Genomic DNA, 57055 nt, shown 5'->3' on the forward strand with positions numbered 1-57055 from the left:
GTCCCACCTGACCCCATGCCGAACTCAGAAGTGAAACGCCGTAGCGCCGATGGTAGTGTGGGGCCTCCCCATGCGAGAGTAGGGAACTGCCAGGCATCAATTAAGACTCTTAACGAGTCATGACGTTACCCCTGACAAGGTAACGGCGAGTTACCTGAARTCAGACGTTTTCTGATATCAGTACAGAATCGGTGGAGCGGTAGTTCAGTTGGTTAGAATACCTGCCTGTCACGCAGGGGGTCGCGGGTTCGAGCCCCGTCCGTTCCGCCACTGATATCAGTACAGAATCGGTGGAGCGGTAGTTCAGTTGGTTAGAATACCTGCCTGTCACGCAGGGGGTCGCGGGTTCGAGCCCCGTCCGTTCCGCCACCCTTTTAGGGGCGTAGTTCAATTGGTAGAGCACCGGTCTCCAAAACCGGGTGTTGGGAGTTCGAGTCTCTCCGCCCCTGCCAGAATAAGAAAAAACCTTTGCTTCGGCGAAGGTTTTTTTTTGCCTGAAATCCGTAGAGTTGATGTCTTTTCAACCTGATCCAGCCTCTGGAAGGGCAAAAAGAGCCCTCCATTGCGCCCTTTTTGCCCATAAATCAAACAACTTATCTGTTCATCGTTACCGGAAATTTCAACAGTTGGCGGATAGTTGCCTCCTGATCGCTGTTCTGCAGCCATACGGCATACAGCGGCCTGACCACAGCTGGCGTATCCGGAACTGACAGCAGATCGCTGTAATCTGCGGCCCAGAATTCAGGCAAAAATGAGCAGGCTCCCGTGGTCGCAAGCAGCTGCCGGGTCAACTGTGCGGATGTGGTGGTCAGGATCGGCACATCATCGGCACCGGCCAGATAGTGCTCGTGCTGATGAAAATCGGCCCCCCATTCCAGCTTAATGTAGTCATATTTCTCCTTCTCCCCGCCGTGGCGTGAGCGGAACAGCGCGAGAGAGATATGGCCGATCTGCTGGCTGGACAGCTCTTCCATTTTAGGCGCTTCGGTGGTGATCAGCAGGTCCAGCTGCCGCTCATGCAGCTGTTTGACCAACAGATGACGCTGAGCAATACGCGCCTCAAGGTGCAGGCTTTGACGGTGCTCGTAAAGCGTTTGCATCCACGGGGTCAGATAAGCCTCCCACAGCGAGGCGCTGGCGCCTATCGACAGCTCATGGTGCTGCTGCGTATGCGACACCTCCTTCTTTGCCAGCAGCCAGGTGGTCATCAGCGTTTCTGCATAGGGGAGCAGCCGCTCGCCGGCGGAGGTCAGCCGGATATTGTTGCGGTGTCGGGTGAACAGGTTCACGCCAAGCTGATTTTCCAATTGCCGAATGCGAAAACTAACGGCCGACTGTGTGAGGTAGAGTGCTTCCGCAGCGCGTCCAAAGTGGCGAGTTCGGCTCACTTCCAGAAAGGTTTTCAGTAATTCCGTATCCACAGTCATCTCCTAAAAAACATTTGTCGTTATGATTTAAATGTTTTGTTTTACACTCTGTCAAGCCTATCTAATACTCCGCGCCATAAATAGCACGACCATATAAGAGTCAGGAGCGTGTAAAATGGCGGAAAGCTTCGCAACTACGAATCGTTTTTTTGATAACAAGCATTACCCACGCGGTTTCTCACGCCACGGTGATTTCACCATCAAAGAAGCTCAACTTCTTGAGCGTTATGGTTACGCTTTCAACGAGCTGGATCTGGCCAAGCGCGAGCCGGTAACGGAAGAAGAGCGTCAGTTTATTGAGGTGTGCCGGGGCGTACGCGAGCCGCAAAGTGAGCCCGAAAGAGTCTGGTCGAAGTATATGACCCGCATCAAGCGTCCTAAGCGCTTCCACACCCTGTCCGGCGGGAAACCGCAGATGGAAGGTGTCGAGGACTACACGGACAGCGACGATTAAGAACAAGGGGCTCAGGCCCCTTTTTCATTTTCAGCTCACGCTGTTTTGCAAATACTGCAACAGTCTGTCAATGCCGCGATAGCCCACTGCTTCCGTCAGATGCGGACGCTGGATTGCCGGTTCACCCGCCAGATCGGCGATGGTTCGTGCCACCTTCAATACCCGCTGCCATGCCCGTATCGACAGCCCCAGCTGATTCATCACCTGCTCCAGCCACTGCGCATCCTCTGACCGTAACTGACAGCTGTGACGAAAGTCATCATGGCCAAGCGCACTGTTTATTTTGCCGCAGCGTGCCAGCTGGCGTTGCCGGGCGGCGAGCACTCTCTCCGCGACCTGCTGGCTGGATTCTCCCCGCTGCGGCTCAGCGCTGAGCGTGCCTGGCGGTAACAGCGGGACTTCCAGCGAGAGATCGAAGCGGTCAAGAAAGGGGCCAGACAGCCGACTGAGATAGCGTAAAACCTGCTGCGGGGTAGAGCGGTTATGCGGTCCCTGATAGTGCCCGCCGGGGCTGGGGTTCATCGCGGCAACCAGTTGAAAGCGCGCCGGATAGGTCACTTTTGCCCGCGCACGGGAGAGACTGATCTCACCGGCTTCCAGCGGTTCGCGCAGCGCATCCAGCGCCTTACGTTCAAACTCCGGCAGCTCATCGAGAAACAGCACGCCGTTGTGCGCCAGCGAGATCTCGCCAGGTTTGGGGATCGCCCCACCCCCGACCAGCGCGTAGAGTGAGGTACTGTGGTGAGGCGAACGGAACGGGCGTTGACGCCAGCGTTGAGTGAGGCTATCGCTGCGGGTCAGGCTGGTGATGCTGGCGCTCTCCAGCGCCTCCACGTCGCTTAACGGCGGCATCAGGCCGTTCAGGCGGGTAGCCAGCATGGTCTTGCCGGTGCCGGGGGGGCCGATCAGCAACAGGTTATGCCCACCGGCCGCAGTAATCTCCAGCGCGCGTTTGGCCTGGTACTGGCCGATAATGTCATTCAGGTCTGCCGACGTATCAGGAGGTGGCAGCGGTGGCGGTTGGGCTGACGGCAGCGTGGCCTTGCCCTGCAGAAAGGCACAGACGTCCAGCAGATGCGGGCTGACCAGGCTGCTCCCGTGTTGGATCAGCCCAACGTCATACTGATTCTCCGCCGAGAGGATCAGCTGTCGCTGTGACTGGAGCGCCGCCATCGCTGCGGGAATGGCCGCCTGTACGCCACGCAGAGCGCCTGTCAGGGCTAATTCACCCAGGAATTCAAACTGTGCCAGTTTCTCCGCAGGAATTTGTTCAGAGGCGGCGAGAATGGCGATGGCGATAGGCAGATCGTATCGGCCGCCCTCTTTGGGCAGGTCGGCCGGGGCCAGATTGACGGTAATGCGCTGCGCCGGAAAGATAAAACCGCTGTTGACGATCGCGCTGCGCACCCGATCGCGCGCCTCTTTAACCGTCGTTTCCGGCAGGCCAACCAGGGACAGTGCGGGAAGTCCATTGCTGATATGAACCTCGACGCTGACCAGGGGAGCCTGAATACCGATCGCGGCGCGGGTGTAAGCCAGAGAGAGTGACATAGGTGCTCCTTGTTCTGCGCACTGTGCGCAAAAACTGACCGCCTGGCGAGGGGGGAAAACGCGATACGCGTAACGCGTCTGATTTTTCAGCTGCAAAACGGAAGGCGTTACCCGGAGCCGTGAGGCATCATCAGATTTTGCCGGCATGCAAAAAAGCCATCACCCTTGGTGAGTAATGAAAAAAATTCAGTTTTTCGTTATTTGCTGAATAACAAACCTTTTTCCTAAAACTGCAGGCAGGTTCATTAAATTAAAAATCGAAAAAAGTTGAATTTCTCACGCTAACTGTGATAACTCTGTAGGCATTACTTCGAACAAGCGAACGAAACGAATTCCAATGAAAGCCCTTCTACGAGTCATTAGCCTAGTCGTCATTAACGTCGTCGTGATTATTATCACGCCGTGCGGGGCTACGCTCGGAGGAAGAAAGGCTTAAATATCAAGCCTGATTTCGAAAGAACCCCCGCACCGAAAGGTCCGGGGGTTTTTTTTTGGCAAGGCAATAATGTGAGAGGAACAGAAGATGTACAGTAGAATAAAATGCTGTTGTTCCCATAAACGGACGGGGAAATAACTATGAATGGTGCTCAGTGGGTGGTTCAAACGTTGCGTGCTCAGGGAGTTGAAACGGTATTCGGCTACCCGGGTGGGGCCATCATGCCGGTCTATGACGCGCTCTATGACGGTGGTGTCGAACACCTGCTGTGCCGCCATGAGCAGGGTGCTGCGATGGCCGCGATCGGCTATGCCCGCGCCACCGGCAAAGTCGGGGTCTGCATCGCGACCTCAGGCCCGGGTGCCACCAACCTGATCACCGGCCTTGCCGATGCAATGATGGACTCTGTACCGATCGTCGCCATCACCGGCCAGGTTTCTTCCGCCGTAATGGGCACCGATGCCTTCCAGGAGATTGACGTACTGGGTCTCTCGCTGGCCTGCACCAAGCACAGTTTTCTCGTGGAATCCCTTGATGAGCTGCCGGTGGTGCTGGCGGAGGCGTTTGCCATCGCTAAATCCGGCCGCCCCGGCCCGGTGCTGGTTGATATCCCGAAAGACATCCAGCTGGCCAGCGGTGAACTGACCGCTCACCTGATCCCCGTTGAGCAGGAACTTGCGCACCCGCACGCAGAGCTGCAGCAGGCCCGCCAGCTGCTGGCACAGTCGCAGAAACCGATTCTGTATGTCGGCGGCGGCGTCGGCATGGCCGATGCGGTTCACGCCCTGCGCGATTTTGCCAGAGAGACCGGTATCCCCACCGTCGCTACGCTGAAGGGCCTCGGTACGCCGGATGCCGACGATGCCTGTTATCTCGGCATGCTGGGCATGCACGGCACCAAAGCCGCTAACCTGGCGGTGCAGCAGTGCGACCTGCTGATCGCGGTCGGCGCGCGTTTTGATGACCGCGTGACCGGCAAGCTGGACACCTTCGCGCCGCACGCCAGCGTGATCCATCTGGATATCGACCCGGCGGAACTGCACAAGCTGCGCCGTGCACACGTTGGCCTGCAGGGCGATCTGAACAAATTGCTGCCGGACCTTTACCAGCCGGTGGAGATCGCTGCCTGGCGGGAAGAAGTCCAGGCGCTGAAGGCCGATCACGGCTGGCGTTACGATCATCCGGGTGATGCGATCTTTGCGCCGCTGTTCCTCAGGCAGCTGTCTGACCGTAAATCGCCGAGCGCGGTGGTCACCACCGACGTCGGCCAGCATCAGATGTGGGCGGCGCAGCATATGAGCTTCACCCGCCCGGAAAACTTTATTACCTCCAGCGGCCTCGGCACCATGGGCTTTGGCCTGCCGGCGGCGGTAGGGGCGCAGGTCGCCCGCCCGGATGACACGGTAATCTGCGTCTCCGGCGACGGTTCTTTCATGATGAACGTGCAGGAGCTGGGTACCATCAAACGTAAGCAGCTGCCGGTGAAAATCGTGCTGCTGGATAACCAGCGTTTAGGCATGGTACGCCAGTGGCAGCAGCTGTTCTTTGAAGAACGTTATAGTGAAACCAATCTCTCAGATAACCCGGACTTTCTCATCCTGGCCAGCGCTTTTGACATTCCAGGCCAGCGCATTACCCGTAAAGATCAGGTCGACGCCGCATTAGACGCTTTGCTGCACAGTGAAGGGCCGTACATGCTCCACGTCGCGATTGACGAGCATGAGAACGTCTGGCCTCTGGTACCACCGGGTGCCAGCAACGAAAATATGATGGAGAAAACCTCATGATGCAGCATCAATTGTCTATCGAAGCACGCTTTCGCCCGGAAATACTGGAGCGCATTTTACGTGTTGTCCGCCATCGTGGTTTCCAGGTGTGCACCATGAATATGGTGCCGTCCGCCAACGCTGAGAATATTAATATTGAGATGACCGTTGCCAGCCCACGCTCCGTCGATTTACTGTCAACCCAGTTGAGCAAACTGATGGACGTGGCCTGCGTGCAGACCCAGCAACAGATAACACAACAAATCCGCGCATAAGCGCGCAAGGAAACAAGAATGACGAAGAAAGCTGACTTTATCTGGTTCAACGGCGAGATGGTTAAGTGGGAAGAGGCAAAGGTTAGCGTCATGTCTCACGCCCTGCACTACGGCACCTCGGTATTTGAAGGCGTCCGTTGCTATGACTCGCACAAAGGACCGGTGGTCTTCCGCCATCGTGAACACATGCAGCGTCTGCGCGATTCTGCAAAAATCTACCGTTTCCCGGTCAGCCAGAGCGTTGACGAGCTGATGGAAGCGTGCCGTGCGACGCTGCGCAAGAACAACCTGAAGAGTGCCTATATTCGTCCGCTGGTGTTTGTCGGCGACGTGGGTCTGGGCGTCAATCCGCCAGATGGCTACAGCACGGATGTGATCATCGCCGCGTTCCCGTGGGGTGCTTACCTGGGTGCTGAAGCGCTGGAGCAGGGCATTGATGCCATGGTCTCCTCATGGAACCGCGTTGCACCGAACACCCTGCCCACCGCGGCCAAAGCCGGCGGTAACTACCTCTCCTCACTGCTGGTCGGTAGCGAAGCGCGCCGCCACGGTTATCAGGAAGGTATCGCACTGGATACCCAGGGCTACATCTCCGAAGGGGCCGGTGAAAACCTGTTTGAGGTAAAAGACGGTATTCTGTTTACCCCGCCGTTTACCTCCTCGGCGTTGCCGGGTATCACCCGTGATGCGATCATCAAGCTGGCCCAGGACCTGGGTATTGAAGTGCGTGAGCAGGTGCTGTCGCGTGAATCCCTCTACCTGGCCGATGAAGTGTTTATGTCCGGTACCGCCGCAGAGATCACCCCGGTGCGCAGTGTAGACGGCATTCAGGTTGGTGAAGGCAAGCGTGGCCCGGTGACGCAACGTATTCAGAGTGCCTTCTTCGGCCTGTTTACCGGCGAAACGGAAGACAAATGGGGCTGGCTGGATCCGGTTAACCCATAAAAATTATTTTTCTCACGGGCGTCAGTTGACGCCCGTGCACGTTCGATTTCTGGAGTAAAGAGCATGCCTAAGTACCGTTCAGCTACCACCACTCACGGCCGCAACATGGCGGGTGCCCGAGCCCTGTGGCGCGCCACAGGAATGACCGATGACGATTTCGGTAAACCGATTATTGCGGTGGTGAACTCCTTCACGCAGTTCGTACCGGGCCACGTACACTTGCGCGACCTGGGTAAGCTGGTGGCCGAGCAGATCGAAGCCTCCGGCGGCGTGGCGAAAGAGTTCAACACCATCGCCGTGGACGATGGCATCGCGATGGGTCACGGCGGGATGCTCTACTCCCTGCCGTCCCGCGAGCTGATCGCCGACTCCGTTGAATACATGGTTAATGCCCACTGCGCCGATGCGATGGTCTGTATTTCCAACTGCGACAAAATCACCCCCGGAATGCTGATGGCGTCACTGCGCCTGAATATTCCGGTGATCTTCGTCTCCGGTGGCCCGATGGAAGCCGGCAAAACCAAGCTGTCGGATAAAATCATCAAGCTCGACCTGGTCGATGCGATGATCCAGGGTGCCAACCCGAACGTCAGCGATGCGGAAAGCGATCAGATTGAACGCTCTGCCTGCCCGACCTGCGGCTCTTGCTCAGGGATGTTTACCGCCAACTCCATGAACTGCCTGACCGAAGCGCTGGGCCTGTCGCAGCCGGGTAACGGTTCGTTACTGGCGACCCATGCGGACCGTAAAGAGCTTTTCCTTAACGCCGGCAAGCGCATCGTCGCCCTGACCAAGCGTTACTACGAGCAGGATGATGAAAGCGCACTGCCGCGCAACATCGCCAGCAGGGCCGCGTTTGAAAACGCCATTACGCTGGATATCGCGATGGGCGGTTCCACCAACACCGTTCTGCACCTGCTGGCCGCCGCGCAGGAAGGCGAAATCGACTTCGATATCTCCGATATCGACCGCCTGTCGCGCCTGGTGCCGCACCTGTGCAAAGTGGCACCCAGCACGCAGAAATACCATATGGAAGACGTGCACCGTGCCGGTGGCGTACTCGGCATCCTCGGCGAACTGGATCGTGCCGGACTGCTGGATAACAGCGTGCGCAACATCCTCGGCCTGAGCCTGCGCGAGACGCTGGACCAGTACGACATCATGCTGACCAAAGATGAAGCGGTGAAAAAGATGTTCCGCGCCGGCCCGGCAGGTATTCGTACCACCCAGGCCTTCTCGCAGGACTGCCGCTGGGACACGCTGGACGACGATCGTCAGGAAGGCTGTATTCGTTCACGCGAATTTGCCTTCAGCCAGGACGGTGGTCTGGCGGTGCTGTACGGCAACCTCGCTGAAAACGGCTGTATCGTTAAAACCGCCGGCGTCGATGAAGGCAGCCTGGTGTTTAGCGGCCCGGCCAAAGTCTATGAAAGCCAGGACGATGCGGTTGCGGCGATCCTCGGCGGTAAAGTGGTAGCCGGTGACGTAGTCGTGATCCGTTACGAAGGACCGAAAGGCGGCCCGGGCATGCAGGAGATGCTGTATCCGACCACCTACCTGAAGTCGATGGGCCTGGGTAAAGCCTGTGCACTGATCACCGACGGCCGTTTCTCCGGTGGTACCTCCGGCCTGTCGATCGGTCATGCGTCTCCGGAAGCGGCCAGCGGCGGCACCATTGCGCTGGTGAAAGATGGTGACAGGATCAACATCGATATTCCTAACCGCGGTATCCATCTGGATATCTCTGATGAAGAGCAGGCCGCGCGTCGCCGTGAAGAAGATGCCCGTGGCGATCAGGCTTATACGCCTCACGGCCGTGAGCGTCAGGTCTCCTTCGCGCTGCGTGCCTACGCGACGCTGGCAACCAGCGCCGACAAAGGCGCGGTCCGTGACAAGAGCAAGCTGGGAGGCTAACCACGATGGCCGAGTCTCAACCGTTATCCGACTGTCCGACCGGCGCAGAGTATCTGCGTGCGGTGCTGCGTGCACCGGTGTATGAAGCCGCGCAGGTCACGCCGCTGCAGAAGATGGAGAAGATCTCTGCACGCCTCGGCAACACCGTTCTGGTGAAGCGTGAAGATCGCCAGCCGGTGCACAGCTTTAAGCTGCGCGGCGCGTACGCGATGATTGCCGGGCTGAACGAAGAGCAGAAAGCGCGTGGCGTAGTGACCGCCTCGGCGGGTAACCACGCGCAGGGCGTGGCGCTGTCCGCGACGAAGCTCGGCATTAAATCGCTGATCGTGATGCCGCTGGCCACCGCCGATATCAAGGTTGATGCGGTACGGGCGTTTGGCGGTGAGGCTTATCTGTTTGGCGCCAACTTTGACGAGGCGAAAGCTAAGGCCATCGAGCTGGCGGAACAGCAGGGTTACACCTTTGTGCCGCCGTTCGATCACCCGATGGTGATCGCCGGTCAGGGCACGCTGGCGATGGAGCTGCTGCAGCAGGATGCGCATCTCGATCGCGTGTTCGTGCCGGTCGGTGGCGGCGGGCTGGCGGCGGGCGTGGCGGTGCTGATCAAGCAGCTGATGCCGCAGATCAAGGTGATTGCGGTGGAAGCTGTGGATTCAGCCTGCCTGAAAGCGGCGCTGGACGCCGGCCATCCGGTCGACCTGCAGCGCGTCGGCGGGTTTGCCGAAGGCGTGGCGGTCAGGCGCATCGGCAGTGAAACCTTCCGTCTGTGCCAGGAGTATCTCGACGACATCGTCACCGTCGACAGCGACGCGATCTGCGCGGCGATGAAGGATCTGTTTGACGATGTGCGTGCGGTGGCGGAGCCTTCGGGCGCGCTGGCGCTGGCCGGGATGAAGAAGTATATCCAGCAGCACCAGATCCAGGGCGAGCGCCTGGCGCACGTGCTGTCGGGTGCCAACGTCAACTTCCACGGCCTGCGCTATGTTTCTGAACGCTGCGAGCTGGGCGAACAGCGCGAAGCGCTGCTGGCGGTGACCATCCCGGAACAGCAGGGCAGCTTCCTGCGTTTCTGTCAGCTGCTGGGTGGCCGCTCGGTCACCGAGTTCAACTACCGTTATGCCGATGAAAAAGACGCCTGTATTTTTGTCGGCGTGCGGCTGACGCGCGGGCTGGAAGAGCGCCGGGAGATCCTCGAACTGCTGAGCGACGGCGGCTATCAGGTGGTCGACCTCTCAGATGATGAGATGGCCAAGCTGCACGTACGCTATATGGTCGGCGGGCGGCCGTCGAAGCCGCTGCGCGAGCGGTTGTTCAGCTTCGAATTCCCGGAGGCGCCCGGCGCGCTGCTGCGTTTCCTGCAGACGCTCGGCACCCACTGGAATATCTCGCTGTTCCACTACCGCAGCCACGGCACCGACTATGGTCGCGTGCTGGCCGCCTTTGAACTGAGCGACAGCGAACCGCAGTTTGAAGAGCACCTGACGGCGCTGGGCTATGATTTCCACGACGAGAGCAATAACCCGGCGTTCCGCTTCTTCCTCAAGGGTTAAAGCAGCTTCCAGAAGGCATCAATAAGCGGCTCGCTGAGCCGCTTTTTTTGTACGCAAACGCCCAGTTCAAACGGCGCCACCATCTCCACATCCTCCAGTTCAAGAATACGGTTACGGATCGGCTCCGGACTGTTCTCCAGCACCACGTCCGGCAGCAGCGCAATGCCACAGCCCAGCGCGACCATCGAGACGATTGCCTCATGGCCGGATACCGTGGCGTAGATCTGCGGATTGGCAATGCGGCGATGGCGGAACCACAAATCGATGCGCCGGCGCGCCGGCCCCTGGTCGGGCAGAATAAACGGGATCTGCGCCCAGTCGGGCTTCGGCTGTGTCGCCAGGCTGCGCACCGCGCAGGGCAGCGCAGGGGCAATCAGCACCAGCGGGATCAGCCCCAGAGGCATAAAGCCGACGCTGGCGGGCAGGGATTCCGGCCGGCCGGCGATGGCGATATCCGCTTCACCAGACTGGACCTTCTCCATCGCATCGGCGGCATCGCCGGTGGTCAGTTTAATCTCCACCAGCGGATGCTCGGCGCGAAAGCGGTCGAGGATCGGCGGCAGGTGGCTGTAGGCCGCGGTCACCGAACAGAACAGCTTCAGCTCACCGCTCAGCGAGGTGCCGTTCTGCCCCAGAGCGTGACGCATCTGCTCATACTGCAACAGCGTTTGCTGAGCGAACAGGCGCAGCCGCTCGCCGGCGTCGGTGAGGGTCACGGTACGGTTGTCACGTAAAAACAGCGTCTGGCCGAGGTCCTCCTCCAGCCGCTGGATCTGCCTTGAGAGCGTTGACGGACTGACGTGCATCGCCCGCGCGCTGCGGCCAAAATGGCGGCTATCCGCCAGATGCAGAAAGAGTTTCAGATCGCGTAAGTCCATCTGTTTCAGGCCTCTGTTTCACGTTGCAGATTATGCAATATCATCTTGTTAATATATCAATTTCAGCAATGCATTTCCTGTCATATGATGGGGGCATAGTAAGGGCTGGCAATGAACGGCCCTGATACCAAACATCACGCACCACAACCTGATACGGAGTTTCCCATGGCTAACTATTTCAACACTTTGAACCTGCGCAACCAGTTAGCGCAATTAGGTAAATGCCGCTTTATGGCGCGCGAAGAGTTCGCGGATGAAGCCAGCTACCTGAAAGGCAAAAAAGTCGTCATCGTTGGCTGTGGTGCTCAGGGCCTGAACCAGGGCCTGAACATGCGCGATTCCGGCCTGGACATCGCCTACGCCCTGCGTGCTGAAGCCATTGCAGAAAAACGTGCTTCATGGCGTAAAGCGACCGAAAACGGCTTCACCGTTGGCACCTACGAAGATCTGATCCCACAGGCGGATCTGGTGGTTAACCTGACGCCGGACAAGCAGCACTCTGACGTTGTTCAGGCGGTACAGCCGCTGATGAAGCAGGGCGCAGCGCTGGGTTACTCGCACGGTTTTAACATCGTTGAAGTTGGCGAGCAGGTCCGTAAAGATATCACCGTAGTGATGGTTGCGCCTAAGTGCCCGGGTACCGAAGTGCGTGAAGAGTACAAGCGTGGTTTCGGCGTGCCAACGCTGCTGGCCGTTCACCCGGAAAACGATCCGAAAGGCGAAGGCATGGCGATTGCTAAAGCCTGGGCTGCGGCAACCGGCGGTCACCGTGCGGGCGTGCTGGAATCTTCCTTCGTTGCCGAAGTGAAATCTGACCTGATGGGTGAGCAGACCATCCTGTGCGGTATGCTGCAGGCCGGTTCACTGCTGTGCTTCGACAAGCTGGTGGCGGAAGGTACTGACCCGGCTTACGCTGAAAAACTGCTGCAGTTCGGCTGGGAAACCATCACCGAATCACTGAAGTTTGGCGGTATCACCCTGATGATGGATCGCCTGTCTAACCCGGCGAAACTGCGCGCTTATGAGCTGTCTGAGCAGCTGAAAACCATCATGGCACCGCTGTTCCAGAAGCACATGGACGACATCATCTCCGGTGAGTTCTCTTCCGGCATGATGGCTGACTGGGCTAACGACGACAAAAACCTGCTGACCTGGCGCGAAGAGACCGGCGCAACGGCATTCGAAAACGCACCACAGTTCGAAGGCAAGATCCCTGAGCAGGATTACTACGACAAAGGCGTAGTGATGGTTGCGATGGTGAAAGCGGGCGTTGAGCTGGCGTTCGAAACCATGGTTGACGCAGGCATCATCGAAGAGTCAGCTTACTACGAGTCGCTGCACGAGCTGCCGCTGATTGCCAACACCATCGCGCGTAAGCGTCTGTATGAAATGAACGTGGTGATCTCTGATACCGCCGAGTACGGTAACTACCTGTTCTCCTTCGCTGCGGTTCCGCTGCTGAAAGAGTTCATGACCACCCTGCAGCCAGGCGACCTGGGCCAGGGCACCGAAGGCAACGCGGTGGATAACGCACAGCTGCGTGACGTGAACGAAGCGGTTCGTAACCACCCAATCGAAGCCGTGGGCAGCAAGCTGCGTGGCTACATGACCGATATGAAACGTATCGCGGTTGCGGGCTAATCAGCCAGACGCGGGGCGGCTGATGTGCCGCCCACAAAAAAAGACGCCCCTGCGGGCGTCTTTTTTTTTAGTTGCGGTAAATCACTTTGATGATGTGGTAACCGAACTGGGTGTGCAGCGGGCCCTGGGGTTCGATCAGCGGGCAGGAGAACACCACTTTATCGAACGCCGGCACCATCGCACCCTGTTTGAATTCGCCAAGGTGGCCGCCTTTCTTGCCTGACGGGCAGGTAGAGTGCTTCTTCGCCAGCTTCTCAAAGTCAGCACCCTGCTGCAGCTGGGCTAACAGCTCCTGTGCCAGCTTCTCTTCTTTTACCAGAATATGCAGTGCTGCTGCGGTCTTCGCCATGTTGTTCTCCGAATCATTCAGTCAGTTCAGGCCGGTGGCCAGGATGGCGCTACTATACCTGTTCAGCGTACGGCACGCGACAGGAGGCATTAAATGCCTTTCTGCCGCGCGGACTAAATAATGAACACGCGATCGCCTGCCCGGCAATCGCCGTGAACAGACACGGAAAGCATCATGGCCGAAACAGGAGAACAGGGATGACGGCGTCCGTATTCAGCGCGGTCAGGCAGAAAATGATGAGGGGATGTATCAGCAGGTGACGCAAGCCCGTCTCGCCGGGAACGCATACCATTGTTTTACTGAGCAGTATATTATTTCTGGACGGATTGATGTGAGATGGAGTACCAGGGGAATAATAAGTTTTATCTTAATTATCGGGTATGTGATTTTTAAGGTAAAAAAGGTTTTTCACCTGAAGTTGATAGTGATTATTTTTTAATATCTAAAAAAAAGGTAAGTAACAAGTAAATAATGAGTTACGCGCTATAACTTCCCCCGTGTTAACGTTCTCCTCGTCAGGTAATGCATCATTGTGGGTGGTTGATTTCCTGGCAGGAAGATCATTTTGTGGAGGAATAAGCGTGATAATGGATGTGGTCACCCTCTCTCGGGTACAGTTCGCGTTAACCGCGATGTTCCACTTTTTGTTTGTTCCCCTGACGCTGGGGCTCTCTTTTTTACTGGCAATTATGGAAAGCCTGTACGTCATTACGGGAAAAGTTCTGTATAAGGAGATGACGAAGTTCTGGGGGAAGTTGTTTGGTATAAACTTTGCGATGGGCGTGACCACTGGATTAATATTCGAATTTCAGTTTGGCACTAACTGGTCATATTATTCCCATTATGTCGGCGATGTGTTTGGCGCACCGCTGGCGCTGGAAGGGCTGATGGCCTTTTTTCTGGAATCAACCTTTGTCGGCATGTTCTTCTTTGGCTGGGATCGTCTGAGCCGGGTACAGCATCTGATGACCACCTGGCTGGTGGCATTCGGCTCCAGCATGTCTGCACTCTGGATCCTGTTGGCCAACGGCTGGATGCAAAATCCGGTGGGTGCGACCTTCAACCCGGATACTATGCGTATGGAGATGAACAGCTTCGCTGACGTGATTTTTAATCCGGTAGCGCAGGTCAAGTTTGTTCATACTGCCGCCGCAGGGTATACCACCGGTGCGATGTTTGTGCTGGCCATCAGCGGCTGGTATTTACTGAAGCGGCGTAATCTGCAGTTTGCCAAAATGTCCTGTGTGGTGGCGGCGGGATTTGGTATGGCGGCGGTGCTGGCTACCGTTCTGCTTGGAGATGAATCCGGCTATGAGATGGGCGACGTGCAAAAAACCAAGCTGGCCGCCATTGAAGCCGAGTGGCAGACGCAGCCCGCCCCGGCCAGCATTACATTGTTTGGCATTCCCGACCAGGCGCAGCAGACCAACCATTATGCCATTGAAATCCCCTGGCTGATGGGCCTGATGGTGACCCGCTCATTCGACACGCCGGTTGCGGGAATCAACCAGTTAATGGACGAACATGAGGTGCGGATCCGCAACGGCATTAAGGCATGGGCGCTGCTGAAAAAGCTGCAACGGGATCCCGCATCACCCGCGCCGGAAGTCCGCAAAGAGTTTGATGCGGTTAAAAAGGATCTGGGTTACGGCCTGCTGCTCAAACGCTATATGAGTGATATCACCCGGGCCTCCGATGCTGATATCCGGCAGGCAGTGAAAGACTCTATTCCGCAGGTGGCACCGCTCTTTTTTGCATTCCGCATTATGGTGGTTTGTGGATGTGGCCTGGTACTGATTATTTTCCTCTCCTTCTGGAGCGTTCTTCGCCGTCGGGTCGGTGAGAAGCGCTGGCTGCTGCGTGCGACACTGTACGGGTTACCGTTGCCGTGGCTGGCAATGGAGAGCGGCTGGTTTGTTTCTGAGTACGGCCGCCAGCCGTGGGCGATTGGTGAAGTGTTACCCACCTTCGCCGCCAGTTCTGAACTCAGCCGGGGCGATGTCTTATTCTCAATGATTCTGGTGTGTTCGCTCTATACGCTGTTCTTTATTGCCGAAATATTCCTGATGTTAAGGTTCGCCCGTAAAGGTCCGGATGGCTTAAAGGCGGAAAACAATCAATCCCTGAAGCATCATTCGCCGTAACTGAAATGGGGGGGGTAATCGCTGTCTCTGTTATTCAGAAATATTTTTGGAAAGCAGGATGTCTATTTGCTGCGCCGTAAAATAAGGAGGGAGTATGTGGTATTTTTGTTGGTTTTTGGGGGTGCTGCTGGCGTGTTCCTGCGGAATTATTGCCGGGCTAAGTTACTCATCTGAGATCGAGTCATAACCTTACTCGTTCTTAATCGATGCTTTTCACTATTGACCGGCTATTCGCTGACTGCGAAGGTTATATAGCTCCGCCATCAATAATGTTATTTCTGATTCAACCTGGTTTTTTGATTCATAAGGAGTAGGAATTGAAAATGAAATTAATCAAACTCACTCTGCTTTCCGCCGCGCTGGTTTTTACCGGCAGCACGCTGGCGGCAGAATTACAGTGCCAAAGTAAAGATTACACGCTGCAGCTGTTAGGCTCAGGCGGGCCGATAAGTGATGATAAGCGCGCCTCTTCCGGCGAAGTCATCTGGTACAAAGGTAAATCACGTATTCTGATTGACGCTGGCGGCGGCACCTTCTTACGCTTTGGTCAGTCCGGCGCCCGGCTGGAAGAGTTGAAACTGATCGGGATTTCGCATCTGCATACCGATCACGTTGCTGACCTCGCTGCCATCCTGAAAGGTGGATTTTTCCTGCGTAATAAAGAGCAAGTGCTGCTGTCCGGGCCGGAGGGCGGCGCAGGTTTCCCAAAAATGACCGACTACTTTGCCGATCAGTTCTCGAAAGATAAGGGCGCTTACGCCTATCTTTCCGGTTTGTACAACGCCACTGACGGCATCAATCTGAAAGTTAACCTGGAAGATATTGATAACAAATCTACCACCCCTCAGCCGGTGTATGACGCGGATGGGTTGAAGGTTACGGCGTTAGGTATTCCTCATGGCGATGTACCTACCCTGGCGTACCGCATTGAAAGTCCGGAAGGCGTCATTGTGGTATCTGCCGATCAGAATGGCTCCAACAAGGCGTTTATCGATTTTGCTAAAGGTGCCGACATTCTGGTTATGCCTGCGGCGATCGATGAAAACGCCGATGCAGAATCGAAGTTCATGCATGCGCCACCATCGGTAGTGGGAAAAATTGCCGCACAAGTCCAGCCCAAAATCCTGGTTCTGAACCATTTCATGGGCAAGAGCCTGGTTCTGAAAAAAGACACGCTTGATATCGTTAAAAAATACTATCACGGCAAGGTTTACGCCAGCCGCGATCTGTCCTGCTTCCCGATTAGCTTAGCGCGTTAAGGAGATAGTGATGAAAAATAAACTGATGCTTTCCATCGCCTTGAGTTCATTTGTTGGTCTGACCGGGGCGGCTGCCCATGCCCAGACTGAAACAGCTGCCACGGAAACGTCGGTAGCAAAAGCCCCGACCTCGGGGGGAAAATGTGCCAGCGGTAAATGCGGTACCGAGAAGATCTACGGCAAGGCGGAAATTAAGCATAACCCGCAGGATCTGATGGTCAGAACCCGTGACGGTAAATGCGGCACCCATGCGCGTGGATTAAGAGCGGATGGGGTGGAAAAAGCCTGTGGCACGAATCTGGTCAGCGGCGTATGTGGTCAATAGCGCCTGACAGCAAGGGAATTGGACTCAGGAGCGATCACCTTGCCGATCTGTGCGGGCAGCCGCGGCACCCGCACATCGATTTCCTGGAGCTGGCGCCGGATAACTGGATGGATATCGGCGGCGCACGGCGCACCATGCTGAATGATATCGCCGGCCGTTATCCGCTGGTTGCTCACGGCCTGAACCTGTCGATTGGCGATCTCTCTCCGCTTAATCTTGATTATCTGGCCAATATCCGGCGCTTTCTGGATGAGTACCAGATTGCCATTTACAGCGATCACCTTAGCTTCTGCCGCGATGAACAAGGGTATCTCTATGACCTGCTGCCGGTACCCCGCTTCGCGGAGAATATCGATTATCTGGCGGGACGCATTCGTCAGGTGGTGGATATCCTCGATCGCCCGCTGGTGCTGGAAAATATCTCCTGGTATCACGGTTATGCCGGCGAAATGCCGGAGATCGAGTTCTGGCTGGCGTTACTGGAAAAAAGCCCCTGCGAAATGTTGTTGGATATCAACAACGTCTGGGTCAATGCACAGAATCATGGTTATGACGCGCTGAGCTATATACGTGCGCTACCCGGTGAGAAAATTCGTTATTACCACATTGCCGGACACCTGCACACCCCCAGCGGCCTGCTGGATACCCACGGCATGCCGGTAGATGACGATGTGTTGCGGCTGGCGCGGGAGACATTTCGTTTTCACGGCACCCGGCCGCTGCTGCTGGAGCGTGATAACCATGTCCCCCCCCTGAACACGCTGTGCGAGGAACTGGTCACGGTTACTGAGTTTATTCATCAGGCAAGGAGCGAACATGAGCCAGCCACCCAGACGCATCGCGCAGCTTATTCGTAATTTCTCCGCACAGTTACGGGAGAAAGAGGGCGAGGTTTTTCCCACTGCCGTACGCAACTACCGCGCGTTTTTACGCGGCAGTGTGAGTGAAGTGATCGGCAGTTCGTTCCCGCAGTTCAGTCAGCAGGCGGGTCCGCAACGCATTAAGCAGCTCGCCGCACGTTTTCTGGAGGAGCATGGCGCAGAGGAGGCTGAATTCCACCACATTGCGACAGAATTTGTCCATTTTATCCACCGTACTCACGCCGTCAGTCGTGCTGAATGTCAGCTGATTGAATACGAGTGGGTGCTGCTGGCGGTGGAAATTGATCCGGCGGAAATACCGTTGCAAAGCGCGGATCACCATGACCCGGCTACGCCTCTGGCGGTCACGATCAATCCAACGCTGAACTGCATTCAGTTCTCCGGCGTTTTTTCTGATGAAGGCGGTTATCAGATTAATGAGGGGCAACTCCCCTGCGGAATTTTCAGAAACCGCCATCACAAGGTGGTGAAAAAACGGCTGACCGCCTTTGATGGCCAGATGCTGCATTTGATTGTTGATCAACAGCTCTGTCTTGTTGCCAGTCTGGAACAGGCGCTAAACGCAAGCGATGCCCGCTATCTGGGGGAATGGCTTAACCGTAACCAGGAAATTGACTTTATTTCGCTGCAAACACGATAAGGACCTTCTATGAAAAACAAACTTCTTTCACTGTACGATCAGGTGGTGGCAAAGTGCCGGAAGGCAGACTTTATCGCCCTGCTGGCCATTCGCCTGTATCTGCTGCCGGTGATTTACGAAGGGGCACACTCAAAAGTGGTGGGTTTCAGCGGTACGGTGGCCTGGTTTTCCACGCCGGCCTCCCAGGGTGGGCTGGATCTGCCGTTTCCCTGGCTGATGGCGCTACTGGCCACCGGGACAGAGGTCATTGGGCTGGTCTGTATTGCGCTGGGTCTGTTTACGCGGATTATCTCTATCCCGATGATCGTGCTGATGAGCGTGGCCAGTTCTATGGTGCACTGGTCGCACGGGTGGCTGGCCATTGCCAGTAATACGATGGAGTCCAGCCAGCGCCTGGCGATTTTCCTGCAGTGGCTGCAGGCGAACTTCCCCGGCCGTTACAACTATATTACCGAACTCGGTGACCCGGTGATCCTCAACAACGGGATGGAGTTTTCGACCACCTATTTTGTGATGCTGCTGGTGCTGTTGTTCTGGGGCGGTGGGCGTTACGTCAGCGTCGACTACTGGCTGCGCAAGAAGCTGGGCTAAGCCTGTCATGCATTCAGGCAGAGCGCGTCCGGCTGCCTCTGCCTGTTTTTTTTGGCCCCTTTACGGGGCCTCGATCCTATCCCTTCTCCACAGTCCGGGCATCTTTGGGTATACTGCCCGCCTGTTTATACCTGTGGAATTTTCAAGCTATGCGTCTTAATCCTGGTCAGCAACATGCCGTCGAATTTGTCACCGGGCCCTGCCTGGTGCTGGCCGGAGCCGGTTCGGGCAAGACGCGAGTGATTACCAATAAAATTGCCCACCTGATCCGCGAATGCGGTTATCAGGCGCGACATATCGCCGCGGTGACCTTCACCAATAAGGCCTCGCGCGAAATGAAAGAGCGCGTGGCGCAGACGCTGGGGCGTAAAGAGGCGCGCGGGCTGATGATTTCGACCTTCCATACCCTCGGGCTGGAGATTATTAAACGCGAGTACGCCGCGCTGGGGATGAAATCCAACTTTTCACTGTTTGACGATCAGGATCAGCTGGCGCTGCTGAAAGATCTCACCGAAGAGTGGCTGGAGAACGACAAAAACCTGCTGCAGCAGCTGATCTCGACGATCTCCAACTGGAAGAACGATCTGCTGGATCCGTCGCGGGCAGCGGCAGGCGCACAGTCGGAGCGCGACAAGCTGTTCGCCCACTGTTATGCACTGTATGACAGGCATCTGAAGTCCTGCAACGTACTGGACTTCGATGATCTGATCCTGCTGCCGACGCTGCTGTTCCAGCGCAACCTGGAGGTGCGTGAACGCTGGCAGCAGCGCATTCGCTATCTGCTGGTTGACGAATACCAGGATACCAACACCAGCCAGTACGAGCTGGTGAAGCTGCTGGTGGGTGCACGGGCGCGTTTTACCGTGGTGGGTGACGACGACCAGTCAATCTACTCCTGGCGCGGGGCACGGCCGCAGAACCTGGTGCTGTTGAAAGAGGACTTCCCGGCGCTGCAGGTGATCAAGCTGGAGCAGAACTACCGTTCGTCCGAACGTATTCTCAAGGCAGCCAATATCCTGATCGCCAACAACCCGCACGTGTTTGAAAAGCGACTGTTCTCCGAGCTGGGCTACGGGGTTGAGCTGAAGGTGGTGACCGCCAACCATGAGGATCATGAGGCGGAGCGGGTGATCGGCGAGCTGATCGCCCACCACTTTATTAATAAAACACAGTACAAGGATTATGCCATCCTCTACCGCGGAAACCATCAGTCGCGCGTGTTTGAAAAGATGCTGATGCAGAACCGTATCCCTTACCGCATCTCCGGCGGCACCTCGTTCTTCTCGCGCCCGGAAATCAAAGATCTGCTGGCCTACCTGCGGGTACTGACCAACGCTGACGATGACAGCGCCTTTATGCGCATCGTTAACACGCCACGCCGTGAGATCGGCGCCGCCACGCTGCAAAAGCTCGGCGAGTGGGCAATGCAGCGTAATAAAAGCCTGTTTACCGCCAGCTTCGATATGGGTCTCAGCCAGACGCTGACCGGACGCGGGCTGGAATCCCTGCAGCGCTTTACCAGCTGGCTGCAGGAGGTGGCACGGCTGGCGGAACGCGAGCCGGTCGCCGCAGTGCGCGATCTGATCCGTGGTATTGACTATGAGAGCTGGCTGTTTGAAACCTCGGCCAGCCCGAAAGCCGCCGAAATGCGCATGAAAAACGTCAACACGCTGTTCCAGTGGATGACCGAAATGCTGGAAGGCAGCGACATTGATGAACCGATGACGCTGACCCAGGTGGTGACGCGCTTTACCCTGCGCGACATGATGGAGCGCGGTGAAAGTGACGAGGAGCTTGATCAGGTGCAGCTGATGACCCTGCACGCCTCCAAAGGGCTGGAGTTTCCCTATGTCTATATGGTCGGCATGGAAGAGGGGCTGTTACCGCACCAGAGCAGCATTGATGAGAACAATATCGAGGAGGAGCGGCGTCTGGCCTACGTGGGGATTACCCGCGCACAGAAAGAGCTGACCTTCACCCTGTGCCGCGAGCGCCGCCAGTACGGTGAGCTGGTGCGCCCGGAGCCAAGCCGTTTTCTGCTTGAGCTGCCGCAGGACGATGTGAACTGGGAAAGTGAGCGTAAAGTGGTCAGCGCCGAAGAGCGGATGCAGACCGGGCAGAGCCGGGTGGCGGGATTAAGAGCAATGCTGGATAAAGCAAGAAAATAAGGGGTTTTTTCAGTTACCTGGCTGCCCTGTATTAATAAAGTAAATGGGTTTTAAGTTTTCAAAAGTCATAATTTTTTTCGATAGTGATTATCCTTTGACGTTCAATTTATTTCGACGTCTAAAGGGATCTTTATGAAAAAAAATATTCTGTTTTCTATTTCATTGGTGCTATTAGGTGGTGCGTTATCATCCGTCGCACTCGCGAGTGAGGATGATGAGAAAAGTGTATTCCCGGTGGTAGAGCTGGATAATTATCTGGGCGAAACGCCATTGATAAAAACTGATTTTGATAATAATGATCGTCCTTCGCAAAGGGTTTTTTTAGGGCAAAAGTCAACCTATACCTACATGCGATGCATTACTCGTCTGGACAATAATCAGGCTCACCCCGGAAGCACCTGGTACTGGGCAAAAAATGAGTCTGGCAGCGGATACTATAAACTCAATGGCCACTGGTGGTCGAATTTTATAATGCAGTGGAAGAATATGTTCTACACTGACACGCCATATAAAAAGCTGGAAGAAATTTGCAGGAAAACGCTGGCCAGTGAGGGGGTAAATGTCAGACAGTTGGAAATATATGCTGCGGATAATAGTCAGTCTTTTGACCACACGATCTGGTCAATGAATTATGATGCTAAAGGATTGAGGAAAAATGGCGCATTCGAACGTATCATAACCTTTGGTGACAGCCTGACTGACAACAGCAACGTATTCAATGCCTCAATGTGGAAAGCCCCGAATTCAAAGACCTGGTATCGTGGACATTTCAGTAATGGCTATGTCTGGCACGAGTATCTGGCTGGAAATCTGGGGATTCATTCCTACAACTGGGCGGTGGGAGGGGCTGAAACAAAAGATACCTCTGTACTGGGGCTGATTAAGATCCCTGGAATTGACAAGCAGATCGACTCTTTCGTTTCCTATATGAATGAAGACAAAAACTACAATGCAGGGAAATCGCTCTTTTCAATCATGGCCGGTGGTAATGATCTGATGAATGGTGATATTGAACCTGAAGAGATGATATCTAATATCGATAAGGGGATTTCCCGGCTGACGAGCCTGGGAGCGAAGAGCATCATCGTAATGACGGCACCTGATGTTTCTCTGGTGCCGGGGATGCAGGATAAGTCTGATAGCGAAAGGCTCAGGTTAAAGGATTACGTACGCGTCCTTAACAACGGAATAAAAGAGAGCGTAAAACGCCATGAATACCGTAACCGAGGTAACGTTGATATTTATCTTATTGATGTTGAGAAAATCTTCAATGACCTGGTGAAAAACCCGGGGGAGCATGGCATTGATGATGTAAAACATGCCTGCCTGGACATCAACAACATTTTACCCTTGCCGGATTATATTTTTAATTTCAAACCTTCGCCATCATGTCGACATGATAAGGTTCACCTGTTCTGGGATAACGTGCATCCAACAACCTATGTCCATGAACTGATTTCAACGAAGATAATGGCAGCCATTATTCAGCATTACAATTTGACTATCGAAGAGTAATAAAGATACTGGAAGGTGACATACATCGCCTTCCGGTTTAATGTTCAGACAATCGTCAGCGACCAGTGCACATAGCTTTGCCAGTGCACTTCCTGCTCAAGCAGCTCGGCGCGCAGCGGATGGGCTTCCAGCCAGCCGGCTGGCAGGGTCAGCGTAAGGGTGTCTTCCTCCGCCAGCAGGCGCACCGCAGGCAGCGTATTATCGCGGCGGCGGCTGGCAAAAATGATCGCCAACCGCAGCAGGCGCGAAAGACGTTCCGCCACCCGCGGCGGCACGGCATTTTGCTGGCTCAGTAACGCCAGATCGATGCCGTTTCGCTGATTCTGCAGCAGGGTTGCCAGCAGTTTTTTCTGGGCCGGAGTAAAGCCGGGCAGATCGAGATTGCGCACCAGATAGGCCGCATGCTGTGGCGCCTGACGGAAATCGACGCTCAACCCAATTTCATGGATCAGACAGGCGCTGTCCAGCAGCTCCCGGCTGATGTCATCCAGCTTCCAGTTCTGGCTAATCTGGCGGGCGAAACTCTCGGCCAGCTGGCGGACGCGCTCGGCCTGTTCTGCATCGATCGTAAAACGGCGTTGAACGTTGTGCAGCGTCCTGCTGCGAATATCGCGATCCACCGGCAGGTGCAGCATGCCGTAGACCAGGCCTTCGCGCAGCGCGCCACCGGCCAGCGTCATACTCTCGATATTCAGCTCGATAAAGATGGCGATCAGGATCGACAGGCCGCTGGGGAACACCAGCGCCCGCTCCAGCGTCAGGCCTTCGATCTCCAGCTCTTCCAGCTTGCCGCACTGAATGGCGCGCTGCTTCAACTGCTGCAGCTTGCCGAGCGTAATCCGCTCGTCCATGCCCTGCGCCATCATGATTTCCTGCAGCGCCTGCACGGTGCCGGACGCGCCGACACAGATCTGCCAGCTCTGCTCGCGCAACACCGCGGCCACCGGACGGATCATCTCACGGGCGGCGGCCTCTGCCTGAGCGAAGTTCTCACGGCCAAGGTGGCGATCGGCGAAATAGCGTTCCAGCCAGGTGACGCAGCCCATCGACAGGCTGAACAGCGCGGTCGTTTGCGCGCCCTTGCCGGTAACCAGCTCGGTGCTGCCGCCGCCGATATCCACCACCAGACGTTTATCCGCACCACCGGTGGTGTGGGCCACCCCCTGGTAGATCAGGCGCGCCTCCTCTTCACCGCTGATCACGTTGATCGGGCAACCGAGGATCTGTTGAGCAGCGATCAGGAACTCGCCGGCGTTAGCGGCGATACGCAAGGTGGCGGTCGCCACCACGCGGATCTGTTCCGACGGGATATCCTGCAGCTGTTCGGAAAACAGCCGCAGGCACTGCCAGCCGCGCTCCATGGCTTCACCAGAGAGCTGGCTTTGGCTGTCCAGCCCGGCCGCCAGGCGCACCTTGCGTTTGATGCGGGCAATGGTCTGGATACTGCCAGCCACTTCGCGCACCACCAGCATATGAAAACTGTTCGATCCGAGATCGATGGCAGCATAAAGTGATGACGCGCTCAGCATGGTGGCTTAACCCGGGCGTTTGCGGTTGGGGCTGCGCGGCGCGCTGCCACGGCGATTGTTGTTGCCGCCACGACGCAGGTTGTTACCGGTGCGGTTGCGGGTTAAACGCTTCGGCGGCGGCAGTTCGCTCATCAGCGCATCGCTGTTATAGCGGCTGACCGGAATGCTGTGACCGATATACTCTTCAATCGCCGGCAGGTTCAGCGCGTACTCTTCACAGGCGAGGCTGATTGAGTGACCGTTGGCACCGGCACGGCCGGTACGGCCAATACGGTGCACGTAGTCTTCACGATCGTCAGGCAGATCGTAGTTGAAGACATGCGTCACGGCCGGGATATGCAGACCACGCGCGGCCACGTCGGTCGCCACCAGGATATCGACATCACCCTTAGTGAAATCTTCCAGGATACGCAGGCGCTTTTTCTGCGCCACGTCGCCTGTCAGCAGACCCACGCGGTGACCATCGGCGGCCAGGTGGCCCCAGATATCTTCACAGCGGTGCTTGGTGTTGGCAAAAATGATGGCGCGATCCGGCCACTCTTCTTCCAGCAGCGTTTGCAGCAAACGCATTTTTTCTTCGTTGGAAGGGTAGAACAGCTCTTCTTTAATACGGTGTCCGGTTTTTTGCTCTGGCTCGACTTCTACGTATTCCGCGTTGTTCATGTTCTCAAAAGCCAGTTCACGCACGCGGAATGACAGCGTGGCGGAGAACAACATATTCAGGCGCTGGTTGGCGGCAGGCATGCGGCGGAACAGCCAGCGGATGTCTTTAATAAAGCCGAGATCGAACATGCGATCGGCTTCGTCAAGTACCACCACCTGGATCGCGCCCAGATTAACGTGGTTCTGTTTGACGTAATCGATTAAACGGCCGGTGGTGCCAATCAGGATATCAACACCGCTTTCCAGCACTTTCAGTTGCTTATCGTAGCCATCGCCACCGTAAGCCAGACCGAGTTTCAGTCCGGTTACCTGCGCCAGCGGCTCTGCATCCGCATGGATCTGAACCGCCAGTTCGCGGGTCGGAGCCAGAATCAGCGCGCGCGGTTGATTAACCTGGCGACCTTCCGGAGCGGGGTGAGAGAGAAGATGATGAAACGTTGACGTCAGAAACGCCATCGTTTTGCCGGTACCGGTTTGCGCCTGACCTGCTACATCACGCCCGGAGAGCGTAAACGGTAATGCCAGCGCCTGAATAGGCGTGCAATTTTGAAAGCCTTTAGTTTCAAGGGCTTCAATCACCTGAGCGTGCAGGGCGAAGTCGGAAAACTTCTTTTCGGTTAAGTGTGTTTTGCTCATAGTGTGGTAGAATATCAGCTTAGTATTGCTTTACGAAAGCATATCCGTTGAAATAAAAGCGAGTGAAATAACGCTAACCTGATGCTGCTTCCTGCTACATCATTTAGGTAAAGATAATCTCCTGGAGTAAACATGAGCGATAAAATTATTCACCTGACAGATGACAGCTTCGTAACGCAAGTTCTGCAAGCTGAAGGCGTGACCCTGGTCGACTTCTGGGCCGAGTGGTGTGGCCCGTGCAAAATGATCGCGCCAATTCTTGATGAAGTGGCAGAAGAGTACGAAGGTAAACTGACCGTTACCAAGCTGAACATCGATGAGAACCCGGCCACTGCCCCTAAATACGGCATCCGCGGTATCCCAACCCTGCTGCTGTTCAAGAACGGCGAAGTGGCAGCCACCAAGGTGGGCGCACTGTCTAAAGGTCAGCTGAAAGAGTTCCTGAACGCGAACCTGGGCTAATCACACGATACCGGCGTCCTGCGCTGCGGATTTTTTTTCTGACCGCTGGACGCCCGGCTTTAGGCGTGCTAAGTTAAATTCACTGCACGACGAACTTACCTTGCTAGTTTGCATCTTTAGATTTTTTCCTTGTTGAACGCTGTATTCATCACAGTTTTACAGACATTCAGCAATCTGACGGTTAGTATCAACTGAATTCCGGCACTTTCCTTACCGTCTCCTCGTCTCAGATCTGCGTTATCCTGCATGCGATCATCGAGTGGACCCGGGAACAGACCGCCATTAAACAGGCATGGATCTCTAGCCATACCATTGACGACAAACAGTTCAAGTTTTACCCCGAGTTTAAGAACCCACCATTATGAATCTTACCGAATTAAAAAATACGCCGGTTTCTGACCTGATCACTCTCGGCGAAAATATGGGGCTGGAAAACCTGGCGCGCTTGCGCAAACAGGACATTATCTTCGCCATCCTCAAGCAACACGCGAAAAGTGGCGAAGACATCTTCGGCGACGGCGTACTCGAGATATTGCAGGATGGATTTGGTTTCCTCCGTTCTGGAGACAGCTCCTACCTCGCCGGTCCCGATGATATCTACGTTTCCCCTAGCCAAATCCGCCGCTTTAACCTCCGCACTGGTGACTCCATCTCTGGCAAGATTCGACCGCCAAAAGAGGGTGAGCGTTACTTTGCGCTGTTGAAAGTTAACGAAGTTAACTACGACAAGCCTGAAAATGCCCGTAACAAGATCCTGTTTGAGAACTTAACGCCGCTGCACGCTAACTCGCGTCTGCGTATGGAGCGCGGTAACGGTTCAACGGAAGATCTGACAGCTCGCGTGCTCGACCTGGCATCGCCAATTGGTCGCGGTCAGCGTGGTCTGATCGTGGCACCGCCTAAAGCCGGTAAAACCATGCTGCTGCAGAACATCGCGCAGAGCATTGCTTATAACCATCCTGACTGCGTGCTGATGGTGCTGCTGATTGACGAGCGTCCGGAAGAAGTGACCGAGATGCAGCGTCTGGTTAAAGGCGAAGTCATTGCTTCTACCTTTGATGAGCCAGCATCGCGCCACGTTCAGGTTGCTGAGATGGTGATCGAAAAGGCCAAGCGCCTGGTCGAGCACAAAAAAGACGTGATCATCCTGCTGGACTCCATCACCCGCCTGGCGCGTGCCTACAACACCGTGGTACCGGCCTCTGGCAAGGTACTTACCGGTGGTGTGGATGCCAACGCCCTGCACCGTCCGAAGCGTTTCTTCGGTGCGGCACGTAACGTGGAAGAGGGCGGTAGCCTGACCATTATCGCCACCGCGCTGGTTGATACCGGTTCGAAGATGGACGAAGTGATCTACGAAGAGTTCAAAGGTACCGGCAACATGGAACTGCACCTGGCGCGTAAAATCGCTGAGAAGCGTGTGTTCCCGGCTATCGACTACAACCGTTCTGGTACACGTAAAGAAGAGCTGCTTACCACCTCGGAAGAGCTGCAGAAGATGTGGATCCTGCGTAAAATCATCCACCCGATGGGTGAGATTGACGCAATGGAATTCCTCATCAACAAGCTGGCGATGACCAAAACCAACGATGACTTCTTCGACATGATGAAGCGTTCGTAACGGTCAACCGTCACAGCTGTGTTCTAAACTCGGGAAACGCCACGCATAGTCGTGGCGTTTTTCGTTTCTGCTCTATACGCTGTTTTACACGCGGGAGTGCACCTGCAAGTTCGTGCAAATTAACGTGTCTGATACGTTGCTTGTGCGGGGCCTGACCAATAAAATCTGAATTACACTAATGATTATGGCACCAAAATTGCTTATAACATTGCGCTAATTCTTAGCTGAGAGCTGGTTAATGTGAATTTACTCAATATGAGTACAGAACTTGCCCTGATTTTTTTATTTTCACTGGCGTTCCTGTTTTTTGCCCGCAAGGTGGCTATAAAAATCGGCCTGGTGGACAAGCCTAACTACCGCAAACGCCACCAGGGAACCATCCCGCTGGTCGGGGGTATTTCGGTATTTGCCGGCAGCTGTTTTGCCTGGCTGATGACCGACTTTTATGTCCCCCATTTTCTGCTGTATCTGGGCTGCGCCGCCGCGCTGGTGCTGGTCGGGGCGCTGGATGACCGCTTCGATATCAGCGTAAAAATTCGCGCGGTGGTTCAGGCCGGCGTGGCGGTGGTGATGATGGTCAAGGCGAAGCTGTATCTGCTCAGCCTTGGCTATATTTTCGGCCCCTGGGAGCTGATCGTCGGCCCGTTTGGCTACGTGCTGACCCTGTTTGCCGTCTGGGCGGCGATCAACGCGTTCAATATGGTCGATGGCATCGATGGACTGCTGGGCGGGTTGTCCTGCGTCACCTTCTTCGCGATGGGCATGATCCTGTTGTCCGACGGTCAGCTGAGCCTGGCAATGTGGTGCTTCACTATGATTGCGGCGATTTTGCCCTATATTTTACTGAACCTCGGCGTGTTCGGCCGCCACAACAAAGTGTTTATGGGCGATGCCGGCAGCACGCTGATTGGTTTCACCATTATCTGGATCCTGCTGGAGACCACCCAGGGAGAGAGCCACCCGATTACGCCGGTGACGGCGCTGTGGCTGATTGCCATTCCGCTGATGGACATGGTGGCGATCATGTACCGGCGTCTGAGTAAGGGTATGAGCCCGTTTTCTGCGGATCGCCAGCATATTCACCACCTGATTATGCGTGCCGGGTTCACCTCGCGTCAGGCTTTTGTGCTGATCACCCTCGCGGCCGCCGTGCTGGCGCTGGTGGGCGTGCTGGGTGAGTACCTGAGCTTCACTCCTGAATGGGTAATGCTGGTTCTGTTTTTACTGGCCTTTATGTTGTACGGCTACTGTATTAAACGTGCGTGGCGCGTGGCGCGGATGATTAAACGCCTGAAGCGTCGCCTGCGTAATAACGAGAACGACCGCTGACTTTTTGAACGATAATGTTCGACAACAAGGAAATGATGCATGACTTATCCTGACGCTGCAGATAACGAACTGGATATTCGGGGCCTGTGCTGCACGCTGTGGCGCGGTAAAGGGTGGATCGTCGGTGGTGGTGCGCTGTTCGCCCTGCTGGCGCTGGTCTGGTCGCTGCTGGTAACGCCACAGTGGAGCACGACGGCGATTACCGACCGCCCAACGGTCAATACCCTCGCCGGCTACTACTCACAGCAGCAGTTCCTTAATAATCTGGACCTGCGTAACGGTAATCCTAACGCCACGCTGCCGAACGTGATGGACGAAGCCTACCAGGAGTTTGTCATGCAGCTCTCCGCATGGGATACCCGGCGTGACTTCTGGCTGCAGTCTGCTTACTACAAACAGCGGCAGGTCGGCAAAGTGGCGGATGACGCGGTACTGCTGGATAAGCTGATTGCCAGTATTCAGTATCAGCCGGCGGACAGCCTCAAAAAAACCAATGACACCGTGAAACTGGTGGCAGAGACTTCGGCGGAAGCCAACACGCTGCTGCGTCAGTACGTGGCCTTTGCCAACGCCCGGGCTACCGCGCATCTGAATGATGCATTATCCGGGGCCTGGGCCGCACGCACCATCCAGCTAAAAGCGCAGATTAAGCGTCAGGAAGCGGTGGCGAAGGCGATTTACGATCGCCAGCTCAACAGCGTCCAGCAGGCGCTGAAAATCGCCCAGACCCAGGGGCTGGAGCAGGCCCATACCGCTACGCCGTCTGAGCAGCTGCCGGACTCTGAGCTCTACCTGCTGGGGCGGCCTATGCTGCAGGCGCGGCTGGAAAACCTGCGCGCCAGTGGCCCGGACTACGACCTCGAATACGATCAAAACCGTGCCATGCTGGCGACGCTGAACGTTGGGCCGACGCTGGTCTCCTCCTTTAAGGCCTGGCGCTACCTGCGCACGCCGGAAGAGCCGGTGACGCGTGACAGCCCGCGCCGTCTGCTGCTGATGATCATGTGGGGATCGGTAGGGGTGTTGATCGGTGCAGGTACGGCGCTGGTCAGACGGCGCCGTGGCTAAGGATGCCCGGCGAATGCAGTTCAACAATGGAACGACAGAGAGAGCAACGGTGAAAGTATTAACAGTTTTCGGCACACGCCCTGAAGCCATCAAGATGGCACCTCTGGTCCACGCGCTGGCTCAGGACGCTTCGATCGAATCACGCCTGTGCGTGACCGCCCAGCATCGTGAAATGCTCGATCAGGTGCTGCATCTGTTCTCTCTGGTACCGGATTACGACCTGAACATCATGCGGCCGGGCCAGGAACTGACTGAAATCACCAGCCGCATTCTTGAGGGGCTGAAAACGGTGTTTGCCGACTTTACTCCCGACGTGGTGCTGGTGCACGGCGATACCACCACCACGCTGGCCGCGAGCCTGGCGGCGTTTTATCACCGCATTCCGGTCGGTCACGTTGAAGCGGGACTGCGTACCGGCGACCTGTGGTCGCCGTGGCCGGAAGAGGCCAACCGCACGCTGACCGGGCACCTCGCCAGCTATCACTTTGCACCGACGCAGCGCTCACAACAGAACCTGCAGCGGGAGAACGTGCCGGCTTCGCGTATTTTCGTCACCGGCAACACGGTGATTGACGCGCTGTTCTGGGTGCGTGACCGGGTTCTGAGTGACGCCGCGCTGCACAACAGCATGGCGGCACGCTATCCGTTCCTTGATGCAGACAAGAAAATGCTGCTGGTGACCGGTCATCGTCGCGAAAGCTTCGGCGGCGGCTTTGAGCGCATCTGTAACGCGCTGGCGGAGATCGCCCGTCTGCACCCACAGCTGCAGATTGTCTACCCGGTACATCTCAATCCTAACGTCAGCGAACCGGTGAACCGCATCCTGCGCGGTATTGACAACATAGTACTGATCGAGCCGCAGGAGTATCTGCCCTTTGTCTGGCTGATGGACCGCGCCTGGCTGATCCTGACCGATTCCGGTGGTATCCAGGAAGAGGCACCGTCGCTGGGGAAACCGGTACTGGTGATGCGTGATACCACCGAGCGGCCGGAGGCACTCGACGCCGGTACGGTCAGACTGGTGGGGACCGACCAGCAAAAAATTGTCAGCGAAGTGACGCGACTGCTAAACGACAACGAGGCGTGGCAGACGATGAGCCATGCCCACAATCCGTACGGTGACGGACTGGCCTGCCAGCGCATCGTAGAAGTTCTGAAAAATAACCGGATAACATTATGAGTTTCAATACTATTTCAGTCATTGGCCTGGGATATATCGGCCTGCCGACCGCAGCGGCGTTTGCCTCCTGCCAGAAGCAGGTGATTGGCGTTGATATCAACGCCCACGCGGTGGAAACCATCAATCGCGGCGAAATCCATATCGTTGAGCCGGATCTGGATCGGGTGGTGAAAACGGCGGTAGAAGGCGGTTTCCTGCGCGCAACCACCGTGCCTGAACCTGCGGACGCCTTTCTGATTGCGGTACCGACGCCGTTTAAAGAGCAGCATCAGCCGGATATGGCCTGGGTTGAGGCCGCCGCGCGCTCGGTTGCCGCGGTACTGAAAGCCGGCGACCTGGTGATTCTGGAATCCACCTCGCCGGTCGGTGCCACCGAGCAGATGGCCGCCCTGCTGGCCGCTGAGCGACCCGATCTGACCTTCCCACAGCAGGTGGGTGAAACGGCAGATATCCGCATTGCCTACTGCCCGGAGCGGGTGCTGCCGGGCAAGGTAATGGTCGAGCTGGTTAAGAACGACCGGGTGATTGGCGGTATGAGCGCGGCCAGCTCGCAGCGCGCCTGCGACCTGTATAACCTGTTCCTCGAAGGGGAGTGCGTGGTGACCAATGCCCGCACCGCCGAAATGTGCAAGCTCACCGAGAACAGCTTCCGTGACGTCAATATCGCCTTTGCCAACGAGCTGTCGCTGATCTGCGCCGAGCAGCAGATCAACGTCTGGGAGCTGATCCGCCTGGCGAATCGCCATCCGCGCGTCAATATCCTGCAGCCCGGCCCCGGTGTCGGCGGCCACTGTATTGCGGTCGACCCGTGGTTTATCGTGGCGCAAAACCCGCAACAGGCGCAACTGATACGTACCGCCCGTGAGGTTAACGACGGCAAGCCGTACCGGGTGCTTGAACAGGTGCAAAAGCAGGTGGCAGAGTGCCTGCAGGCCAGCGACCGGCGCGCCAGCGAGCTGAAAATCGCCTGCTTCGGTCTGGCCTTTAAGCCGGATATCGACGACCTGCGTGAAAGCCCGGCGATGCAGGTGGCGGCGATGATTGCGGACTGGCATCAGGGCAGTACCCTGGTGGTAGAGCCGCATATTCAGCAGCTGCCCGCGCGCCTGGCGCAGAAGGCCACGCTGCTGTCGCTGGACGAGGCGCTGCAGCAGGCCGACGTGCTGGTGATGCTGGTCGATCACCGCCAGTTTAAGGCGGTGGCAGCAGAAACTGTCCGCCAGCCGTGGATTGTCGATACCAAAGGCGTCTGGCGATGATGCCGCTTATCACTCTGGAGGCAATCTGTGTTTGCCACGCTTAAACCACTGGCGTGGGAAAACGCCTTTTTTGATCATAACAGCGCGCTGCTTGAGCTGCAGGGGGAGACTCTGCTGCTGCCCGAGAGGCTGGATGACTACGATCTCGTCCAGGTGAAACTGCCGGCGCAGCAGAGCGCCGAACTGGATGCGGTAAACGCACTCGGCTTCCAGCTGGTGGAAGCCGAAGTGGACTGCGTGCTGGGCATTGCCGCTACCGGCCGCCCGGAGGGCGTCCGCATTGCCCGGCCGGAGCATATCCCCGCGCTGCGCCAGATGGCCGCGGAAGCCTTCTCCTTCAGCCGTTTTCGTACGCCGTGGTTTGCCGCCGGCGACAGCGGTCGCCTGTACGCCGAGTGGGCGGAGAAGGCGGTGCTGGGCACCTTCGACCACCAGTGCCTGCTGGCCGTGGATCAACAGGGCGCGATGCAGGGATTTGTCTCGCTGCGCGAGCTGGCCGACGGCTCGGCGCGGATTGGCCTGCTGGCGGTGCTGCCCGCGGCACAGGGGCTGGGGGTTGGCCAGCGGCTGATGGCGGCCGCCAGCGACTGGAGCCGCGCGCGGCGTCTGGAGCGGCTTCATGTTGCAACGCAGCTGGGCAACCTGGCCGCGCTACGGCTCTACCTTCGTTGCGGTGGCGTGATTGAACGCACCGCCTATTGGTTATACAGGAAAACATCATGATTACGTTTAATGCACCACCGGTGGTGGGAACCGAACTGGACTACCTGCAGTCAGCGATGGGCAGCGGCAAGCTGTGCGGCGACGGCGGCTTTACCCGCCGCTGCCAGCAGTGGATGGAGCAGCGCTTTCACTGCCGCAAGGTGCTGCTGACCCCCTCCTGCACCGCCTCGCTGGAGATGGCCGCGATCCTGATTGATATTCAGCCCGGCGATGAAGTGATTATGCCGAGTTACACCTTCGTCTCCACCGCCAACGCCTTTGTGCTGCGCGGCGCGACTATCGTCTTTGTCGACGTGCGTCCGGATACGCTGAATATTGATGAAACGCTGATTGAAGCAGCGATCACCGACAAAACCAAAGCCATCGTGCCGGTGCACTATGCGGGCGTGGCCTGCGAGATGGACACCATTATGGCGCTGGCGAAGCAACATCAGCTGTGGGTGGTGGAAGACGCCGCGCAGGGCGTGATGTCCACCTATAAGGGGCGTGCGTTAGGAACGATTGGCCATATCGGCTGCTTCAGCTTCCATGAAACCAAGAATTATACCGCCGGCGGCGAGGGCGGCGCGACGCTGATCAACGATCCGGCGCTGGTCGAGCGGGCGGAAATCGTCCGTGAAAAGGGGACCAACCGCAGCCAGTTCTTCCGCGGGCAGGTGGATAAGTACACCTGGCGCGATGTCGGATCCAGCTATCTGATGGCCGACCTGCAGGCGGCTTACCTGTGGGCACAGCTGGAGGCGGCAGAGCAGATCAACCAGCAGCGCCTGCGCCTGTGGCAGAACTACGCGGATGCGCTGCAGCCGATCGCCGCCAGCGGGCGGATTACGCTGGCGAATATTCCGGCCGACTGCGCGCACAACGCGCATATGTTCCACCTCAGGCTGCGCGACAGCGAGGACCGCGGCGCGCTGATTGCCTGGCTGAAAGAGGCGGAGATCCTGTCGGTGTTCCACTATATCCCGCTGCACAGCTCACCGGCGGGCCAGCGCTTTGGTCGTTTCCACGGCGAAGACCGCTTTACCACCGTTGAAAGCGAGCGACTGCTGCGGCTGCCGCTGTTTTACAACCTGACCGACAATAATCAGAAGACGGTGATCGGCTCTCTGCTGAGCTACTTCTCCTGATATGTCACTGGCAAAAGCTTCGGTGTGGACCGCCGCGTCCACGCTGGTAAAAATTGCCGCCGGACTGCTGGTGGTAAAAATGCTGGCGCTGGCCTTCGGGCCAGCCGGCGTCGGGCAGGCGGGGAACTTTCGTCAGCTGGTGACCGTGTTAGGCGTGCTGGCGGGCGCGGGGATTTTCAACGGCGTCACCAAATACGTTGCTGAGTACCAGCAGGACCCGGCGCAGCTGCGCGCGGTGACCGGCACCGCCTCGTCGATGGTGCTCGGCTTTTCGCTGCTGCTGGCGCTGGTTTTTCTGCTGTTTGCCGCGCCGGTTAGTCGCGCGCTGTTTGGCCACGAGGAGTACCAGCAGGTGATCCGCGCGGTGGCGTTCCTGCAGTTTGGCATCGCCTGGGCCAACCTGCTGCTGGCGATCGTCAAAGGCTTCCGCGACGCGGCGGGCAACGCCGCCGCGCTGATCGGCGGCAGCCTGATCGGCGTCGCCGGCTGGTTTGTCTGCTACCGGCTGGGCGGCTACAGCGGTGCGCTGATCGGGCTGGCGCTGGTGCCGGCGCTGCTGGTGATCCCGGCCATCATCGTGTTGTGGCGTCGCGGTCGCCTGCCCTTAGGCTACCTGCTGCCCGCCTGGCAGCCGGCGTTCGCCCGCCAGCTGGGCAAGTTCACTGTGATGGCGTTGATCACCTCGGTGACGCTGCCGGTGGCGTGGATGATGATGCGTAACCAGCTGGCGGCAAAGGCTGGCTGGGAACAGGTGGGGCTGTGGCAGGGGGTCAGCACCATTTCTGACGCCTATCTGCAGTTTATCACCGCCTCCTTTACCGTCTGGCTGCTGCCGACACTCTCCAGGCTGCAGCATAAAGAGGAGATTGCGCGCGAGGTCCTGAAAGCGCTGCGCTTCGTGTTACCTGCCGTAGCGGCGGTCAGCTTCTGCGTCTGGCTGCTGCGCGATGTGGCAATCTGGCTGCTGTTTTCCAGCCAGTTTACCGGCATGCGCGATCTGTTTGTCTGGCAGCTGGCCGGGGACGTGCTCAAGGTCGGCTGCTACGTGTTTGGCTATCTGGTGATTGCCAAAGCGTCACTGCGCTTCTATCTGCTGGCTGAAGTCAGCCAGTTTGTACTGTTGATGGGTTTTTCCCGCTGGCTTATCCCGCTGCACGGTGCAGCAGGCGCGGCTCAGGCGTATCTGGCGACCTACGTCGCTTATTTCGCACTTTGTGCTGGCATTTTTACACTTTACCGTAGACGCGTATGACCACAGTAATCCATCTCTTAGGCTCAGACATACCGCACCATAACCAGACGGTGCTGAGCTTTTTCAATCAGGTGCTGCATGATGCGGTACCGACGGCCGCCCCGCGCCCGTTCTGGGTGGTGAGCGCAGAGCCCGATCTGGCTTCGCGCTTCCCACAGCTGGCGGTTCGGGTGTTCGCCAGCAAGGGGGCGTTAGCTGCGGTGGCGATCGCTGAAGGCCGCCGGCAGCGCAGCACGCGCTTTTTCTGCCACGGCCAGTTTAACCCGCGCCTGTGGCTGGCATTGCTGTCCGGCCAGCTGAAACGCCGCCAGTTTTACTGGCATATCTGGGGAGCGGACCTGTACGAAGATGCCACCGCCCTCAAGTTCCGGCTGTTCTACCTGCTGCGGCGGCAGGCGCAAAAGCGCGTGGCGCAGGTGTTTGCCACCCGTGGTGACATCAGCCATTTTCAGCAGCGCTGCCCGCGCGTGCCGGCCTCGCTGCTCTATTTCCCCACCCGCCTGGCGCAGGATGTCCCGCTGAGTCAGTCCGCTGACGGCGCGCTGACCGTGCTGCTGGGCAACTCGGGTGACGCCAGCAACCGCCATATTCAGGCGCTGGAGGAGATCCACCGGCAGTTTGGCAGCGAGGTACAGGTGGTGGTGCCGATGGGTTATCCGTCGAATAATCAGGACTACATCGCCAGCGTGCGTCAGGCCGCGGGGGCGCTTTTTGCGCCGGGTCAGGTGCAGATCCTGACCGAAAAGCTGGCGTTTGCCGACTATATGGCGCTGATCGCCCGCTGCCAGCTGGGTTACTTCATCTTTGAACGTCAGCAGGGGATTGGCACCCTGTGTCTGCTGATGCAGGCGGGCGTGCCCTTTGTGCTCAACCGGCGTAATCCGTTCTGGCAGGACCTGACGGAACAGCAGGTGCCGGTGCTGTTCAGCGGCGATGCGCTGGATGCCGCCACGGTGGCCGAGGCGCGACGCCAGCTGACCCAGCTGGATTTAAAGCAGGTGGCATTTTTCGAGCCGGGTTATCTGGCAGGATGGCAGCAGGCGCTGCGGCAGGTGGAAGGGGAAGGCGCATGACGCTGTTACAGTTTGCCGGTCTGCTGCTGGTGTACCTGCTGTGTGGCGGTATGATCCTGACGCTGACCTGGCGCGAGTTTCGCCGGGTACGCTTCAATTTTAACGTGCTGTTCTCGATGCTGTTCCTGCTGACCTTCTTCTTCGGCTTCCCGTTTACCAGCGTGCTGGTGTTTGGCTTCGACGTTGAGGTGGTGCCGGCAGAGTATCTGCTGCAGGCGATGCTGGCCGCGGGGTGTTTTTACGCCATTTACTACGTAAGCTACAAAACCCGGCTGCGGGCGCGCAGCCATGTGCCCTCGCGCCCGGCTTTTACCATTAACCGCGTAGAGGCCCATCTGAGCTGGCTGCTGCTGGCGCTGGTGGCGCTGGGCACCGTTAGCGTGTTCTTTGCCCACAACGGTTTTCTGCTGTTTAAGCTGCACAGCTACAGCCAGATCTTCTCGGCGGAGGTCTCCGGCGTGGCGCTGAAGCGCTTCTTCTACTTCTTTATCCCGGCGATGCTGGTGGTCTACTTTATGAAGCAGGATTTCCGCCGCTGGCTGCTGTTCCTGGTCAGCACGGTGGCGTTCGGCTTCCTTACCTACGCCATCGTCGGCGGCACGCGCGCCAATATCATCATCGCGTTTGCGCTGTTCCTGTTTATCGGCATTATCCGCGGCTGGATAACCCTGTGGATGCTGGTCGTGGCCGGCGCGGGTGGCGTGGTCGGCATGTTCTGGCTGGCGCTGAAGCGCTATAACCTTGATGTTAACGGTTCGGAAGCCTTCTATACCTTCCTCTATCTGACGCGGGATACCTTCTCACCGTGGGAGAACCTCGGTCTGCTGCTGCAGAACTATGACCGCATCGACTTCCAGGGCCTGGCCCCGATCGTGCGTGACTTCTACGTGTTTATTCCCAGCTGGCTGTGGCACGGACGGCCGTCGCTGGTGCTGAACAGCGCTAACTACTTCACCTGGGAGGTGCTGGATAACCACTCCGGGCTGGCGATCTCGCCCACGCTGATTGGTTCGCTGGTGGTGATGGGCGGTGCGCTGTTTATCCCGCTTGGCGCGGTGGCGGTGGGGCTGATCGTTAAATGGTTTGACTGGCTGTATGAGAAGGGCCGCCGGGAACAGAACCGCTATAAGGCGGCGATCCTGCAAAGCTTCTGCTTTGGTGCCGTGTTCAATATGATCGTGCTGGCCCGTGAAGGGCTGGATGCCTTTGCCTCGCGGGTGGTGTTCTTCTGCGTGATTTTTGTCGCCTGCGTGGTGGTGGCTAAGCTGCTTTACTGGCTGTTTGACAGCGCCGGGCTGATACGCGCGCGGCGCGCGGGAACATCGCTGGCCGTGCGGGGTGGTCCCGCGCCCGGTGCGCTTTGATTATTGAGTTTTATTTGAAGGATTTGCCATGCATGCCTCTGAAGAAGTTCCGCAGTATCAGATTCGCGGGTTGTCGCTGGCCGGCTTCCGCGACAGGGCACAGTTTGTCGATTACCTGAACCAGGGTGGGGAGCTGAAGAGCGGTACGCTGGTGGCGATCAACGCCGAGAAGGTGCTGACGGCGGAGGAGAATACCGAGGTGTTTCAGCTGCTCGCGGCCGCCGAGTATAAATATGCCGACGGTATCAGCGTGGTGCGGTCGATCCGCAAGAAGTATCCGCAGGCGCAGGTATCGCGTATCGCCGGGGCCGATCTCTGGGAAGCACTGATGGAGCGCGCCGGGCGCGAGGGCACGCCGGTGTTTCTGATTGGCGGCAAGCCGGAGATTCTGGCGCAGACCGTCGATAAGCTGCGGCGGCAGTGGAACGTGAATATCGTCGGTGAACAGGATGGTTACTTCGCCCCGGCCGATCGCGACGCGCTGTTCGCCCGCATCAAGGCCAGCGGCGCACGGCTGGTGACGGTGGCGATGGGCTCACCGCGTCAGGAGATCCTGATGCGTGACTGCAAGGCGGCTAACCCTGATGCGCTCTATATGGGCGTGGGCGGTACCTATGATGTGTTTACCGGCCATGTGAAGCGGGCACCAAAGATTTGGCAAAATATGGGGCTGGAGTGGCTGTATCGCCTGCTTTCGCAGCCTTCACGTCTTGGCCGCCAGCTCAGGCTGCTGAAATACCTGAACTATCACTGGCGTGGCGAGCTTTAATTTTTACCTTTTGTCCGGCGGTAAGCCGCGTGGGAAGTGCTTTTTGTGCGCGATAAGCGTCTAAATTGCTGCGAGTTTAGACGAACTGCACAAAGCATAAGCAAACGCGGTTTTTTATTGAAAAAAGCACTGGACAGGTAAGGCTCCTGTCCGTAGTATGCACATCCGCAACGGCGCTACGCGCCCGTAGCTCAGCTGGATAGAGCGCTGCCCTCCGGAGGCAGAGGTCTCAGGTTCGAATCCTGTCGGGCGCGCCATTAAGTTTGTGCGCAAGAGCTGCGGTGGTAAGATATACCGCTTGTCAGGCAGTAAAAGTAGTATCTGGTAAAGTAGTGGTGGCTATAGCTCAGTTGGTAGAGCCCTGGATTGTGATTCCAGTTGTCGTGGGTTCGAGTCCCATTAGCCACCCCAGATTTTGTAGTATGTGATTTTGTAGAATGCGAAGGTGGCGGAATTGGTAGACGCGCTAGCTTCAGGTGTTAGTGTTCTTACGGACGTGAGGGTTCAAGTCCCTCTCTTCGCACCACAAAATCCAGATGTGAATAGCAGTGCCGTAGTATTCGGCGAGTAGCGCAGCTTGGTAGCGCAACTGGTTTGGGACCAGTGGGTCGGAGGTTCGAATCCTCTCTCGCCGACCAATTTTGAAAGCCCTGCAGTAGCGGGGTTTTTGCTTAAAGCCGTAAGGGATTTAAGCGCAGTAGTGCCGCAGTATTCGGCGAGTAGCGCAGCTTGGTAGCGCAACTGGTTTGGGACCAGTGGGTCGGAGGTTCGAATCCTCTCTCGCCGACCAATTTAAGAAACCTGTCTGAAAAGACAGGTTTTTTTTCGTCTGTAGAAAAGCTCATCCCGCTGTTCTCCCTCATAATGGGCTTCGTTGTTGCCTGTGTGCCTCTTTGGGGGCTCGTTGTCTGGGGGATCGAGAGCCTCGGGCCTGTCAGCGGGCGACCCTGCGCGGGTTACCCCGCTCCGGGCTCATCCCGCTGCCTTCCCTGATAGTTGGCCTGGTGGTTGCCTGCTGCTTCTTTAAGGGCGCGTTGGCTGGTTGATTGAGAGTGCCTGGCGGTCATGCGGTCGACCCTGCGCGGGTTACCCCGCTCCGGGCTCATCCCGCTGCCCTCCCTGATAGTGGCTTCGCAATTGCCTGGGTGTTCCTTCAGTCGTGATGGCGTTTTTTGTGGATTTGTCGCTGTCTGGCGACGTGTAATTTGTTGTATTTAGGACGTTTTACTTAACTATGCGTTGGGTGTCGCTGTTTTGCGACAGTTGGAGTGGGGTGTTGTTGGGGTTTAGCGACGTTTTGGGTTGGCCGGGGAGAGGATTCAGGCGTTTAAATTTCCTTAAAAATTAATCAGATGTAATTTAGGAATTTGTGAAGTTTCATTCTGGCATGTCCTGTGCAACAATTTAGAGGTAGATGCTCATTCCACCTCTTATGTTCGCTTCGGCCTCATAAACCCAGGAATGACGCAGAGCCACTTTAAGGTACCCGTTGTCCAGCCAGCCTGTATCGCTTACGCCTTACAGGAATACAGGGCACACCGTTGAGTCGGGTACCAATCGGTTGTCTGACCGACCTGATACTTATACCTGCCACTGTTGTGGCAGGTTTTTTTTTGGCTTAGCACTGCTTCACTGCTTTGCTCTCTTGCTCTCTTGCTCTCTTGCTCTCTTGCTCTCTTACTTCCTCGTTTACTCACTATCTGCTCTGATGTAGCGGTTCTTTGATGCGTGTCTGTCTGGCAGGGGGGGCAGTGCGAAAAAAACCGGGCTAAGCCCGGTTTGAAAGATGTTGCTGAGTGGCCAGAGGTGAGCCGTCAGGCGTTGTTTTTCAGCGTCAGCAGTAGCCCGTCGCGGCGCATCTGTGCGGCCTCTTCCGGCTTATGCTGGCGATCGAGGGTATCTGCCAGCCACGCGTAGTCGAAGGCATCCGGGCGCTGTTGCAGCGCGGCGCGGAACGCCTCGCTGGCCTGCTGCCATTCGCCGTGCTGCATCAGCAGTTGCCCCAGCGTGCTGTGCAGCAGCGGGGTGGCACCGTGCTGTTTGATCTGCTGGCGCAGCGCTTTCTCCAGCCGTTCCGGATTGCCGCCCTTCAGGCGCGGCATCAGCAGCACCAGACGTTCATCATACTGGCGTTTCAGGCCGTCGAGGACGATCTGCTGGGCGGTGTCATGATCGTCACAGACGATCAGGTGATCCGCCATCGCCACCTGCAGGGGGATCTCGTGGCGCGTTTTGCGGCTCTGCTGCTGCCACCAGCGCTTCAGGCCCTCGCTGCCCTGATCGGCCATTGCCTGGTTCATCAGGCCCAGCCAGGCCTGCTGCTGCAGCGCCAGGCGATGCGCTTCATCACCCAGCCTGATTTTCTCCATCGCCGGCAGAATATCCAGCAGCGCGCTCCAGGCCCCTGTTCTGATGTAGGCCTGTTCCGCCAGACGCAGCAGTTCAGGATGGCGCGGAGCGATCTCCAGCAGGCGGTCGATGCCGTGCCGTGCCGCGTGGTCTTCACCACGCGCCAGCTGGATGCGCACCCGGGTGATCTCGACCGGCAGCGGGTCGCCGTCGTTCAGTTCGGTGGCGCGGGCCAGGTGCTGGTCCGCGCGCTTCTCATCGCCGCGCTGCTGTGCGGCTTCGGCGGCCAGCAGGTAGTTGACCATCGGCTGGTCGGCATGATCGGCGTGGCGGGAGAGCAGCTTCTCAACCTGCTGATGGTCACCTTCGGCCAGCTTAACCAGCGCGGCGTGGGTTTGCCGACGCGCGCTGCGGCGCTTGCGACCGGTAAACCAGCCGCGGGTGCGTGCTCCGGTATGGAACAGGCGGCGCAGCAGCCATTCGACGCCGAGGATCACCAGCAGCGACAGGATCAGGACGATCGCCAGTCCGGTAACGCTGGTCTCAATGTTCCAACTGTCGGTCTGGATCAGTACGTAGCCCTGGTGGCCGGCAATCATCGGACCCAGCACCACGCCGGCGATCAGCAGCAGAAATAACAGGAGAACTTTTAACATGATTATTTCTCCTGTGCCGGTGGTGACGCAGGTGCCGCGTTGGCAGACGGGGCTGCCGCACTTCCGGCCGGCTGCGCCAGCAGGTTACGTACGCGGGTCTGCATCAGTTTGTCGAGAACAGGCTGGCTCTCAAGCGCATCCGGCACGTCCATCGACACGCTCTGCTGGCTCAGCTCATCCAGCTGGCTGAGGAAGGCTTTGGTATTGGCATCGCTGGTGTCATACCAGGCACGCACCCAGCCGGAGACGGTGTCGATCGACTGCTTGTAGATCTCATCCTGATGGCGCGGCACCGCCTGAGCGGCGATCAGCAGACGCGAACGGATGTTCTCGCGCAGATAGACGTCCTGATTTGGTGCCAGCAGCGGTTCAGCGGTGGCGTCGCGGCGGCGGATGGTAATAAAGTCATCCATAAAGTTATGCCAGCTTTTTACCAGGTTCTGCCGCCATTCGCGCAGCGAGGAGGAGAGCTCGCCGCTGTTAGCATCCATCGGTTCATCGTCGTTATCGTTGTCGGCCAGACGCAGGTTGTCGATGCCGTTAGACAGCTGGTTGAGGCGAAGAATAATGCCGTCGTAATCCACCTGGCTTAAGGCGGACAGCGTGCTGATATCGGCAGTCAGGGCGCGGCGCGCGTCGATCAGGCTGGGATCGTGCATATCGGCGAGGCTGGCATCGGCACTTTTTAACAGCACCGCGGCCGTGGTGACGTCCTGATCGCTCCACAGTTTGCGTCCGGCCAGTTTAACCAGATAGTCGGCCTGGGCCAGCAGCCAGGTTTGCGCATCGCTGCCTGAAATGGCGGTGACTTTCTCTTTTAACTCGTCAAGCTGCTGGCTTAAGGCGCTCTGCTGCTGACGCGCCGTCTCCAGCGCGCTGGCCTGGGTGGCGAGCTGTTTCAGCAGCGACTGGCGATCGCCGACCGACTGCTGTTGCAGCTCTGCCAGCTGCGCCGTGAGCGCCTCACTGGCCTCTGTCTGCAGTGCGGCCTGATGTTTGTCGTTCAGATACAGGCCGACACCCAGCGCCAGCGCGATAGCAATCGCCACTCCCCCTAACAGGGCTCCGCTGTTTCTCTGCCGGGCATCGCTGTTTTTCAGCGGCCGCGGCGGCGTCACCGGCGTCTCTTTTTCGACCGCAGGGGTGGTCTCTTCAACCATGGCGGAGGAATCTTTGTGTTCCGTCATTGTGGCTCATCCCATATTTAAGTGTGTTAGTGCGGGTGTAACGCGCGCAGCAGCGCGTCGTTATCGGCGCCCCCGGCAACCTCAATCGTTTTCCAGCCAAGCTGGCTGGCCAGTCCTGCCAGACGGTCGCTGACCACCACTAGCCGGCAGTGCAGCAACCACTGGTCACGGTCAACCGGCGGGAACAGCATATACAGCTGTTGCAGCATTTCGCCGCTGGTAACCACCAGCGTATCGATCGCCCGATCGCGCCAGCGGCGACCCTCTTCGGCCCCCTGATAGTGCTTAGCACAGCGTTGATAGCACTCGATAAACTCTACCTGAGCGCCACGGCTATGCAAGGTTTCCGCCAGCAATTCGCGACCTCCGTTACCGCGCAGGATCAGCGCCCGGCGGCCAGCCACCTGCTGCAGAGCGGGGAGTTGTATCAGCACCTCACTGGTTTCCTGCTCGTGCGGCCAGGTGACCTGATGGCCGCTGGCCGCATGCAGCGCCAGTGCGGTGCTGCGCCCTATAGCATAATAGTTCAGGCTGGCGGGCCAGGTGAGCCCGGCGCGAATAACGGCAGGATGAGCATAATGCACCGCCTGTCCGGAGAGGGCAAAAACCAGGTCCCCTGCCGTCAGCGCGGCCAGCCGGGCTGGCAGGCTGCTCAGCTGTTGCCCGGGGGTAAATTCAATCAGCGGCATGGCCCAGGCAACCTGCCCGCGGCCGCGCAGACGACTAACCAGCTCGTCGGCGGCCGGTGCCGGGCGGGTGACCAGAATGGTCATGCCGGGGGATTTCCCTGATAAACCTCGGCGAGGATGTCGCGCGCGCCTTTCTCCAGCAGCTCTTCCGCCAGCGAGATACCCATTTTTTCCGCGTCATCGCGCGGGCCACGGCGCTCGCCGCAGATCATCTGGCTGCCGTCCGGGGAGCCGACCAGGCCACGCAGCCACAGCCGATCGCCTTCCAGGATTGCATAACTGCCGATCGGCACCTGGCAACCGCCTTCCAGCCGCAGGTTCATCGCCCGCTCCGCGCGCACGCGGCAGGCGGTATCTTTGTCATTCAGCACCGCCAATAGCGCGATGGTATCAGCATCATCCAGGCGACACTCAATACCTACCGCGCCCTGGCCGACGGCGGGTAACGACTCTTCAGCCGGCATCACCTGACGGATGCGTGCGTGCAGACCCAGCCGCTTAAGGCCTGCCACCGCCAGGATAATCGCATCGTACTCGCCGGCATCCAGCTTGCCGAGGCGCGTGCCGACGTTGCCACGCAGCGAGCGGATCACCAGATCCGGACGGCGGGCGCTCAGCTGGCACTGGCGGCGCAGGCTGGAGGTGCCCACAATCGCGCCCTGCGGTAGCGCATCCACTGACTCATAGTGATGAGAAACAAAGGCATCGTGTGGGTCTTCACGCTCACAGATGGTCACCAGCCCCAGCCCTTCAGGGAACGCCACCGGCACATCTTTCATCGAGTGCACGGCAATGTCGGCACGGCCGTCGAGCATCGCCTGTTCCAGCTCTTTAACGAACAGCCCTTTGCCTCCGACCTTCGCCAGCGGCGTGTCGAGGATCACATCACCACGGGTGACCATCGGCACAAGTTCCACGCGCAGGCCGGGATGGCAGCTGAGTAAACGTTGCTGGACATACTCGGCCTGCCACAGCGCCAGCGGACTCTGCCGGGTGGCGATTCTTAAAATTTTATCTGACATGCTTGATACCGTTTTGATTGCTCACCGAATATCCTACCAAAGAACCGCCGTCGGCGTGAGGGATTCGCCTTTTTTAACCTTCTGGCAACATACAGCTGGTCAGGGTGACGGTAAAACGTGCTAAACTGTTAGCTAGCGCAACTTTCTTTACGGTCAATCTCTCTGATGTTAGATTGATCACGTTTCCAGCAATATTCTGCACAACTCACTCTAAAATAAGTGGCAGACGGCGGAAACAGGGTTCTTGACTACCTTTGCAGGCCCGAAGGGTAGAAGCACTGGGATAATCAGGCGAGACGTCTTGTACCTCTACATTGAGACACTGAAACAGAGACTGGATGCCATTAACCAGCTGCGCGTAGACCGCGCACTGGCTGCGATGGGACCTGCTTTCCAGCAGGTTTACAGTCTGCTGCCAACCTTATTACATTATCATCATCCGCTGATGCCGGGTTACCTTCAGGGTAGCGTTCCACATGGCATCAGCTTCTACACGCCTGATGATAATCAAAAGAAATATCTTGCTGATTTAGAAGAAGAATCAACGTCACCTGCGGCACTGCCTCCGCAGGGTGAAATGCCGATCACCGGCGTCTACTCGATGGGCAGCACCTCTTCGGTTGGGCAGAACAGCACCTCCGATCTCGACATCTGGGTCTGCCATCATTCGTGGCTGGACAACGATGAACGCCTGAACCTGCAGAAAAAATGCACGCGGCTTGAGAAATGGTGCGCGTCGATGGGCGTGGAGGTCAGCTTCTTCCTGATCGATGAAAACCGCTTCCGTCACAATGAAAGCGGCAGCCTCGGCGGTGAGGATTGCGGTTCTACGCAGCACATCCTGTTGCTGGACGAGTTTTACCGTACCGCGGTGCGGCTGGCCGGTAAACGTATTCTGTGGAATATGGTGCCGTGCGAGGAAGAAGAACATTACGACGACTACGTAATGTCGCTCTGGCAACAGGGCGTACTGACGCCGAACGAGTGGCTGGATCTTGGCGGGCTCGGCACGCTGTCCGCCGAAGAGTACTTCGGCSCCAGCCTGTGGCAGCTGTATAAAAGCATCGATTCGCCCTATAAGGCGGTGCTGAAAACGCTGCTGCTGGAAGCCTATTCGTGGGAGTATCCTGCTACCCGCCTGCTGGCGATGGATATTAAACAGCGCCTGCACAACGGTGAGATCGTCTGTTATGGCCTGGATGCCTACTGCATGATGCTGGAGAGGGTTACCCACTATCTGACCAGCATTGATGACCATGCCCGGCTGGATCTGGTGCGCCGCTGCTTTTATCTGAAGGTGTGTGAAAAACTGTCGCAGACGGGTGAAACCCCGGGGTGGCGACGTGAAATCCTCAGCCAGCTGGTGGCCGAATGGGGCTGGGATGCCGCCCGTCTGGCGGTGCTCGACAGCCGTGCCGACTGGAAAATTGCCCAGGTGCGCGAGGCGCATAATGAACTGCTGGATGCGATGATGCAGAGTTATCGCAACCTGATCCGCTTTGCCCGCCGCAACAATTTAAGCGTCAGCGCCAGCCCGCAGGATATCGGGGTGCTGACGCGTAAACTGTATGCCGCTTTTGAGGCGCTACCCGGTAAAGTCACGCTGCTTAACCCGCAGATCTCACCGGATCTCTCTGAACAGCATCTGACCTTTATTCACGTGCCAAACGGCCGCGCCAACCGTGCCGGCTGGTACCTGTATAACCAGTCACCTGATATGAGTTCGATCGTCAGCCATCAGCCGCTGGAGTATAACCGTTACCTGAATAAGCTGGTGGCGTGGGCGTGGTTCAACGGTTTGCTGACCAGCAAAACGCGCCTGCACATTAAAGGCAACGCCGTCTGCGACCTGGCGCGGTTACAGGAGCTGGTTGCCGACGTGTCGCACCATTTCCCGCTGCGTCTGCCGTCACCGACGCCGAAAGCGCTCTACAGCCCGTGCGAAATTCGCCATCTGGCGATCATCGTCAACCTGGAATATGACCCGACGATGGCGTTCCGCAATCAGGTGGTGCATTTCGATTTCCGCAAGCTTGATGTGTTCAGCTTCGGTCAGCAGCAGCAGTGCCTGGTCGGCAGCATTGACCTGCTGTACCGCAACTCGTGGAATGAGGTGCGTACCCTGCACTTCAACGGCGAGCAGGCGATGATTGAAGCGCTGAAAACCATTCTTGGCAAAATGCATCAGGATGCCTCTCCGCCGGATGCCGTCGAAGTGTTCTGCTACAGCCAGCATCTGCGCGGTTTAATTCGTACCCGTGTGCAACAGCTGGTCTCTGAATGCATTGAGCTACGGCTCTCCAGCACCCGTCAGGAACCGGGGCGCTTTAAGGCGCTGCGCGTAGCGGGGCAAACCTGGGGGCTGTTCTTCGAGCGCCTGAGCGTCTCCGTGCAGAAGCTGGAGAATGCGGTCGAATTTTACGGTGCCATCTCGAATAATAAACTGCACGGCCTGTCGCTGAAGGTGGAAACCAACCAGACCCGCCTGCCGGCGGTGGTCGACGGGTACGCCAGTGAAGGCATTATTCAGTTCTTCTTTGAAGATACCGAAGACGATCACGGCTTCAATATCTATATCCTTGATGAAAGTAACCGGGTTGAGGTCTATCACCACTGTGAGGGCAGTAAAGAGGAACTGGTGCGTGACGTCAGCCGCTTCTATTCTTCCTCACACGATCGTTTCACCTACGGTTCAAGTTTTATCAACTTTAATCTGCCGCAGTTTTATCAGATCGTTCAGGAACAGGAACGTTTTCAGGTTATCCCATTCCGCAACCAGGTGTTAAATTCGCTGCGCGTGGTGTCGGGTGATGATGAACGTGAAGAGGTTACCCGCCTGTACCAGACACATTAACCCGGCAGAACCTGGCGCGTAATGAAAGCGCCGGGTTTAATGCGGTCATCTTGCCGTACCTGGCACATATCAAATCTGCGCTATTCCCCCACGTAAGAACGTTCATTTGCTGACGCCACGCGGCTATCTCATTTCCCATTATTTTCTAAAAATCGCTTATGGAAAAATAAAATCAAGCCTTAAAGTTATTAATAATGGATTAATAAGTGGTTTCTTTAAATCATTAATGTTCAATTTAATAGTGTTTAAATCCACATTTAGATGGTTAGGTGGTGTTTTATGCTGATTTTTAGGTTTTTGTTCGAGTTTTTAAATGCATTCTGCTTTTTCAGGTTATCGGTCTTATTTTAATTTGTTATGGCCTTAATATTTTGGAAATATAGCCCGCACTTTTGGTCTGCCTGACGTTTGTTAATTCATGAAGATTAAGAGTGAGTAATCTCCAGTAGCTTTCTTCCCGCTTTGTGTAGTGGGATATTTTAAATATTGTCATCCTTTCGATGATTTATTCTGTTATAGGGTTAGAATATGAATTTTAGTAAGATTGCAGCAGTACTGTCACTGTCTTTATTAGCTTGTGCTTCCGCCAATGCGGCGAATAAAACGGACGGTAGTGTATCCAAAAAAATCACGCTAACTGCCCAGATTAGTGACAGTATCTATGTGTCAAAGCCGGATGGTTCAAGCTGGTATAACACCGAAGAGCTGGAAGCTGACGATAATAAACAGAAACATTTCTCGAAAATGCTGCCGGTACGTGTCTGGTCTAAAAACAAAGACTTCACCGTTTCTCTGGCTCAGCCGCTGACCTTATCCAGCGGTCATTATGAGATGCAGAACCCGAAAGTTACCCTGGCTACCCCGCAGGGCGATCTCAATGTGACCTATGGCAGTGCGCAGACCGTGACTCAGGTCGCCAGCAGCGAAGGGGGCTTTGACGGCGTCTATAACCTGAGTATTGATGTTGATGCACCACCTGAAGCGGTCAAGGGCAGCCCTTCCACAAATGGCAGCTACAGTGGCGATCTGGTCATGCTGTTCGAACCCTCTGCCGGCGTAGAGTTCTGATGTGTTAACCCCGACGCTGTCGGGGTTATTTGACTGGCGTATTTCGGCAAAAAAATATGAAAACCAGGCACCGCAAAAACCCGTTATCGGTTGGTAAGGGGTGGATGGTTATTGCTTTCGCAGTGAGTTCTGCAAATTCATTCGCCCAGATGAATATCTCTTACGGTGTGCCGGAGGGCTTTAGCCCGGCAGAGCTGGACGAGGGTGCTCGTTATCTGGGAACCTTTAATGGAGTGACTTTGCCGGACTTTATCACCCCCACGCCGGGCAATGACCGGTTGACCTTTGATCGGCAAAAATATGCCGATAATGGTGTGGCGGAGGAAGATATTGCGACGTTGAAGAGCCTGCTAACGCAGTTTGATTACTCAGACTGCGAGCGGGGATGTGACGTCACTCTGGCGGGGTACCATATCGCACTGGATAAACTCCGGCGTACCCTGGCTGTTCACGACAGCCACAGTGATTTTGTGGCGCCCGACACGCATTTTGGCCTGGTGCATAACCAGTCCGTCGATTTACGCGCGTCTTCCGATCGCTATCGAGCGATGAATCTGAATGGTAATGCCTGGCTGGGACTGCCTTCGCGTGCTTTCGGTTATCTGAACTGGTTTAGCGGCACCACTACCCGCGATCGCCAGCGCACGCAGACGCACGGTGTGTCATCCTGGTACCTGCAGAAAAATTTTCACGCTTACTATCTGCGCGCGGGTAAGCAGAGCAGCGCCGATTTCTCGGCAGGCACGATTACCACGCTGCTGACACCCGGCTTCGATCTGTTTGCGACGCTGGGTAGCCAGACGTATCTGCAAAATCAGAATGAGTCCGGGGCACTTGTCCTGTTTTCTGCCGCCGAGGGTAACTATGAGTTCTACCGCCAGGGACGCATGATCCTCAAAAGGCATGCCGTGCTGGGGCGTAACGAAATCAGTTATGCCGACCTGCCTGGCGGATATTATCCGCTTGAGATCCGCCTGGTGGACCGTGACGGGCGGTTGATCAATACCGACATACAGGAAGTCAGCAATATCCAGTTTGGCAGCGGACAACAAGCCTGGAATCTGACGGTGGGGCAGGAAGCACAAACCCGTCTTTCCCTGCTGCGGGCCTCCCTGAGTCACGATATGCACTGGTTTTTTATGAACAGCTCCCTGTTAAGCGGGCAGCGCGGTAAATGGGCAGGGGAAGTCAACCTGACCCGGCCAATGCCGGTTGGCGATCGTCAACTGACGCCGACGCTGGGCCTGCTGAGTGGCGAAGCGCGCAGCGGTGGCTATGCCAGCCTGAGCACCAGCAGTGCGACGGCCGGTTCACTGACGGTCAGCCACTACCTCAACAACCGGGTGTCCGGATTATACCAGGGATCCGCCAGCACCAGCCTCTCTTACAGCAGGCAGCTGGGTGACGTGACGCTCAGCTACCGCTATTTGCGTTATGTCTCCAGCCGTCAGCAGCAGGTGGAGGCGCGTTGGAATTACCGTCCGGGCGGCGTGTGGGCCACGTTTTCTTTGGGTATCCAGAACGGTGGCTACCAGCTGTCATCAGGTAACTATGGCCTGTATTTCAATACCAGCTGGAGCCTGAGTGATTCCCAGGCCAGCTTCAGCGCCGCCCGCTCGGGCGGAGAGACGCAGCTGAGCGGCGACTACCGTAAAACTTTCCACGATGACTTCGGGGAGACCACGGCAGGCACCACCGTGAGCCGCGCCGATCGCCATACCAGCGCCAGTCTCTATGCCAGCCGTTCAGGTGCCCGTGGCAGTACGTCACTGAATGTCGGGCAGAGTGAAGGCATTGCGCACGCGGACTTTAACTATCGCGGCATGGTGGCGGCCAGCTCGCAGGGGATGGCGCTGGGCAGTTACAGCGACAGCGGTGCGGCTATGCTGCTGGAAACGCCGACGGCGGGGGGATTGCCCTATCGCTTCAGCGTCGAGAATACGCCGGTAACCGGCGGGCACCGTTACGCCGTGCCGCTGAAAACCTACGCCGATATCCCGTTTGCGCAGGTGGTCAGCGAAAGTCGCGACATGGATATCAATGTTGAAGTCCCGGCCAATATCGTTCGCGCACACCCGGGCCAGGTTTACAGCGCTCGTGCTTCGGTGGATGTCAGCCTGCTGTATCACGGCTTTATGAAAGATCGTTTCGGCAAACCTGTCAGCGGGAGCATTGAGCAGACCGGTGATGCCGTCTATGCCAACGGTCTGTTCTCCATCACCAGTAAGACCCTGCTGTCGCAGGTGATCGTACGCAGTGCTACAGGGCGTTATCTTTGCGATCTCACCCGGCCTGGCGGCGTGGACTACCCGTGTCAGGCACTAAATCAGAACATAATCAGGAAATAACGATGAATTTAAATAACGGGCTGGCGATGCTGGCCACCGCAACCATCATGCTGTGCTCTTCTCTCCCTGCGCTTGCGGCCGGGGAGTTGCTGGTGCTGCCGACCAGCACCCGTGTGCTCCATGCTCAGGAACAGACGATAAAAGTGCGTAACGACGGCGATGCCCCGTTGTATCTGGCGATCAACCTGGCCCAGGTCAGTAATCCGGGCCTGGTGCCTGAGCATAAACTGATGCTGCGCGATCTTCCCCATCCCGGCATGCTGGCAACCCCCGAAAAGCTGGTGCTGGGACCGAATCAGAGCCGGGAAATCCATCTGAAATCCCTTGAAGAGCCAGAGCAGGAAGCGCTTTACCGCTTATACATTACGCCAGTCAACGCCTTCAGCGTTACCGACGCACCGCAGGAAAGGATTGCCGCCCCCATGTCATTTGCGGTGGGTTACGGTGTGCTGGTGCGCCATCTTCCCGCTCCGGAACGGCAAAAAAACAGCTGGACGTATCGGTGTGACAATAAACAGATTGCGCTGAGCAATACCGGCAATGTGCGTCTCAGACTGTCAGAAATGCAGCTGCTGCCCGGCGGTCACAGCCCGCAGAGTGCGATCGGTCTGTTTCCCGGCATGCCGCAGCGCTTCAACGCCAGCAAAATAACCATGAACGTTGATGACCAGCCGGTGACGGTGAGCTGTTCGTGAACCGCCTGCTGATCCTGCTTGCCGCGCTCAGCGCCGCGCTGCCGGTGACCGGAGCCCGCGCGGCGGGCGTGCTCAGGCTGGCGCACAGCGCGATCAGCGTGGAGGGCACGCGACCAGCGGAAAAGCTGGAGGTGGAGAACACCGGTGATTCACCACTCTACCTGGAGGTCAGCCAGGAGTGGGTGCAGGTGCCGCTCGGCCAGCCCGAAGTGCGTTTGCCGGTTGGCAATGTGCCGAACCCTTCATTACTGGTTAATCCGCCGCGTCTGGTACTGCGCCCCGGTCAGAAACGGTTGCTGGATGTCACCGTGGTACGCCAGCCGCGTGAGCAACAGATCTGGCGCGTCACCTTTCGCCCGCGTGAACGGCACCGGGTACAGCCGATCGGCGATCCGCGGGCGCAGGCACCGATACTGATCAGCGTAGGTTACGGCGTGGTGATTTATCAGCGTGGCAGCGCCTCTGCTGTTCTGCCAGCGCAGGAAACATAACTGATGGCTTTAGCACCTAAAAATGCCTTGCTGCTGCTGTGCCTGCTGCCGGCCTTGTGCACGGCTCAGGTGATACTTAAGGGTAAAACCAGTAGCAAAGTCAGTGGTCACGTGGTCAGGGCGAATACGCTGTTGGTCACCGATGACCACGGGGGCTGGTATGAACAGGGCGTGGTCATGAGCCAGCCCGGGGCGTTCAACTCCCCGTATGAAGTCGCACTGCCGCTGCGGGTAACGTCCAGCTCCGGGGTCTTTCAGGTACGTATGGACACCCCACTGATCCTGCAGCATCAGGACCGGCCGGCGCTACAGTTTCGCCCTGCGGAGGTGAAAATGGGCGCAACGGATGACACCCAGCAGACGCTGACGCTAACCAGCCAGGTGTTCCGCAATCCGCCAGCCGCTTCGCAGGGGGAGGATAGCGTAGGTGATTTCCTGCTCAGTATTACCGCATTGCCGCCAGCCGGCGAGTTTAACACGGTGACAGGAACGTACAGCGGGGTGCTGTCCCTGACGTTTGAGCCGGTGCTGGAATGATAATGAAAACGGTGATGTTTCTTCTGGTAACGCTGTCCTGTAGCCAGGCGGTAGCCACGATCGATGTGCTGCCTAAGCTGATTGAGGTGCAGGGAATAACGCGCACCGCGGTGACGGTGATCAACCGTAGCGACCACCCGGAGTTTGTCAGCGTGGCGTTATCGCGGCTGCTGAATCCGGGCGTACCCTGGGGGGAAGAGCGACTGGAGCCGGTGGGTCAGGCGCGCACGCCGCAGCTTTATGCTTATCCTTTCCGGCTGTCGCTGGCGAAAGGGCAGTCGAAAACCATCACGCTGCAACCCCTGTCGGCAGTGCAGCAGGAGACGGTGTGGCGGCTGAACATCACCTCCGTGGCGGCGCTCTCAGGCAGTACGCAGGAAACCCTGGGCGGTGGGGTCGCCGTTAACCTCAGCTTCAGCACGCTGGTGCGCCAGCTGCCGGAAAAACAGACCCGTGCGATTGAGCACCTCTGCGGTGCGAACCGCATCACCTTAACGGCGACCGGCACCACCCGCTTTCCGGTTAAAGGGATGACGGTGGATGGCGTGCCGCTGGAAACGTTTAACGTGTATCCCGGCACACCGGTCGCGATCGCCGGCCACCACGCCGTCGTCGATGGAAAAGTTGTGTGCCATTAACCACATCAACCCATAGCTACTGTCGCCGTGGGTTGTTCCGATACTCAGGTAAATAAGATGAAAAAAAAAACGGTAACCGCGCTGTTAGCGCTATCGTTGTGGGCGCTGGCTGAAGGCAGTGCTTCGGCATCCGGCATAGCTACGGCAAACGTGGCGAGCCGCTATAGCGAATGCTCGCTGGTGGACAACGGTAACGGTACCAGTACTGCCTCGGTGACTATTGATTTTAACCCTGCAGAGAACAATACCAACGAAGATATTTTCTTAAGTCGCGGTTTACTGTTCAATTTGTACGATAAAAATGGTGTTCCGCAGGGTGCCTCCTCTGTTTCTGCCAGTTTGGATGGTGAGGCAAGCCAGGATAAAGAAATCAACGCGGGCTACGTGCTGGTTCGTGGCATGGTGGGAGCGTGGGATAACGATCAGGCCCTGCATGCGCGAGCCACGGTCAATTTCCATAACGGAGCAATGGCTGACTGGCCTGCCGTTTTCATCCGTGCCGCTAACTATGTTGCCGGTCAGAATCAAGTGGCAGCCATGATTGGCGGAGCCTACATCACCGCAGAGGCTAATGGCCGCTGCAGGCTGGTCAAAGATCCGGTGACTCCCCCTCCTTTTGATATCAATATTACTGTTGATGCTCCGGACTGGGATCTGGGCGAAATCGATACCGGCATGCAGAGGATACCGCTCGATACCAGCCAGGATCGGCTTTGCCTGAAATATACCGACAGCGAAACGTCGGGCAAGCCGTTTATTATTAACGCCAGCAATCAGAACGGCATGGCTGACGGTCGCTATCAGTTAAAAAACCTGCAAGAGAGCTCGCAGGTCATACCTTACGAGCTGATCCTGGAGAATGGCAGCCGACAGGTGCTACTGCCCAACAACAGCTCTGCCTCAATCCCACTGGATAAGGGAGGGAAGACCTGCTTCAGCCCGCTGTTTCGTACCTTTGCGCCAAAAACTATCCAGCCGGGTGACTACAGCGACGTGCTGACCTTTACCGTGGTCACCCCAACCTGAGCCGGAAACCGCCTGCTTTTCCTGTTGCTTTTCATACTTCACCTGCGATTATAGAGAGCAAACAGGCATCACTATTGAGCAGAATGCGAATGAAGACACAGATATGCCGACTGGCGCTGATCCTGGCGGCGGCCAGCCTGGCGGGATGTGGCCTGAAGGGGCCGCTCTACTTCCCGAAAGATGAACCAACCCAGCCACAAACCGCCGCGACGGCGAGCGCTACCGCGAACAACCCGCAGGCAGCCGTCACGTCCCCGGGGCAGAGTGTGCCAGCGGCCCAGTAAACGATGACGTACCCGGCGGAGCAGAACATGCAGTTCTCGAAAATGCACGGCCTTGGCAATGACTTTATGGTGGTCGATGCCGTCACCCAAAACGTTTATTTCTCCCCTGAGCTGATCCGCCGCCTGGCTGACCGGCATCTGGGGATCGGTTTCGATCAGCTGCTGATCGTCGAACCGCCTTACGATCCCGACCTTGATTTCCACTATCGCATCTTTAACGCCGACGGCAGTGAAGTGGCGCAGTGCGGCAACGGTGCGCGCTGTTTTGCCCGCTTCGTGCGCTTAAAAGGGCTGACCAACAAGAGCGACATCCGCGTCAGCACGCAAACCGGCCGCATGGTGCTGAGCGTCAGCCAGGATGAGCGGGTTTGTGTGAATATGGGCGAACCCAACTTCGAGCCTTCTCAGGTGCCGTTCCGCGCCAATAAAGCGGAAAATATCTACCTGATGCGCGCGGCCGAACAGACGGTGATGTGCGGCGTGGTGTCGATGGGCAACCCGCACTGCGTGCTGCAGGTCGACAGTGTGAAAACCGCCGCGGTGGAGACGCTGGGGCCGGTCCTTGAAAGCCATGAACGCTTCCCGGAGCGGGTCAACGTCGGCTTTATGGAAGTGGTCAGCCGCGAACATATCCGCCTGCGCGTCTATGAGCGCGGCGCCGGCGAGACCCAGGCCTGCGGCAGCGGCGCCTGTGCGGCGGTGGCGGTGGGCATCCAGCAGGGGCTGCTGGCGGACACCGTGCGGGTCGACCTGCCCGGTGGTTCGCTGAATATCGCCTGGCAAGGCCCGGGTCAGCCGCTGTTTATGACCGGCCCGGCCACCCACGTTTATGACGGATTTATCCACCTATGAAAACGGTCGGTGAGCCACAGCAGGACAGCGCCGGCGGCGAAATGCTGCCGGACGATCGCAGCGTCAGCGAATACCTGCTGCAGAACCCGGACTTCTTTATCCGCAACGCCCGCCAGGTTGAGCAGATGATCGTGCCGCACCCGGTCCGTGGCACCGTGTCGCTGGTGGAGTGGCAGCTGGCGCGTCAGCGTAATCACATCCAGGAACTGGAAGAAGAGATTACCCTGCTGATGCAGCAGGCCAGCGCTAACCAGCAGCTGTTCGACCGGCTGTTTGATCTGCAGGGGCGGCTGGCGTCAGCCCCCAGCCTGCACGAGATGCTCAACCGCCTGCATCGCTGGGCGCGCGACCTCGGGCTGGCTGGGGCTAACGTGCGTCTGTTCAGCGAGCAGTGGCGCATCGGCGCGCCGTCTGATTTCACCCAGCTGGCGCTGCCACGGCAGGCGTTTGAGCCGGTGCGCATCCAGCGGCTGGGCAAACAGAACCACTATCTTGGCAGCCTTAACGGCCCGGAACTGCTGCTGCTGCTGCCGCAGGCGAAAGCGATCGGCTCGGTGGCGATGTCGCTGTTGGGCGAACGTGGCGATCTCGGGGTGCTGATGTTCAGCAGCCGCGACAGCCAGCACTACCAGCCCGGCATGGGCACCACCCTGCTTCAGCATCTGGCCCTGATGCTGCCGCCGCTGCTGGAAAACTGGGTGGAACGGGCGTGACCAGCGACTCGCCGCTGCTGCCTGCCGTTGAGGGCTTTCTGCGTTACCTCAGGGTGGAGCGCCAGCTCAGTCCGCTGACGCAAATTAACTATCGTCGCCAGCTGGAGGCGATCGTCCAGCTGCTGGATGCGCTGAAGCTCGGCGACTGGGCGCAGCTGGATGCCGCAAAAGTGCGCGCGCTGGCCGCGCGTAGCAGCCGTAACGGGCTGAAGCCCGCCAGCCTTGCGCTGCGCCTTTCCGCGCTGCGCAGCTTTCTTGACTGGCTGGTAGGCCAGGGCGCGATCGTCGCCAACCCGGCCAAGGGCGTGGCCACGCCGCGCGCGCCGCGCCATCTGCCGAAGAATATTGACGTTGATGAGGTCAATCGCCTGCTGGATATTGACCTCAACGATCCGCTGGCGGTGCGCGACCGCGCGATGCTGGAAGTGATGTACGGTGCCGGTTTACGTCTCTCCGAGCTGGTCGGCATCGACCTTGGCCATCTCGAGCTGGCCTCCGGCGAAGTGTGGGTGACCGGTAAGGGCAGCAAAGAGCGCCGGCTGCCGGTGGGCCGCACCGCGGTCAGCTGGCTGGAGAACTGGCTGGCGCTGCGCGAGCTGTTTGTTCCACAGGATAACGCCTTGTTTCTGTCGAAGCAGGGTAAACGCATCTCCGCACGCAACGTGCAGAAGCGCTTCGCCGAGTGGGGCATTAAGCAGGGGCTGGCCAGTCACGTGCATCCGCACAAGCTGCGCCACTCGTTCGCCACGCATATGCTGGAATCCAGCGGCGATCTGCGCGCGGTGCAGGAGCTGTTAGGCCACGCCAATCTGACCACCACCCAGATCTACACCCATCTCGACTTTCAACACCTGGCGTCGGTTTACGATGCCGCCCATCCCC

51 protein-coding genes, 8 tRNA genes and 1 rRNA gene (1 of these 60 cut by a window edge) are annotated in these 57055 nt (G+C 57.4%); 50 read left to right on the plus strand and 10 right to left on the minus strand.

The features are described 5' to 3' along the window. The 4 genes from rrf to ASF13_RS08155 all read left to right on the plus strand — a co-directional run. Positions 1-95 (plus strand): 5S ribosomal RNA (rrf, locus tag ASF13_RS08140); the annotation flags it as partial. Between the two features lie 98 nt (positions 96-193). Further along, a tRNA-Asp gene (locus ASF13_RS08145) sits at positions 194-270 on the plus strand. Positions 271-292: 22 nt separating this feature from the next. After that, a tRNA-Asp gene (locus tag ASF13_RS08150) sits at positions 293-369 on the plus strand. A 7-nt stretch (positions 370-376) separates the two neighbouring features. Further along, a tRNA-Trp gene (locus ASF13_RS08155) sits at positions 377-452 on the plus strand. Positions 453-593: 141 nt separating this feature from the next. Here the strand turns inward: ASF13_RS08155 and hdfR are convergent. Then, positions 594-1421: an HTH-type transcriptional regulator HdfR gene (hdfR, locus tag ASF13_RS08160; protein ID WP_056234853.1), complete on the minus strand. Its 828-nt coding sequence runs from the start codon at positions 1419-1421 to the stop codon at positions 594-596. A gap of 121 nt (positions 1422-1542) precedes the next feature. Between hdfR and ASF13_RS08165 the strand changes: the two genes are divergently transcribed. Next, on the plus strand, positions 1543-1881 hold the full coding sequence (locus ASF13_RS08165) for a DUF413 domain-containing protein (protein ID WP_056234658.1): 339 nt from the start codon (positions 1543-1545) through the stop codon (positions 1879-1881). Between the two features lie 30 nt (positions 1882-1911). Here the strand turns inward: ASF13_RS08165 and ASF13_RS08170 are convergent, their stop codons facing one another. Next, positions 1912-3432, minus strand: a complete 1521-nt coding sequence (locus ASF13_RS08170; RefSeq protein ID WP_056234662.1) for a YifB family Mg chelatase-like AAA ATPase — start codon at positions 3430-3432, stop codon at positions 1912-1914. 337 nt (positions 3433-3769) lie between these two features. On the opposite strand from ASF13_RS08170, the gene ilvL reads away from it, so the two are divergent. The 6 genes from ilvL to ilvA all read left to right on the plus strand — a co-directional run bounded on the left by ilvL (position 3770) and on the right by ilvA (position 10318). Continuing rightward, entirely contained in the window at positions 3770-3868 is a 99-nt protein-coding gene (ilvL, locus tag ASF13_RS23405; RefSeq protein ID WP_072017652.1) for an ilv operon leader peptide, read from the plus strand. Positions 3869-4008: 140 nt separating this feature from the next. Next, on the plus strand, positions 4009-5655 hold the full coding sequence (gene ilvG, locus ASF13_RS08175; RefSeq protein WP_056234665.1) for an acetolactate synthase 2 catalytic subunit: 1647 nt from the start codon (positions 4009-4011) through the stop codon (positions 5653-5655). After that, positions 5652-5909 (plus strand): acetolactate synthase 2 small subunit, encoded by a 258-nt coding sequence (gene ilvM / locus ASF13_RS08180; protein ID WP_056234668.1) that lies wholly within the window; start codon positions 5652-5654, stop codon positions 5907-5909. Before ilvG ends, ilvM begins: the two co-directional genes overlap by 4 nt. Positions 5910-5927: 18 nt before the next feature. Continuing rightward, on the plus strand, positions 5928-6854 hold the full coding sequence (locus tag ASF13_RS08185) for a branched-chain amino acid transaminase (RefSeq protein ID WP_056234670.1): 927 nt from the start codon (positions 5928-5930) through the stop codon (positions 6852-6854). Between the two features lie 63 nt (positions 6855-6917). Next, positions 6918-8768, plus strand: a complete 1851-nt coding sequence (gene ilvD / locus ASF13_RS08190) for a dihydroxy-acid dehydratase (protein WP_056234673.1) — start codon at positions 6918-6920, stop codon at positions 8766-8768. A gap of 5 nt (positions 8769-8773) precedes the next feature. Then, complete coding sequence (ilvA, locus tag ASF13_RS08195) at positions 8774-10318, plus strand: threonine ammonia-lyase, biosynthetic (protein ID WP_056234676.1); 1545 nt, start codon at positions 8774-8776, stop codon at positions 10316-10318. Here the strand turns inward: ilvA and ilvY are convergent. Further along, positions 10315-11196, minus strand: coding sequence for an HTH-type transcriptional activator IlvY (gene ilvY / locus ASF13_RS08200; RefSeq protein WP_056234679.1), 882 nt, complete (start codon positions 11194-11196; stop codon positions 10315-10317). The two genes, ilvA and ilvY, sit on opposite strands and share 4 nt — an antisense overlap. A gap of 165 nt (positions 11197-11361) precedes the next feature. Between ilvY and ilvC the strand changes: the two genes are divergently transcribed. Then, positions 11362-12837, plus strand: a complete 1476-nt coding sequence (gene ilvC, locus ASF13_RS08205) for a ketol-acid reductoisomerase (RefSeq protein ID WP_056234682.1) — start codon at positions 11362-11364, stop codon at positions 12835-12837. Positions 12838-12904: 67 nt separating this feature from the next. Here ilvC and ppiC read toward each other — a convergent pair whose 3' ends face one another. Next, the gene (ppiC, locus tag ASF13_RS08210) at positions 12905-13186 is read right to left on the minus strand and encodes a peptidylprolyl isomerase PpiC (protein WP_056234683.1); all 282 of its coding nucleotides are present in this window, start codon (positions 13184-13186) and stop codon (positions 12905-12907) included. A gap of 584 nt (positions 13187-13770) precedes the next feature. On the opposite strand from ppiC, the gene ASF13_RS08220 reads away from it, so the two are divergent. From ASF13_RS08220 to ASF13_RS08255, 9 genes are all read left to right on the plus strand, one after another. After that, positions 13771-15330, plus strand: coding sequence for a cytochrome ubiquinol oxidase subunit I (locus tag ASF13_RS08220; RefSeq protein WP_056234856.1), 1560 nt, complete (start codon positions 13771-13773; stop codon positions 15328-15330). Positions 15331-15424: 94 nt separating this feature from the next. Next, the gene (gene cydX, locus ASF13_RS23410) at positions 15425-15517 is read left to right on the plus strand and encodes a cytochrome bd-I oxidase subunit CydX (protein ID WP_072166330.1); all 93 of its coding nucleotides are present in this window, start codon (positions 15425-15427) and stop codon (positions 15515-15517) included. 136 nt (positions 15518-15653) lie between these two features. After that, the gene (locus ASF13_RS08225; RefSeq protein WP_056234859.1) at positions 15654-16589 is read left to right on the plus strand and encodes an MBL fold metallo-hydrolase; all 936 of its coding nucleotides are present in this window, start codon (positions 15654-15656) and stop codon (positions 16587-16589) included. Positions 16590-16599: 10 nt separating this feature from the next. Continuing rightward, positions 16600-16914 (plus strand): hypothetical protein, encoded by a 315-nt coding sequence (locus tag ASF13_RS08230; protein WP_072166331.1) that lies wholly within the window; start codon positions 16600-16602, stop codon positions 16912-16914. Next, positions 16902-17771, plus strand: coding sequence for a DUF692 domain-containing protein (locus tag ASF13_RS08235; protein WP_056234689.1), 870 nt, complete (start codon positions 16902-16904; stop codon positions 17769-17771). Before ASF13_RS08230 ends, ASF13_RS08235 begins: the two co-directional genes overlap by 13 nt. Further along, entirely contained in the window at positions 17731-18435 is a 705-nt protein-coding gene (locus ASF13_RS08240; RefSeq protein ID WP_056234692.1) for a putative DNA-binding domain-containing protein, read from the plus strand. Before ASF13_RS08235 ends, ASF13_RS08240 begins: the two co-directional genes overlap by 41 nt. Positions 18436-18444: 9 nt before the next feature. Then, positions 18445-19026, plus strand: a complete 582-nt coding sequence (locus ASF13_RS08245) for a DoxX family protein (protein ID WP_056234696.1) — start codon at positions 18445-18447, stop codon at positions 19024-19026. Positions 19027-19175: 149 nt separating this feature from the next. Then, positions 19176-21194, plus strand: coding sequence for a DNA helicase Rep (gene rep / locus ASF13_RS08250; RefSeq protein WP_056234700.1), 2019 nt, complete (start codon positions 19176-19178; stop codon positions 21192-21194). A 132-nt stretch (positions 21195-21326) separates the two neighbouring features. Continuing rightward, positions 21327-22709 carry an SGNH/GDSL hydrolase family protein gene (locus ASF13_RS08255; RefSeq protein WP_056234702.1) on the plus strand — a complete coding sequence of 461 codons (1383 nt, stop codon included), beginning with the start codon at positions 21327-21329 and terminating at the stop codon, positions 22707-22709. 44 nt (positions 22710-22753) lie between these two features. On the opposite strand, the gene gppA is transcribed toward ASF13_RS08255, so the two are convergent. Together gppA and rhlB are read right to left on the minus strand one after the other, a co-directional pair. Further along, complete coding sequence (gene gppA, locus ASF13_RS08260; RefSeq protein ID WP_056234705.1) at positions 22754-24238, minus strand: guanosine-5'-triphosphate,3'-diphosphate diphosphatase; 1485 nt, start codon at positions 24236-24238, stop codon at positions 22754-22756. 6 nt (positions 24239-24244) lie between these two features. After that, positions 24245-25537 (minus strand): ATP-dependent RNA helicase RhlB, encoded by a 1293-nt coding sequence (rhlB, locus tag ASF13_RS08265; protein WP_056234707.1) that lies wholly within the window; start codon positions 25535-25537, stop codon positions 24245-24247. A gap of 132 nt (positions 25538-25669) precedes the next feature. On the opposite strand from rhlB, the gene trxA reads away from it, so the two are divergent. The 17 genes from trxA (at position 25670) to ASF13_RS08350 (ending at position 39554) form a co-directional block, all read left to right on the plus strand. Continuing rightward, entirely contained in the window at positions 25670-25999 is a 330-nt protein-coding gene (gene trxA / locus ASF13_RS08270; RefSeq protein WP_056234709.1) for a thioredoxin TrxA, read from the plus strand. Positions 26000-26360: 361 nt separating this feature from the next. Then, complete coding sequence (gene rho / locus ASF13_RS08275; protein WP_056234711.1) at positions 26361-27620, plus strand: transcription termination factor Rho; 1260 nt, start codon at positions 26361-26363, stop codon at positions 27618-27620. 240 nt (positions 27621-27860) lie between these two features. Then, entirely contained in the window at positions 27861-28949 is a 1089-nt protein-coding gene (gene wecA, locus ASF13_RS08280; protein ID WP_056234714.1) for a UDP-N-acetylglucosamine--undecaprenyl-phosphate N-acetylglucosaminephosphotransferase, read from the plus strand. A 39-nt stretch (positions 28950-28988) separates the two neighbouring features. Then, a complete protein-coding gene (wzzE, locus tag ASF13_RS08285; RefSeq protein WP_056234716.1) occupies positions 28989-30017 on the plus strand; it encodes an ECA polysaccharide chain length modulation protein in 1029 nt (342 codons plus the stop codon). A gap of 49 nt (positions 30018-30066) precedes the next feature. Continuing rightward, positions 30067-31197 (plus strand): non-hydrolyzing UDP-N-acetylglucosamine 2-epimerase, encoded by a 1131-nt coding sequence (gene wecB / locus ASF13_RS08290; RefSeq protein WP_056234719.1) that lies wholly within the window; start codon positions 30067-30069, stop codon positions 31195-31197. Then, positions 31194-32456, plus strand: a complete 1263-nt coding sequence (wecC, locus tag ASF13_RS08295) for a UDP-N-acetyl-D-mannosamine dehydrogenase (protein ID WP_056234722.1) — start codon at positions 31194-31196, stop codon at positions 32454-32456. Before wecB ends, wecC begins: the two co-directional genes overlap by 4 nt. Positions 32457-32483: 27 nt before the next feature. Continuing rightward, positions 32484-33179 (plus strand): dTDP-4-amino-4,6-dideoxy-D-galactose acyltransferase, encoded by a 696-nt coding sequence (gene rffC / locus ASF13_RS08300; protein WP_056234725.1) that lies wholly within the window; start codon positions 32484-32486, stop codon positions 33177-33179. Further along, positions 33176-34306 carry a dTDP-4-amino-4,6-dideoxygalactose transaminase gene (gene rffA, locus ASF13_RS08305; RefSeq protein WP_056234727.1) on the plus strand — a complete coding sequence of 377 codons (1131 nt, stop codon included), beginning with the start codon at positions 33176-33178 and terminating at the stop codon, positions 34304-34306. The genes rffC and rffA overlap by 4 nt, the downstream gene beginning before the upstream one ends. 1 nt (position 34307) lies before the next feature. Beyond that, entirely contained in the window at positions 34308-35558 is a 1251-nt protein-coding gene (wzxE, locus tag ASF13_RS08310) for a lipid III flippase WzxE (protein WP_056234730.1), read from the plus strand. After that, a complete protein-coding gene (locus ASF13_RS08315) occupies positions 35555-36631 on the plus strand; it encodes a TDP-N-acetylfucosamine:lipid II N-acetylfucosaminyltransferase (protein ID WP_056234733.1) in 1077 nt (358 codons plus the stop codon). The genes wzxE and ASF13_RS08315 overlap by 4 nt, the downstream gene beginning before the upstream one ends. Next, positions 36628-37995, plus strand: coding sequence for an ECA oligosaccharide polymerase (wzyE, locus tag ASF13_RS08320; protein WP_056234735.1), 1368 nt, complete (start codon positions 36628-36630; stop codon positions 37993-37995). Before ASF13_RS08315 ends, wzyE begins: the two co-directional genes overlap by 4 nt. 28 nt (positions 37996-38023) lie before the next feature. Beyond that, positions 38024-38764 carry a lipopolysaccharide N-acetylmannosaminouronosyltransferase gene (gene wecG, locus ASF13_RS08325; protein ID WP_056234737.1) on the plus strand — a complete coding sequence of 247 codons (741 nt, stop codon included), beginning with the start codon at positions 38024-38026 and terminating at the stop codon, positions 38762-38764. A gap of 180 nt (positions 38765-38944) precedes the next feature. Then, positions 38945-39021: transfer RNA gene (locus tag ASF13_RS08330), tRNA-Arg, on the plus strand. A 78-nt stretch (positions 39022-39099) separates the two neighbouring features. Beyond that, positions 39100-39175: transfer RNA gene (locus tag ASF13_RS08335), tRNA-His, on the plus strand. A gap of 28 nt (positions 39176-39203) precedes the next feature. Continuing rightward, positions 39204-39290, plus strand: a tRNA-Leu gene (locus tag ASF13_RS08340). A gap of 35 nt (positions 39291-39325) precedes the next feature. Continuing rightward, positions 39326-39402: transfer RNA gene (locus tag ASF13_RS08345), tRNA-Pro, on the plus strand. 75 nt (positions 39403-39477) lie between these two features. Then, positions 39478-39554: transfer RNA gene (locus ASF13_RS08350), tRNA-Pro, on the plus strand. Between the two features lie 1024 nt (positions 39555-40578). On the opposite strand, the gene hemY is transcribed toward ASF13_RS08350, so the two are convergent. The 4 genes from hemY to hemC are packed head-to-tail and all read right to left on the minus strand — an operon-like array spanning position 40579 to position 44667. Further along, the gene (gene hemY, locus ASF13_RS08355) at positions 40579-41769 is read right to left on the minus strand and encodes a protoheme IX biogenesis protein HemY (protein WP_056234740.1); all 1191 of its coding nucleotides are present in this window, start codon (positions 41767-41769) and stop codon (positions 40579-40581) included. A 2-nt stretch (positions 41770-41771) separates the two neighbouring features. Beyond that, positions 41772-42956, minus strand: coding sequence for a uroporphyrinogen-III C-methyltransferase (gene hemX, locus ASF13_RS08360; protein ID WP_056234743.1), 1185 nt, complete (start codon positions 42954-42956; stop codon positions 41772-41774). Between the two features lie 26 nt (positions 42957-42982). Continuing rightward, complete coding sequence (gene hemD / locus ASF13_RS08365) at positions 42983-43729, minus strand: uroporphyrinogen-III synthase (RefSeq protein ID WP_056234746.1); 747 nt, start codon at positions 43727-43729, stop codon at positions 42983-42985. After that, complete coding sequence (hemC, locus tag ASF13_RS08370) at positions 43726-44667, minus strand: hydroxymethylbilane synthase (RefSeq protein ID WP_056234749.1); 942 nt, start codon at positions 44665-44667, stop codon at positions 43726-43728. Before hemC ends, hemD begins: the two co-directional genes overlap by 4 nt. A gap of 301 nt (positions 44668-44968) precedes the next feature. Here hemC and ASF13_RS08375 point away from each other — a divergent pair, with 301 nt between their 5' ends. From ASF13_RS08375 to xerC, 12 genes are all read left to right on the plus strand, one after another. Beyond that, complete coding sequence (locus tag ASF13_RS08375) at positions 44969-47521, plus strand: class I adenylate cyclase (RefSeq protein WP_156365573.1); 2553 nt, start codon at positions 44969-44971, stop codon at positions 47519-47521. A gap of 528 nt (positions 47522-48049) precedes the next feature. Next, entirely contained in the window at positions 48050-48589 is a 540-nt protein-coding gene (locus ASF13_RS08380) for a CS1 type fimbrial major subunit (RefSeq protein ID WP_056234753.1), read from the plus strand. 122 nt (positions 48590-48711) lie between these two features. Continuing rightward, positions 48712-50937 carry a TcfC E-set like domain-containing protein gene (locus ASF13_RS08385; RefSeq protein WP_162237187.1) on the plus strand — a complete coding sequence of 742 codons (2226 nt, stop codon included), beginning with the start codon at positions 48712-48714 and terminating at the stop codon, positions 50935-50937. Positions 50938-50939: 2 nt separating this feature from the next. Next, positions 50940-51632: a hypothetical protein gene (locus ASF13_RS08390; protein WP_056234759.1), complete on the plus strand. Its 693-nt coding sequence runs from the start codon at positions 50940-50942 to the stop codon at positions 51630-51632. Further along, positions 51629-52123, plus strand: a complete 495-nt coding sequence (locus tag ASF13_RS08395; protein ID WP_056234762.1) for a hypothetical protein — start codon at positions 51629-51631, stop codon at positions 52121-52123. Before ASF13_RS08390 ends, ASF13_RS08395 begins: the two co-directional genes overlap by 4 nt. Positions 52124-52126: 3 nt before the next feature. Beyond that, positions 52127-52660, plus strand: coding sequence for a hypothetical protein (locus tag ASF13_RS08400; RefSeq protein ID WP_056234765.1), 534 nt, complete (start codon positions 52127-52129; stop codon positions 52658-52660). A gap of 2 nt (positions 52661-52662) precedes the next feature. Further along, positions 52663-53298: a hypothetical protein gene (locus tag ASF13_RS08405; protein WP_072166333.1), complete on the plus strand. Its 636-nt coding sequence runs from the start codon at positions 52663-52665 to the stop codon at positions 53296-53298. Positions 53299-53355: 57 nt separating this feature from the next. Then, positions 53356-54324 (plus strand): hypothetical protein, encoded by a 969-nt coding sequence (locus tag ASF13_RS08410; protein ID WP_056234768.1) that lies wholly within the window; start codon positions 53356-53358, stop codon positions 54322-54324. 89 nt (positions 54325-54413) lie between these two features. Further along, positions 54414-54608 carry a lipoprotein gene (locus tag ASF13_RS08415; protein ID WP_056234771.1) on the plus strand — a complete coding sequence of 65 codons (195 nt, stop codon included), beginning with the start codon at positions 54414-54416 and terminating at the stop codon, positions 54606-54608. Positions 54609-54635: 27 nt separating this feature from the next. After that, positions 54636-55460: a diaminopimelate epimerase gene (gene dapF / locus ASF13_RS08420; RefSeq protein ID WP_056234864.1), complete on the plus strand. Its 825-nt coding sequence runs from the start codon at positions 54636-54638 to the stop codon at positions 55458-55460. Continuing rightward, positions 55457-56173, plus strand: coding sequence for a DUF484 domain-containing protein (locus ASF13_RS08425; protein WP_056234773.1), 717 nt, complete (start codon positions 55457-55459; stop codon positions 56171-56173). The genes dapF and ASF13_RS08425 overlap by 4 nt, the downstream gene beginning before the upstream one ends. Further along, on the plus strand, positions 56170-57055 hold the 5' portion of the coding sequence (gene xerC, locus ASF13_RS08430; RefSeq protein ID WP_056234776.1) for a tyrosine recombinase XerC. Its footprint extends 23 nt past the window's final position; only the first 886 of its 909 coding nucleotides appear in the window; the start codon lies at positions 56170-56172; its stop codon lies beyond the right edge, outside the window. The genes ASF13_RS08425 and xerC overlap by 4 nt, the downstream gene beginning before the upstream one ends.

This window comes from Erwinia sp. Leaf53 (assembly GCF_001422605.1).
Lineage (GTDB): Bacteria > Pseudomonadota > Gammaproteobacteria > Enterobacterales > Enterobacteriaceae > Erwinia.

Excerpts from the sequence above, each read along its gene's own strand:
- ASF13_RS08165 (WP_056234658.1), top strand. The coding sequence starts at position 1,543 with ATGGCGGAAAGCTTCGCAACTACGAATCGTTTTTTTGATAACAAGCAT.
- trxA (WP_056234709.1), top strand. The coding sequence starts at position 25,670 with ATGAGCGATAAAATTATTCACCTGACAGATGACAGCTTCGTAACGCAA.
- ASF13_RS08315 (WP_056234733.1), top strand. The coding sequence starts at position 35,555 with ATGACCACAGTAATCCATCTCTTAGGCTCAGACATACCGCACCATAAC.
- ilvA (WP_056234676.1), top strand. The coding sequence starts at position 8,774 with ATGGCCGAGTCTCAACCGTTATCCGACTGTCCGACCGGCGCAGAGTAT.
- ASF13_RS08390 (WP_056234759.1), top strand. The coding sequence starts at position 50,940 with ATGAATTTAAATAACGGGCTGGCGATGCTGGCCACCGCAACCATCATG.
- ASF13_RS08425 (WP_056234773.1), top strand. The coding sequence starts at position 55,457 with ATGAAAACGGTCGGTGAGCCACAGCAGGACAGCGCCGGCGGCGAAATG.
- dapF (WP_056234864.1), top strand. The coding sequence starts at position 54,636 with ATGCAGTTCTCGAAAATGCACGGCCTTGGCAATGACTTTATGGTGGTC.
- ilvD (WP_056234673.1), top strand. The coding sequence starts at position 6,918 with ATGCCTAAGTACCGTTCAGCTACCACCACTCACGGCCGCAACATGGCG.
- rffA (WP_056234727.1), top strand. The coding sequence starts at position 33,176 with ATGATTACGTTTAATGCACCACCGGTGGTGGGAACCGAACTGGACTAC.
- gppA (WP_056234705.1), bottom strand. The coding sequence starts at position 24,238 with ATGCTGAGCGCGTCATCACTTTATGCTGCCATCGATCTCGGATCGAAC.
- ASF13_RS08415 (WP_056234771.1), top strand. The coding sequence starts at position 54,414 with ATGAAGACACAGATATGCCGACTGGCGCTGATCCTGGCGGCGGCCAGC.
- ASF13_RS08405 (WP_072166333.1), top strand. The coding sequence starts at position 52,663 with ATGAAAACGGTGATGTTTCTTCTGGTAACGCTGTCCTGTAGCCAGGCG.
- ASF13_RS08235 (WP_056234689.1), top strand. The coding sequence starts at position 16,902 with ATGTGGTCAATAGCGCCTGACAGCAAGGGAATTGGACTCAGGAGCGAT.
- ASF13_RS08225 (WP_056234859.1), top strand. The coding sequence starts at position 15,654 with ATGAAATTAATCAAACTCACTCTGCTTTCCGCCGCGCTGGTTTTTACC.
- ASF13_RS08185 (WP_056234670.1), top strand. The coding sequence starts at position 5,928 with ATGACGAAGAAAGCTGACTTTATCTGGTTCAACGGCGAGATGGTTAAG.
- ilvG (WP_056234665.1), top strand. The coding sequence starts at position 4,009 with ATGAATGGTGCTCAGTGGGTGGTTCAAACGTTGCGTGCTCAGGGAGTT.
- ilvM (WP_056234668.1), top strand. The coding sequence starts at position 5,652 with ATGATGCAGCATCAATTGTCTATCGAAGCACGCTTTCGCCCGGAAATA.
- hemD (WP_056234746.1), bottom strand. The coding sequence starts at position 43,729 with ATGACCATTCTGGTCACCCGCCCGGCACCGGCCGCCGACGAGCTGGTT.
- ASF13_RS08255 (WP_056234702.1), top strand. The coding sequence starts at position 21,327 with ATGAAAAAAAATATTCTGTTTTCTATTTCATTGGTGCTATTAGGTGGT.
- rhlB (WP_056234707.1), bottom strand. The coding sequence starts at position 25,537 with ATGAGCAAAACACACTTAACCGAAAAGAAGTTTTCCGACTTCGCCCTG.
- ilvY (WP_056234679.1), bottom strand. The coding sequence starts at position 11,196 with ATGGACTTACGCGATCTGAAACTCTTTCTGCATCTGGCGGATAGCCGC.
- rho (WP_056234711.1), top strand. The coding sequence starts at position 26,361 with ATGAATCTTACCGAATTAAAAAATACGCCGGTTTCTGACCTGATCACT.
- ASF13_RS08230 (WP_072166331.1), top strand. The coding sequence starts at position 16,600 with ATGAAAAATAAACTGATGCTTTCCATCGCCTTGAGTTCATTTGTTGGT.
- hemC (WP_056234749.1), bottom strand. The coding sequence starts at position 44,667 with ATGTCAGATAAAATTTTAAGAATCGCCACCCGGCAGAGTCCGCTGGCG.
- wzyE (WP_056234735.1), top strand. The coding sequence starts at position 36,628 with ATGACGCTGTTACAGTTTGCCGGTCTGCTGCTGGTGTACCTGCTGTGT.
- wzzE (WP_056234716.1), top strand. The coding sequence starts at position 28,989 with ATGACTTATCCTGACGCTGCAGATAACGAACTGGATATTCGGGGCCTG.
- ilvL (WP_072017652.1), top strand. The coding sequence starts at position 3,770 with ATGAAAGCCCTTCTACGAGTCATTAGCCTAGTCGTCATTAACGTCGTC.
- ASF13_RS08170 (WP_056234662.1), bottom strand. The coding sequence starts at position 3,432 with ATGTCACTCTCTCTGGCTTACACCCGCGCCGCGATCGGTATTCAGGCT.
- wecC (WP_056234722.1), top strand. The coding sequence starts at position 31,194 with ATGAGTTTCAATACTATTTCAGTCATTGGCCTGGGATATATCGGCCTG.
- ASF13_RS08410 (WP_056234768.1), top strand. The coding sequence starts at position 53,356 with ATGAAAAAAAAAACGGTAACCGCGCTGTTAGCGCTATCGTTGTGGGCG.
- wzxE (WP_056234730.1), top strand. The coding sequence starts at position 34,308 with ATGTCACTGGCAAAAGCTTCGGTGTGGACCGCCGCGTCCACGCTGGTA.
- ASF13_RS08380 (WP_056234753.1), top strand. The coding sequence starts at position 48,050 with ATGAATTTTAGTAAGATTGCAGCAGTACTGTCACTGTCTTTATTAGCT.
- hemX (WP_056234743.1), bottom strand. The coding sequence starts at position 42,956 with ATGACGGAACACAAAGATTCCTCCGCCATGGTTGAAGAGACCACCCCT.
- ASF13_RS08400 (WP_056234765.1), top strand. The coding sequence starts at position 52,127 with ATGGCTTTAGCACCTAAAAATGCCTTGCTGCTGCTGTGCCTGCTGCCG.
- wecG (WP_056234737.1), top strand. The coding sequence starts at position 38,024 with ATGCATGCCTCTGAAGAAGTTCCGCAGTATCAGATTCGCGGGTTGTCG.
- ppiC (WP_056234683.1), bottom strand. The coding sequence starts at position 13,186 with ATGGCGAAGACCGCAGCAGCACTGCATATTCTGGTAAAAGAAGAGAAG.
- ASF13_RS08245 (WP_056234696.1), top strand. The coding sequence starts at position 18,445 with ATGAAAAACAAACTTCTTTCACTGTACGATCAGGTGGTGGCAAAGTGC.
- cydX (WP_072166330.1), top strand. The coding sequence starts at position 15,425 with ATGTGGTATTTTTGTTGGTTTTTGGGGGTGCTGCTGGCGTGTTCCTGC.
- ASF13_RS08240 (WP_056234692.1), top strand. The coding sequence starts at position 17,731 with ATGAGCCAGCCACCCAGACGCATCGCGCAGCTTATTCGTAATTTCTCC.
- hemY (WP_056234740.1), bottom strand. The coding sequence starts at position 41,769 with ATGTTAAAAGTTCTCCTGTTATTTCTGCTGCTGATCGCCGGCGTGGTG.
- rep (WP_056234700.1), top strand. The coding sequence starts at position 19,176 with ATGCGTCTTAATCCTGGTCAGCAACATGCCGTCGAATTTGTCACCGGG.
- ilvC (WP_056234682.1), top strand. The coding sequence starts at position 11,362 with ATGGCTAACTATTTCAACACTTTGAACCTGCGCAACCAGTTAGCGCAA.